At 59.8% G+C, this 56,128-nt stretch carries 53 protein-coding genes and 1 pseudogene (1 of these 54 cut by a window edge); 24 read left to right on the forward strand and 30 right to left on the reverse strand.

Annotated elements, in window-relative coordinates; translation table 11 throughout:
• Positions 1-2: 2 nt before the first annotated feature.
• Positions 3-191: pseudogene (locus D8U82_RS00390) on the forward strand (YebG family protein); the annotation flags it as partial.
• 184 nt (positions 192-375) lie between these two features.
• On the opposite strand, the gene D8U82_RS00395 reads toward D8U82_RS00390, so the two are convergent.
• Complete coding sequence (locus D8U82_RS00395; RefSeq protein WP_016771635.1) at positions 376-1,395, reverse strand: Glu/Leu/Phe/Val dehydrogenase dimerization domain-containing protein; 1,020 nt, start codon at positions 1,393-1,395, stop codon at positions 376-378.
• A 184-nt stretch (positions 1,396-1,579) separates the two neighbouring features.
• On the opposite strand from D8U82_RS00395, the gene D8U82_RS00400 reads away from it, so the two are divergent.
• Entirely contained in the window at positions 1,580-2,383 is an 804-nt protein-coding gene (locus D8U82_RS00400; RefSeq protein WP_024011653.1) for a transglutaminase family protein, read from the forward strand.
• 140 nt (positions 2,384-2,523) lie between these two features.
• Here D8U82_RS00400 and maiA read toward each other — a convergent pair whose 3' ends face one another.
• From maiA to hmgA, 3 genes are read right to left on the reverse strand one after another with little or no spacing between them, the layout of a single operon-like run.
• A complete protein-coding gene (gene maiA / locus D8U82_RS00405) occupies positions 2,524-3,159 on the reverse strand; it encodes a maleylacetoacetate isomerase (protein WP_130888941.1) in 636 nt (211 codons plus the stop codon).
• A gap of 12 nt (positions 3,160-3,171) precedes the next feature.
• Positions 3,172-4,476: a fumarylacetoacetase gene (gene fahA, locus D8U82_RS00410; RefSeq protein ID WP_130901475.1), complete on the reverse strand. Its 1,305-nt coding sequence runs from the start codon at positions 4,474-4,476 to the stop codon at positions 3,172-3,174.
• A gap of 3 nt (positions 4,477-4,479) precedes the next feature.
• Positions 4,480-5,784, reverse strand: coding sequence for a homogentisate 1,2-dioxygenase (gene hmgA, locus D8U82_RS00415; RefSeq protein ID WP_122750886.1), 1,305 nt, complete (start codon positions 5,782-5,784; stop codon positions 4,480-4,482).
• Between the two features lie 163 nt (positions 5,785-5,947).
• Between hmgA and D8U82_RS00420 the strand changes: the two genes are divergently transcribed.
• On the forward strand, positions 5,948-6,727 hold the full coding sequence (locus tag D8U82_RS00420) for an IclR family transcriptional regulator (RefSeq protein WP_024011648.1): 780 nt from the start codon (positions 5,948-5,950) through the stop codon (positions 6,725-6,727).
• 27 nt (positions 6,728-6,754) lie between these two features.
• Here D8U82_RS00420 and D8U82_RS00425 read toward each other — a convergent pair whose 3' ends face one another.
• The 4 genes from D8U82_RS00425 to D8U82_RS00440 all read right to left on the reverse strand — a co-directional run bounded on the left by D8U82_RS00425 (position 6,755) and on the right by D8U82_RS00440 (position 16,249).
• Positions 6,755-10,219 carry a DUF6543 domain-containing protein gene (locus D8U82_RS00425; protein WP_130901476.1) on the reverse strand — a complete coding sequence of 1,155 codons (3,465 nt, stop codon included), beginning with the start codon at positions 10,217-10,219 and terminating at the stop codon, positions 6,755-6,757.
• Positions 10,220-10,370: 151 nt separating this feature from the next.
• A complete protein-coding gene (locus D8U82_RS00430) occupies positions 10,371-12,926 on the reverse strand; it encodes a LuxR C-terminal-related transcriptional regulator (RefSeq protein ID WP_130901477.1) in 2,556 nt (851 codons plus the stop codon).
• Between the two features lie 138 nt (positions 12,927-13,064).
• Complete coding sequence (locus tag D8U82_RS00435; protein ID WP_039759308.1) at positions 13,065-14,432, reverse strand: DUF1329 domain-containing protein; 1,368 nt, start codon at positions 14,430-14,432, stop codon at positions 13,065-13,067.
• Between the two features lie 23 nt (positions 14,433-14,455).
• Positions 14,456-16,249, reverse strand: a complete 1,794-nt coding sequence (locus D8U82_RS00440; protein ID WP_130901478.1) for a DUF1302 domain-containing protein — start codon at positions 16,247-16,249, stop codon at positions 14,456-14,458.
• A gap of 797 nt (positions 16,250-17,046) precedes the next feature.
• On the opposite strand from D8U82_RS00440, the gene D8U82_RS00445 reads away from it, so the two are divergent.
• Together D8U82_RS00445 and D8U82_RS00450 are read left to right on the forward strand one after the other, a co-directional pair.
• A complete protein-coding gene (locus D8U82_RS00445; RefSeq protein WP_241668026.1) occupies positions 17,047-19,083 on the forward strand; it encodes an S-type pyocin domain-containing protein in 2,037 nt (678 codons plus the stop codon).
• Entirely contained in the window at positions 19,080-19,337 is a 258-nt protein-coding gene (locus D8U82_RS00450; RefSeq protein WP_122508245.1) for an immunity protein, read from the forward strand. The genes D8U82_RS00445 and D8U82_RS00450 overlap by 4 nt, the downstream gene beginning before the upstream one ends.
• A 41-nt stretch (positions 19,338-19,378) precedes the next feature.
• Here D8U82_RS00450 and D8U82_RS00455 read toward each other — a convergent pair whose 3' ends face one another.
• From D8U82_RS00455 to D8U82_RS00470, 4 genes are all read right to left on the reverse strand, one after another.
• Positions 19,379-20,290, reverse strand: a complete 912-nt coding sequence (locus D8U82_RS00455) for an SDR family oxidoreductase (protein ID WP_024011644.1) — start codon at positions 20,288-20,290, stop codon at positions 19,379-19,381.
• A gap of 152 nt (positions 20,291-20,442) precedes the next feature.
• A complete protein-coding gene (locus D8U82_RS00460) occupies positions 20,443-21,345 on the reverse strand; it encodes an alpha/beta hydrolase (RefSeq protein ID WP_130887179.1) in 903 nt (300 codons plus the stop codon).
• Positions 21,345-22,127 (reverse strand): class II aldolase/adducin family protein, encoded by a 783-nt coding sequence (locus D8U82_RS00465; RefSeq protein ID WP_130887178.1) that lies wholly within the window; start codon positions 22,125-22,127, stop codon positions 21,345-21,347. Before D8U82_RS00465 ends, D8U82_RS00460 begins: the two co-directional genes overlap by 1 nt.
• A 175-nt stretch (positions 22,128-22,302) precedes the next feature.
• Positions 22,303-22,758, reverse strand: coding sequence for a flavodoxin (locus D8U82_RS00470; protein WP_110646375.1), 456 nt, complete (start codon positions 22,756-22,758; stop codon positions 22,303-22,305).
• Between the two features lie 154 nt (positions 22,759-22,912).
• Here D8U82_RS00470 and D8U82_RS00475 point away from each other — a divergent pair, with 154 nt between their 5' ends.
• On the forward strand, positions 22,913-23,389 hold the full coding sequence (locus D8U82_RS00475; RefSeq protein WP_125927124.1) for a PAS domain-containing protein: 477 nt from the start codon (positions 22,913-22,915) through the stop codon (positions 23,387-23,389).
• A 54-nt stretch (positions 23,390-23,443) separates the two neighbouring features.
• The gene (locus D8U82_RS00480; protein WP_024011639.1) at positions 23,444-24,049 is read left to right on the forward strand and encodes a hypothetical protein; all 606 of its coding nucleotides are present in this window, start codon (positions 23,444-23,446) and stop codon (positions 24,047-24,049) included.
• Positions 24,050-24,052: 3 nt separating this feature from the next.
• Here D8U82_RS00480 and D8U82_RS00485 read toward each other — a convergent pair whose 3' ends face one another.
• A complete protein-coding gene (locus tag D8U82_RS00485) occupies positions 24,053-25,012 on the reverse strand; it encodes a MerR family transcriptional regulator (RefSeq protein ID WP_038861127.1) in 960 nt (319 codons plus the stop codon).
• 211 nt (positions 25,013-25,223) lie between these two features.
• Here D8U82_RS00485 and D8U82_RS00490 point away from each other — a divergent pair, with 211 nt between their 5' ends.
• The 5 genes from D8U82_RS00490 to D8U82_RS00510 all read left to right on the forward strand — a co-directional run bounded on the left by D8U82_RS00490 (position 25,224) and on the right by D8U82_RS00510 (position 27,729).
• Positions 25,224-25,793 (forward strand): antibiotic biosynthesis monooxygenase, encoded by a 570-nt coding sequence (locus D8U82_RS00490; protein WP_073473745.1) that lies wholly within the window; start codon positions 25,224-25,226, stop codon positions 25,791-25,793.
• 58 nt (positions 25,794-25,851) lie between these two features.
• A complete protein-coding gene (folM, locus tag D8U82_RS00495; RefSeq protein WP_110600284.1) occupies positions 25,852-26,562 on the forward strand; it encodes a dihydromonapterin reductase in 711 nt (236 codons plus the stop codon).
• A gap of 72 nt (positions 26,563-26,634) precedes the next feature.
• Positions 26,635-27,006 (forward strand): dihydroneopterin triphosphate 2'-epimerase, encoded by a 372-nt coding sequence (folX, locus tag D8U82_RS00500; protein ID WP_016771653.1) that lies wholly within the window; start codon positions 26,635-26,637, stop codon positions 27,004-27,006.
• 95 nt (positions 27,007-27,101) lie between these two features.
• Complete coding sequence (locus tag D8U82_RS00505; protein ID WP_056782977.1) at positions 27,102-27,398, forward strand: DUF1244 domain-containing protein; 297 nt, start codon at positions 27,102-27,104, stop codon at positions 27,396-27,398.
• Positions 27,391-27,729: a HopJ type III effector protein gene (locus D8U82_RS00510; protein ID WP_122881963.1), complete on the forward strand. Its 339-nt coding sequence runs from the start codon at positions 27,391-27,393 to the stop codon at positions 27,727-27,729. Before D8U82_RS00505 ends, D8U82_RS00510 begins: the two co-directional genes overlap by 8 nt.
• A gap of 195 nt (positions 27,730-27,924) precedes the next feature.
• Here D8U82_RS00510 and trxB read toward each other — a convergent pair whose 3' ends face one another.
• Complete coding sequence (gene trxB / locus D8U82_RS00515; RefSeq protein WP_016771656.1) at positions 27,925-28,887, reverse strand: thioredoxin-disulfide reductase; 963 nt, start codon at positions 28,885-28,887, stop codon at positions 27,925-27,927.
• A gap of 312 nt (positions 28,888-29,199) precedes the next feature.
• On the opposite strand from trxB, the gene cysZ reads away from it, so the two are divergent.
• On the forward strand, positions 29,200-29,952 hold the full coding sequence (cysZ, locus tag D8U82_RS00525; protein ID WP_130887177.1) for a sulfate transporter CysZ: 753 nt from the start codon (positions 29,200-29,202) through the stop codon (positions 29,950-29,952).
• Positions 29,953-29,992: 40 nt separating this feature from the next.
• Entirely contained in the window at positions 29,993-31,192 is a 1,200-nt protein-coding gene (locus D8U82_RS00530) for a glycosyltransferase family 1 protein (RefSeq protein ID WP_130887176.1), read from the forward strand.
• 127 nt (positions 31,193-31,319) lie between these two features.
• Here the strand turns inward: D8U82_RS00530 and D8U82_RS00535 are convergent, their stop codons facing one another.
• The 3 genes from D8U82_RS00535 to D8U82_RS00545 all read right to left on the reverse strand — a co-directional run bounded on the left by D8U82_RS00535 (position 31,320) and on the right by D8U82_RS00545 (position 33,670).
• Positions 31,320-32,423, reverse strand: coding sequence for an NADH:flavin oxidoreductase (locus tag D8U82_RS00535; RefSeq protein WP_122508236.1), 1,104 nt, complete (start codon positions 32,421-32,423; stop codon positions 31,320-31,322).
• 155 nt (positions 32,424-32,578) lie between these two features.
• Positions 32,579-33,061: a glutathione peroxidase gene (locus tag D8U82_RS00540; RefSeq protein ID WP_016771660.1), complete on the reverse strand. Its 483-nt coding sequence runs from the start codon at positions 33,059-33,061 to the stop codon at positions 32,579-32,581.
• Between the two features lie 123 nt (positions 33,062-33,184).
• Positions 33,185-33,670: a peptidylprolyl isomerase gene (locus D8U82_RS00545; RefSeq protein ID WP_016771661.1), complete on the reverse strand. Its 486-nt coding sequence runs from the start codon at positions 33,668-33,670 to the stop codon at positions 33,185-33,187.
• Here D8U82_RS00545 and D8U82_RS00550 point away from each other — a divergent pair.
• From D8U82_RS00550 to D8U82_RS00560, 3 genes are read left to right on the forward strand one after another with little or no spacing between them, the layout of a single operon-like run.
• A complete protein-coding gene (locus D8U82_RS00550; RefSeq protein WP_073473919.1) occupies positions 33,639-33,965 on the forward strand; it encodes a DUF3565 domain-containing protein in 327 nt (108 codons plus the stop codon). The two genes, D8U82_RS00545 and D8U82_RS00550, sit on opposite strands and share 32 nt — an antisense overlap.
• A 51-nt stretch (positions 33,966-34,016) precedes the next feature.
• On the forward strand, positions 34,017-36,116 hold the full coding sequence (pta, locus tag D8U82_RS00555; RefSeq protein WP_024011632.1) for a phosphate acetyltransferase: 2,100 nt from the start codon (positions 34,017-34,019) through the stop codon (positions 36,114-36,116).
• Positions 36,117-37,022 carry an acyltransferase gene (locus tag D8U82_RS00560; protein ID WP_125927120.1) on the forward strand — a complete coding sequence of 302 codons (906 nt, stop codon included), beginning with the start codon at positions 36,117-36,119 and terminating at the stop codon, positions 37,020-37,022.
• A gap of 196 nt (positions 37,023-37,218) precedes the next feature.
• Here the strand turns inward: D8U82_RS00560 and cysN are convergent, their stop codons facing one another.
• The 3 genes from cysN to D8U82_RS00575 form a co-directional block, all read right to left on the reverse strand.
• Positions 37,219-39,117, reverse strand: a complete 1,899-nt coding sequence (gene cysN / locus D8U82_RS00565) for a sulfate adenylyltransferase subunit CysN (RefSeq protein ID WP_130901480.1) — start codon at positions 39,115-39,117, stop codon at positions 37,219-37,221.
• Between the two features lie 9 nt (positions 39,118-39,126).
• Positions 39,127-40,044, reverse strand: a complete 918-nt coding sequence (gene cysD, locus D8U82_RS00570) for a sulfate adenylyltransferase subunit CysD (RefSeq protein ID WP_016771664.1) — start codon at positions 40,042-40,044, stop codon at positions 39,127-39,129.
• A gap of 250 nt (positions 40,045-40,294) precedes the next feature.
• Complete coding sequence (locus D8U82_RS00575; RefSeq protein WP_130901481.1) at positions 40,295-41,053, reverse strand: Nif3-like dinuclear metal center hexameric protein; 759 nt, start codon at positions 41,051-41,053, stop codon at positions 40,295-40,297.
• A 104-nt stretch (positions 41,054-41,157) separates the two neighbouring features.
• Between D8U82_RS00575 and algW the strand changes: the two genes are divergently transcribed.
• The 3 genes from algW to D8U82_RS00590 all read left to right on the forward strand — a co-directional run bounded on the left by algW (position 41,158) and on the right by D8U82_RS00590 (position 45,241).
• Positions 41,158-42,315: a Do family serine endopeptidase AlgW gene (gene algW, locus D8U82_RS00580; protein ID WP_130901482.1), complete on the forward strand. Its 1,158-nt coding sequence runs from the start codon at positions 41,158-41,160 to the stop codon at positions 42,313-42,315.
• Between the two features lie 88 nt (positions 42,316-42,403).
• Entirely contained in the window at positions 42,404-44,509 is a 2,106-nt protein-coding gene (locus D8U82_RS00585; RefSeq protein ID WP_130901483.1) for a TonB-dependent siderophore receptor, read from the forward strand.
• A gap of 12 nt (positions 44,510-44,521) precedes the next feature.
• Positions 44,522-45,241, forward strand: a complete 720-nt coding sequence (locus D8U82_RS00590) for a DUF4198 domain-containing protein (RefSeq protein WP_130901484.1) — start codon at positions 44,522-44,524, stop codon at positions 45,239-45,241.
• A gap of 192 nt (positions 45,242-45,433) precedes the next feature.
• Here the strand turns inward: D8U82_RS00590 and hisC are convergent, their stop codons facing one another.
• From hisC to D8U82_RS00640, 10 genes are all read right to left on the reverse strand, one after another.
• Entirely contained in the window at positions 45,434-46,486 is a 1,053-nt protein-coding gene (hisC, locus tag D8U82_RS00595) for a histidinol-phosphate transaminase (protein ID WP_130901485.1), read from the reverse strand.
• A 3-nt stretch (positions 46,487-46,489) separates the two neighbouring features.
• A complete protein-coding gene (gene hisD, locus D8U82_RS00600; protein ID WP_016771667.1) occupies positions 46,490-47,827 on the reverse strand; it encodes a histidinol dehydrogenase in 1,338 nt (445 codons plus the stop codon).
• Between the two features lie 125 nt (positions 47,828-47,952).
• On the reverse strand, positions 47,953-48,588 hold the full coding sequence (gene hisG / locus D8U82_RS00605) for an ATP phosphoribosyltransferase (RefSeq protein WP_016771668.1): 636 nt from the start codon (positions 48,586-48,588) through the stop codon (positions 47,953-47,955).
• A 128-nt stretch (positions 48,589-48,716) separates the two neighbouring features.
• Positions 48,717-49,982, reverse strand: coding sequence for a UDP-N-acetylglucosamine 1-carboxyvinyltransferase (gene murA, locus D8U82_RS00610; protein ID WP_016771669.1), 1,266 nt, complete (start codon positions 49,980-49,982; stop codon positions 48,717-48,719).
• Positions 49,983-50,004: 22 nt separating this feature from the next.
• A complete protein-coding gene (locus tag D8U82_RS00615) occupies positions 50,005-50,244 on the reverse strand; it encodes a BolA family protein (RefSeq protein ID WP_016771670.1) in 240 nt (79 codons plus the stop codon).
• Positions 50,245-50,359: 115 nt separating this feature from the next.
• Positions 50,360-50,665: an STAS domain-containing protein gene (locus D8U82_RS00620; protein ID WP_016771671.1), complete on the reverse strand. Its 306-nt coding sequence runs from the start codon at positions 50,663-50,665 to the stop codon at positions 50,360-50,362.
• Positions 50,662-51,315, reverse strand: a complete 654-nt coding sequence (locus D8U82_RS00625) for an ABC transporter substrate-binding protein (protein WP_110603726.1) — start codon at positions 51,313-51,315, stop codon at positions 50,662-50,664. The genes D8U82_RS00620 and D8U82_RS00625 overlap by 4 nt, the downstream gene beginning before the upstream one ends.
• A gap of 11 nt (positions 51,316-51,326) precedes the next feature.
• A complete protein-coding gene (gene mlaD, locus D8U82_RS00630) occupies positions 51,327-51,794 on the reverse strand; it encodes an outer membrane lipid asymmetry maintenance protein MlaD (RefSeq protein ID WP_016771673.1) in 468 nt (155 codons plus the stop codon).
• Positions 51,794-52,591: a lipid asymmetry maintenance ABC transporter permease subunit MlaE gene (gene mlaE, locus D8U82_RS00635; protein WP_016771674.1), complete on the reverse strand. Its 798-nt coding sequence runs from the start codon at positions 52,589-52,591 to the stop codon at positions 51,794-51,796. Before mlaE ends, mlaD begins: the two co-directional genes overlap by 1 nt.
• Complete coding sequence (locus D8U82_RS00640; RefSeq protein ID WP_076565862.1) at positions 52,591-53,400, reverse strand: ATP-binding cassette domain-containing protein; 810 nt, start codon at positions 53,398-53,400, stop codon at positions 52,591-52,593. The genes mlaE and D8U82_RS00640 overlap by 1 nt, the downstream gene beginning before the upstream one ends.
• A gap of 272 nt (positions 53,401-53,672) precedes the next feature.
• Here D8U82_RS00640 and D8U82_RS00645 point away from each other — a divergent pair, with 272 nt between their 5' ends.
• The 4 genes in view from D8U82_RS00645 to lptA are tightly spaced (at most 8 nt apart) and all read left to right on the forward strand, a layout consistent with a single transcriptional unit that may run on beyond the window.
• Entirely contained in the window at positions 53,673-54,647 is a 975-nt protein-coding gene (locus D8U82_RS00645) for a KpsF/GutQ family sugar-phosphate isomerase (protein ID WP_024011623.1), read from the forward strand.
• Positions 54,647-55,171, forward strand: coding sequence for an HAD family hydrolase (locus D8U82_RS00650; RefSeq protein WP_016771677.1), 525 nt, complete (start codon positions 54,647-54,649; stop codon positions 55,169-55,171). The genes D8U82_RS00645 and D8U82_RS00650 overlap by 1 nt, the downstream gene beginning before the upstream one ends.
• 8 nt (positions 55,172-55,179) lie before the next feature.
• Positions 55,180-55,752, forward strand: coding sequence for an LPS export ABC transporter periplasmic protein LptC (gene lptC, locus D8U82_RS00655; protein WP_041477980.1), 573 nt, complete (start codon positions 55,180-55,182; stop codon positions 55,750-55,752).
• Positions 55,739-56,128: the 5' portion of a lipopolysaccharide transport periplasmic protein LptA gene (gene lptA, locus D8U82_RS00660; protein ID WP_016771679.1), read on the forward strand. Its footprint extends 156 nt past the window's final position; only the first 390 of its 546 coding nucleotides appear in the window; the start codon lies at positions 55,739-55,741; the stop codon falls past the right edge of the window. The genes lptC and lptA overlap by 14 nt, the downstream gene beginning before the upstream one ends.

The following is a 56,128-nucleotide window of genomic DNA, read 5'->3' on the forward strand; positions in this document are numbered from 1 at the left end:
TCATGGATAAAGCCGAAGCTGATCGTCATGACAAAATGCTCGAACTGGCCGAATATCTGGCCGATGTGCTGCAAAAAGCCGTTCCGTCCCTGACCGAACAGCAAGTGGAAGAAGCCGGGATCTACATGGCGAAGAATCGTGATGTGTTCGCCCGGGCATTCAAGAGCCAGCCCGATGCGCTGTCGGAGCTGATCAATGCGCCGGCCGAGCCTGTCGAAAAAGCTGAAGCGGCAGAACCTGACGAGGCGCCGGCGAAGCCCGCCAAAGCAGCGAAAGCGCCGAAGTAATCAGAAAGATCGTCCGATCGCGGCCCGAGCCTTCGGCAGCTACTGCATTTCGAGTGCAGGAGCTGCCGAAGGCTGCGATCTTTTGCTTTCAGCGATACAAAACCTTTTCCGCCAACTCATCCGCCACCCGCGCCGGCGAACGTTTTTCCGCCTGAGCATGGGCGAAGACTTCGGTCAGCCGCGAACTGATTTTCGACAGATGCGCCGTAATCGTCGGCAACTCCTCGCCACGATGTTTAAGCGAAACGTAAATAAGCCCGCCGGCATTGATCACATAGTCCGGCGCATAAAGAATCCCGCGCCGTTCCAGTTGATCCGCCACATCCAGATGGGAAAGTTGATTGTTCGCCGAACCGGCCACAGCAGAACAGCGCAGTTGCGACACAGAGTGACTGTTGAGCACACCGCCCAACCCACAAGGCGCAAGAATGTCGCAAGGCGTGCTGAGCAATGCGTCGTTGGCGATCGGGTGAGCATTGAGCTGCTCCATCGCCAGTTGCACCTTGCCGTGGTCGATGTCACTGACCAGCAACTCGGCGCCGGCAGCGTGCAGTTGCTCGGCCAGTGCATAACCGACGTTGCCAAGCCCCTGAATGGCAATGCGCAAACCTTCGAGGTTGTCGCTGCCCAGACGCGCCATCGCCGTGGCGCGAATGCCGGTGAACACGCCCATGGCCGCGTGCGGTGCCGGATCGCCTGCCGAGGTGGTGCTGGTGACATGCCGGGTCTGCTGGGCAATGCAGTCCATGTCCGCCACTGAAGTGCCGCTGTCGATGGCGGTGATGTAGCGACCGTCGAGCTGCTCGATGCAACGGCCGAAAGCCTCGAACAATGCGGCGCGATTCTCGACATGGGCCGGGCGCACGATCACCGCCACCCCGCCGCCCTGCGCAAGACCGGCCAGCGCCGCTTTGTAGCTCATGTTTTGCGCCAGGCGAATGGCGTCCTCGACCGCAGATTCGTCGTTGGGATAGGCAAGGTAACGGCAGCCGCCCAGGGCTGGCCCCAGGCGACTGTCATGAATGGCAATGACCGCCTTCAACCCGGTGACCGGGTCCACGCTCAAGTGCAGCGATTCCAGGCGAGTGCTTTGCATGAGAGCGAACATCGACAGGCTCCCGAATCACTTCTTGTAGAACGCCAGTATAGGCTTGCCCCCGAAAATTGCTGGCGCGCACCGGCATGAGCCGCCGAGCGGACAATGTTGCGCCGCTATAACTCGCGCTCAACGCGCCCGGCACTGGACGAACAACACGGACGGGGCTAAAACGAGGCATTGGAGGGAGATTCAGATGAGTGCGCGCCAACGCTTTTTCGAATGCCTGCATCGTTCACCGCCGGCCCTGCTGGAAGCTGCGCTGTGGATAAGTGCCGAGCACGACAAAACCCTCGAGCCCGAGGCATGGTTGCGCACCTTCAAGGATCTGCAACTACGCGTCAGCTATGGGCTGCCGATGCTGCCGGTCAGCGAACTGGCGCAACCGCTGTTGCGGCGCATGGTCGATCTCGGTTTCGCACAGGATGATTTCCTGCCGCTGCGCCCGCAGGCGGCGCTGCTGCATCGTGTGTTGCACACCCAGCGCGGTCAGCCGTTGGCATTGGCGTTGATCGCACTGGAACTGGCGCATGGCCTCGAGATTCCTTTGGTCGGGGTCAACTTCCCCGGGCATTTCCTGTTGCGGGTACCCGGCGCCGACCACTTGCTCGACCCTTGCGGCGGGCGACGCTTGTATCCCAACGACTGTCGCGAACTGTTGCAACGCCAATACGGGCCGAACATGCAGCTCAGCGCCGAGCATCTGCTGACGGCCACGCCAGTGCAGATGCTGCAGCGTCTGTCACGCAATCTGCGCCAATTGCATCTGACCCACGACGATCACATCGCCGCGCTGATCGACGCAGAACGAGTGCTCGAACTGGGTGATGCGAAGGCCTCTGATTACATGGCCCGGGCCAGTCTGTATCAACGGCTGGATTGCCCGAACGCTGAACGCTTCGATCTGGAGCATGCGTTATTGCTCAGCGAAGACCCGATCCAGCGCCTGCGCCTGACCGAACGCCTCGGCCATCTGCCGCCCAACTCCGTCGTGCATTGACCGCTTTTTGCAGGTTTGCCCCCATCCTTGAGGCCCACACAAACCTGTGTGGGAGCGAGCCTGCTCGCGAAAGCGGTGTGTCAGCTGAATGAAAGGCCACTGACACGCCGTCTTCGCGAGCAGGCTCGCTCCCACAGGAATTACGGGGTGTCTGGTTGATTGGCAGGATGCGCCTTGATAAACGCCGGATGTTCAGCCGCCAACGCAGCCACACGGCAAATCTTCGGATACGCCTCCAGGCTGACGTTGAACCGCTCTGCCGCATACAACTGCGGAATCAAATACACATCCGCCACACACGGCCATTCGCCAAAACAGAAACCGCTGTCGCCGATCAACTGCTCCACCGTTGCCAGCCCTTGGCTGATCCAATGGCTGATCCACTCCACCACCTGCGTTTCATCCTGCCCGGACTGGCGCAGGCGATTGAGCACGCTGACGTTGTGCAGCGGGTGCACATCGCAGCCGATCACCGCCGCGACACCGCGCACCTGCGCGCGCGTCAGCAGATCATCCGGCAGCAACGGCACCTGTGGATAACGCTCTTCCAGATACTCGATGATCGCCGGCGATTGAATCAGCAGCGCACCGTCATCGGTGCGCAAGGTTGGCACCCGGCCCTGGGGATTGAGCGCCAGATACGCCGGCTGCCGATGTTCACCACCCGACGGTGCGATCAGGTTGACCGGCAGCGCCTGGTAATCGAGGCCCTTCAACGCCAGTGCGATTCGCACCCGGTACGATGAAGTGGAACGGTAATAGCCATAGAGATCCATAAGCCGCTCCTGTCAGCGTGCAGCGATCACGGTGCCGCGACATTCGCCGAAGCCGATCGAGGCAAAACCGTCGCGGGCGCAGCGAGCGCGCAGGATGATTTCGTCACCGTCCTCAAGGAACTTGCGCACTTCGCCGGAAGCCAGTTCGATCGGTTTCTTACCGCCCTCGGTAATCTCCAGCAGGCTGCCAAACTGGCCGTTTTCCGGGCCGGACAAAGTGCCCGAACCAAACAGGTCGCCAGCCTGCAACTGGCAACCGTTGACGCTGTGGTGCGCGACCATTTGCGCGACGGTCCAGTACATGTAGCGGGTGTTGCTCAGGGTCAGGCGATGGGCGGGCAGGTTCTGCTCGCGCATGGCTTCGGTGCGCAGCAGCACTTCCAGTTCGATGTCGAAAGCGCCGCCATCCTGATCACGCTTGTCGAGCAGATACGGCAGCGGCTGCGGATCACCTTCAGGGCGCGCCGGCTGTGCCGTGCGGAACGGCTCGAGCGCTTCGGCCGTCACCACCCACGGCGAGACGCTGGTGATGAAACTCTTCGACAGGAATGGGCCGAGTGGCTGGTATTCCCAAGCCTGGATATCCCGCGCCGACCAGTCGTTGAGCAGGCAGAAACCGGCGATGTGCTCGGCAGCGTCACCGATGGCAATCGGCTCGCCCATCTCATTGCCCTGGCCGATCCAGATGCCCAGCTCCAGTTCGTAATCCAGACGTGCGCATGGGCCGAATACCGGTTCGGTCTGCCCGGCCGGCAGCGTCTGGCCCTTCGGCCGGCGCACGTCGGTACCGGACGCTCGCACCGTGGAAGCGCGACCGTGGTAACCGATCGGCACGTGCTTGTAGTTCGGCAACAGCGGGTTATCCGGACGGAACAGTTTGCCGACGTTCTGCGCATGCTCGATGCCGACGTAGAAGTCGGTGTAATCGCTGATTCGCGCCGGCAGGTGCATCTGGCAATCGGCAGCCAGTGGCAAGACTTTCGCGCCTTGCGCTTCGATGCTGCCGCGCAGGGTACTGCCTTCACTGAACAGTTCGATCAGCCGTTCGCGCAGGGCAACCCGCGCCTCACGGCCAAATTCGAAGAACGCGTTCAACTGCCCGCCGTGCATGGCTTCCACCGCACTGCGTGCGACACCGTCGAACAGCCCGGCCTCAAGCGCCACCTGCAAATCGAAAATGTGCTCGCCGATCGCCACGCCCGCGCGCGGACTGCAATCGTTGAGACTGAACACGCCCAGCGGCAGATTCTGCAACGGAAAATCGCTGTGACCGTTGGCCGAAGCGACCCAACTGCGGGTGATGGAATTCTGTGTCATGGGTTATCTCCGGGTCGGGTCGAACGTGGCGGGCAGCGAGGCCCAGCAAGCGTCATAACTGGATTGCAATTGAGGGCAGTCGAGGGCGAAACGGCTTGGGCGCAGCACCTGGCTGGTCTCGAACATGAAGGCCATGGTGTTATCGATTTTTGCAGGTGCAAGCTCGGCGTTGATCGCCCTGGTGCAGGTCTCGCCGTCGGGGCCATGGGCGCTCATGCAGCTGTGCAACGACGCGCCGCCGGGCACGAAGCCTTCAGCCTTGGCGTCGTATTCGCCCTGGATCAGGCCCATGAATTCGTTCATCAGGTTGCGATGGAACCACGGTGGCCGGAAGGTGTTTTCGGCGACCATCCAGCGCGGCGGGAAGATCACGAAATCGAGGTTGGCCAGACCGTGCACGCTGGTCGGCGAGGTCAATACGGTGAAGATCGAAGGATCCGGATGATCGAAACTCACCGTGCCAATGGTGTTGAAACGGCGCAGGTCGTATTTGTACGGCACGTTGTTGCCGTGCCAGGCGACCACATTGAGGGGTGAGTGATTGAGTTCGGTGGCCCACAACTGGCCAAGGAATTTCTGCACCAGAGTGGTCGGTTGCTGGAGGTTTTCGTAGGCGGCGACCGGGGTAAGGAAATCCCGTGGATTGGCCAGACCGTTGCTACCGATCGGCCCCAGATCCGGCAGGCGCAGCGGCGCGCCATGGTTCTCGGCGAGGTAGCCGCGTGCCTGTGGATCGAGCAGCTCGACGCGAAACTTCAGGCCACGCGGTAGCACGACGATTTCCAGCGGCGCCACCTCGAGTACGCCCAGTTCGGTGGCGATACGCAGGCGACCGAGTTGCGGCACCAGCAGCATTTCACCGTCAGCGTTGAAGAACACCCGCTCCATCGAACGGTTGGCGGTGTAGTTATAAATGCTGATGCCGGACGGTTTCTCGGCGCCGGCGTTGGCCGCCATGCTGACCAGGCCATCGATGAAATCCGTCGGTTCGGTAGGCAGCTCCAGTGGATTCCAGCGCAGGCGATTGGGCGTCACTTCACCCAACGGTCCGCCGGCCAGTTGCCGTTCCAGTTTGACGAACGCCGGGTGGTTGGCCGATGGCTGAATCCGGTACATCCAGGTGCGGCGCGCTTCGCTGCGCGGCATGGTGAACGCGGTGCCGGAGAACAATTCGGTATACAGGCCATACGGGGCTTTTTGCGGGGAATTCTGGCCAACGGGCAGCGCGCCGGGCAACGCTTCGGTGCTGAATTCGTTGCCGAAGCCGGACTGGTAAACCAGGTCCTGCGCGGTTGAATCGAGGTTCATGGAGCCTCCTGAACAGGGAGTCGGCAATGGCCCATCGCTCTGGCTCAGAGGTCTCGGCACGCCGGGGTTGTTATTATCGTAATCTGATTACGCATAACGTAATTTGCTCGCTATCCAGCGTCAAGCTATAAAGACGCCCATTCGAACCGGAACCGCCAGCCCCATGGAAAAAACCAGCGACAGCAACGGCAAACAGAAAGTCCGCTCCGCCGAGGTCGGCACCGACATCCTCAAGGCTTTGGCCGAGTTGTCACCGTCGACTTCGCTGTCGCGTCTGGCCGAACACGTGCAGATGCCGGCGAGCAAGGTGCATCGCTATCTGCAGGCGTTGATTGCTTCGGGATTTGCCGAACAGAACGCCGCCACCAACCATTACGGCCTCGGTCGCGAAGCGTTGCGGGTGGGCCTGGCCGCACTCAACAGCATGGACGTGCTGAAAGTCGCCGCCCTGCCGCTGTCCGAGTTGCGCGACGAACTCAACGAAACCTGCTTTCTCGCGGTGTGGGGCAATCAGGGTGCAACCGTGGTGCATATCGAACCGGCGGTGCGCGCGGTGACAGTGGTGACGCAATTGGGTTCGGTGCTGCCGCTGCTCAGTTCGTCCACCGGGCTGGTGTTCAGCGCTTACCTGCCACACCGGGAAACCGATGAATTGCGCGAACAGGAAATCGCTGTCGCGGAGCATCCGCTCAAGGATGAAACAGCCTATGCAGCGCTGTGTGAACAGATCCGCGAACGCGGTCTGCATCACGTGCATGGTTTGTTGATGCCGGGTGTGGATGCGCTTTCTGCGCCAGTGTTCAACGCGGTCGGCCAGATCGCTGCGGTGCTGACCATCGTCGGCCCGACCTCGCTGTTCCACGCCGACGAAAACGGCCCGGCGGCGCAGCGGTTGTTGGCTGCGACGCGGGCCGTGAGTTGGCGCATGGGTTACGAAAGTTAAGTAATGCTTATGTGCGCTCGAAACGACTCAACGCACCGTGGTCTTGCTCAATGCGCTGTCACCCTCTTGCATCAGTGACTTGAAGAAACCGATCAGCTCATCGGCGGGGTCTTCATGGCCGGTGTAATACGTGACGAGTTCCGCGACCGTGCGGGCGTCTTCAAACAGACTTAGAAATGAGCGTTGCGCACGGGTAAGTTCTTTAACCGGCGCCCCCGCCGCTGCAGCCTGACCCAATGTCAGCAGTCCGCTCAATACATCCTGCACATGCCCCAGCGCGGCGGAATAATCACCCCGTCGGTGCGACTGCGACGCGTCGTAGATGCTTTTCATCACCTGCACAGCCACCACCACAGTGCCTACGGGTGGCACCACCAGGCTGACGATGTTTGCGGCCTTCAACAGGTTTTCATAAACCAGGGCGGCAATTATTTCATTGAGACTGGTGGTCCGTTCGTCGATGTCACTCAATACACGGCGCACTCGCTCGTCGTGGAAAGTGAACAGATCGGGCAGTAACGAACGCTGCTGCGTGCGAATGACCGGTCGGGTATCAACCGTTGCGACCAGATTATCGAAGTAATCATTGATCACTTTCTGGTCAACCAGCAGTATCCGCTCGCTGTAGTAGGTCCTGAACGGGCCTTTGCGAAAACGAATCGAAGGAATGAAATCAGCGATCGGCCGGAAGCTGACTTGATCCGGCGCGTCAGGCGTATAGAGCAAGTCGAAGAAACCTGACGATAACTTCAGTCGAAAAATATAAACGCCGCCAACTGTACGGTCACCGGCAGCCGTCAGACCCAGCGTGCCGATGTTGAATTTATACAGCCCGATGTCGCCTTCGGAGACGCTATTGACGATTGATGGATAGCCGCCACCTTCTTTCAGATTGTCGATAATCCGTTGGACAGCAGAGAAAGATTCAGTGGTTAATCTGCCGTTGGTATAGTCGGCAAATGCATTGCGGTACATCTCACAGCGGATTTTCCGGGCGTGTACAGCGCGTTTGAATGAGTAATCAGGATGCGCCTTGTTCTGATATTGCTCTTTCAGCATCGCGGTATATCTGTCGCCGGGTCGGAATGTTTTCGACAGCGAGGAAAGGTCGCGGATATCCAGTTTTTCAACGATGGGATGGCCGTTGACCAAATAGTATTTCGGGCTGAATTTCGTTTCGTAGGCCGGATGCGCCGCTTCAAAAGCGAGTCCTTCAAGCAAAACGTCGGTAACGCTCTTACGAAAGTCTTCGGTTTGCACAATGATCTGGTCGGGATTGACCGAAACGTAACTGCCACGCGAACGCAAAATGTCTTCGATCTGAGCTTTCACCGAGTCGTAAGTGAATTGCTCGAATGTCGGAAAACCATTGTCTCGCGCCTCAACCATGGACAGTGCCTTGAATTCGGTGCTCAGACGCGAATAGCGCTTGCGGCCCTCGAAGCCAAGCGCGCGATAACCGGCCGGTGCAATGGCTTTGTGCAGGGCAACTTCGGCTCGGTAGGCGACATTCGCGTAGTCCGCCAACGGTGCTTTGGCGTTCAGATAAAAATCGACCGGCCGGCTATCAATCGTGTAGCGATAGCTCAGTTGAGTGCCAGCGCTGCCAAGCAACTCACCCGCCTCTTGCAGGTAGTCGGGATGGATCATCAATGCGGCGTATTCACGATCCGCCGACAATGCCGACTCCAGCCAGCGGTTCGCGGCGTAGATATCGGGAAATTTCTGCAGTTCGAATTGTCCTCCAGCTGTTTTGACCAGCATCAGCGACGGCACGTATTCTTTGGCCGAAATCATCAGAACGTCTTTCAGCGCTGGCGCTTGCAGTCTGATTTTCAACCCCTGAATAGTCACCGCAGGATCATTGGCCATGGCCCGCGCGATGATATTGGCATCAGTGGAATCCAGTTTCCCGGAGTGACGAGCAACAAAAGCCGCGAACTCCATCTGACTGCAGAGATAGTTGCGATAAGCCTCCTGGTAAGCCACCGAGGGCGAGTATGCAAGACTGCCGGTAAATTCCAGTCGCAGGTTACGATTTTCCAGCCACTGTTCAAGCGCTACTGCCGTCAGCCGACTTCCGGCAGGAGCGCCGATGATAGTCAGAGCCGCTTTATAACCAGTGTCGTGCAGCCCGAAAACAATAAACTCCGTCAGCGTCCGGGTTTCTTCCTGTTCGATAGTACGCCCGGCAATTTGCAGACTGTACGAGCTATGGACACTTATCGATTCCGGATCCAGTTGTTCACCAAGTACCCTGTCCGCCCATTCGGCGAATGTGCGCACTACATAATCCTTGAATGAAAAACAGGCATCGAAGGTGTTTGAATAGACAGCCTGGTATTGATCCCGCGACTCTTCAAGCTCGCTATAGCGCTGTTGCATATCGCTACCCGCGGCATGCAGCCATAGCGGCCAGTCGGTGCGTTTCAATGCAGCCCAAAGCAGATAGAAGCGGGTTTCGATGCCGTAACGCAGCACATGCAGGCCTTGATTGTCCTGCAGCATGGAAGTCAGCGGTTTTGCCAGTTGTTCCTGGCCGCCGATCAAGAGTGAAACACTTTCAAGCTGACCTTTGAGGTGAGCCTCGGCACAAAACGCATGAGGACTTTGCGCAGCTTTCAGATACCTGATCTGTTCTCCACCCAAGGACAGTCGCTGCTGAAGTTTGCTATGCAGATCGATATTTTTTTCAAAAAATTCAAAGCCGTTCTCCGGCGTATGCAGGAGATAAGAGGTTGACTCATTCACCAGCGGCATTTCTGCATCCGCACGCTCGGCGTTGTCCAGAACGAAACAAGGCTGAAGCGACAGCAGGTAATCCCGTTCAGGTTGCAGCCTGACTTCAAACGCTGCGCGACCGCCATCTGCGTCGAGCAGATGAGCGAATCGCTCGCCCAACCAGGCGTCAAAATTGTTGGCCATGACCGACAGCGAAAGCTCTGCACTGGTGACCACGGCGCAGGCTTCGATGAAAGCCTGCTTATTAGACAACGGTGCCGTGTCCGGTCGCATGGACCTGACTGGCGCCGCCCAGAACTTTGCGATCTCGGCTTGCAATGTCTTTTGCAACCCGGTGGTCACCGCAGCAATCAGATCCTCGACAATAAGGACATTGAGAGCATTGACCTTGAACTGCTCATTCCGGGTGTCCGGCAGAGAATAAACCCCATCGCCGCCCATTATGTAAGCGGGGCTGACATTATTATCAAGACAATGAACAGTCACTTCCCAAAGAGTGCCAGAAGGACGACTTCCATTATCGGGAAAAGCCGAGTCCGTATTGATGTAAACATTGTCAATATCGATTGTCTTGCCCAAACGCTTCAATTCACTGTCAAGCATGCTGCGAAGAATATCCAGCACGCTCGGCATGGCGTCGACGATCTTGAATAGATCTTCCTTTGCCTGGATTGCCTTTTCCCACTCTTCAGGCCAGGTAACTTGCTCACCCAAAGAACCACGCATCAGACTTTTATATAACTTGACCACATCTTTTCCTTACTTGACTATCCAGAGCTGCGAACACAGCCGCTGTAGATAGCTGCAAGGTAGTTTCTTTTCCAGGCAACTTGAAGGGCGAACAATTTACAAAACATGCCAACAAACACATGCAATCTTTTGTACTGCAAAACTTCATAATCTAAATCAGTATCCCCATCAACTTTGCTTTTGCCACCGCTTGAGTTCTGCGCTCCACACCCAACTTTCCGTTAATACGTCGCGCATGGGTTTTTACTGTATGCAATGAAATAAACAGTTGTTCGGCAACCTGCTGATTCGAAGCACCTTGAGCAATCAATGTCAGCACTTCGCGCTCGCGTCGACTGAGGCCCGGGGCATGATCAGCGTTATCGCTCAGCCAGACAGGAATCTGCTTGCCACACGCCGTGCCGGCGCTGCCTCGGCGTAATTCCCACTCGCGCATGGCTTGCTGCAACCGGCAGCGCTCCGCAAGCATTGCGGCTCGCTGGAAAGCTTGCTGCGCCGCCACCGTGTCACCGTGCAATTCGGCCAACTGGGCGAAGGCCAGCAGCAACTCCGTTTCCGCCGCCAACATGCCTTTGGCCTGAGCGCGTTTCAGCAATCGTTCAATGGTGGGCAGAGCGGTTTCGTCAGGGATCGATTGCGCATTCGCGCAGGCCAGCAGGTATTCGATGCGAATAATCAGTTCGAACGTCGCGGGTGGCGCCTGCAACGCAGAAGGTCCCCGGTAATGCCGTAACAGTCGGCTCAACGCTTCTTGCACAAGATGCGGTCGGCCCTGCTGCAACCAGAACTGGCTGCTGACCTGCAACACAACACCGCGATAGACTGTATCGGGAATCTGCCGCTGCTGCATGACCCTTTCGGCCTCGCGCAGGCGCTCGAAAGCGCAGGCATAATCGCCGCGATTGCCGGCCAGTTGCGCCTGCCCGAGGTAGCCGTACAAGACTCGTTTGTCTGCACTGCGCAGGCAATCTTCAAGACCCTGGCTGAACAACTGCGCAGCCTGCTCTTCAAGGCCCATGCACAGCGCCAGTCGTCCGCGTCGCAAGGCGATACGGCCGAGCAGCGGCGTGGGCACCATGCTGCGCTGACGCAGCAAGTGCTCGATCTCCACCAGCAGGCTTTCCGCACGCAAAGGCGCGCCTCGCTGCTCGAGCCATTGCGCATGATCAAGCTCAAGCAAGCCTTCGAACAGCAACGAGCCGTGAGCCCGCGCCAGGCACAGCGCCTCGCGGTTGAGGGCATGGGCCTGATCGAGCTCACCGCACAGCAACGCCTGCTGGGTCAGTCCCGACAGGCACATCACACGGGCCTGCCAGGCATCGTCAGCCAGTGCGGACAACGCCTCCTGAAAGCAGGCGCGTGCCGGCTCCATTTGCCCTTGCAGGTGAAACAGCCATCCCTGTTGCGCCTGCCAGCGGGCCAGCAGTTGCTGCTCCAGCTGCGCTGTCGGTTGTGGCATGAAGCGGCCGAGATGAGCCAGGCATTGCCCGGCCTGTTCGAACCGGCCGGCAAACAATAAGGCGCCCGTGACCAGCACGATCAGCTGGGGTGTCATCAGGGTCAGCTGCTGGCTTTGCTGCTCGTGCAAACGCAACAGCAGGACGACCGTCTGGTCTTCGAACAAGTCTTCGAAGCTGAAATGCTGCAACAGGCTGACGGCAGTTTCGTATTCCTCGGCCAACAACGCTTGTTCGAACGCCGCTCGCCAATCCTGCGTCGCGCTGAACCACTGACAGGCGCGCCGGTGCCAGGAACGCGCACACGGCCAATGCGATTCCTGGATGATTCGCGACAGCGGGCGGAACACCTGGAGCCAGTCAGCGGACGCTTGCCAAGGCTCGATGAAGCAGCCCAGCACTTGCAGATCACGCAGCAACTGAGCGCCTTCGCCAGGGCCGAACAAATGCTCGCATAACGGCGCGTTGAACCGTGGCAGATGAGCCAGCACACGCCATGCCTCGTCCTGCTCCGGCGTCAGGTTGCTGAAGAGTTCGTGCTGCAGATAATCGAGCAGAGTGTCGACACGCTGCTGCGGCTGCAGGTTTTGCGACCAGTCGCACTTTTGCAGGAGCGCCATGCGCGCCCCCGCGCACCAGCCGCCGGTATGCTGGATGATACGGGCAGCGACACGCTCGGCCTGGTCTGGCGGCAAATGGTGCAACACCGATACCACTTCATCGTGAGTCAGCGCCAGGCTGGCGCTTTCGAATTCGTAGAGTTCGTCATCGAGCAACAGCCGCGGCCAGTTGCACTGCGGCCGGCGCCGAGTGCTGACCCACCAGGTGAGCGCCGGACTGCTGACCGCCAGCAAGCGATCCAGCAGCGCGTCCACAGCCGGATCCGGCAGACGACTGTAATCATCGATGAACAGCGAAGTCGGCCTCGACCAATGGGCCAGCTCCGCCATCAGTTGCGTATCGTCAAGGCCTTCGACCAGCCCGAGCGCCCGCGTCAGACGCAGGCAGAATTCTTCAGTGCTGAGCGCCGCTCCCGCCAGCGGCAGCCAGATTGCCTCGCACTCTGCACGCGCCTGAAGAAGACATTCGGTGAGCAGTGCGGTTTTGCCACTGCCCGCGGGCGCGCACAACAGCTTCACCCGCGCGCTGGATGCCAGCAAAGGTGCGCTCAAACGGCTGCGAAGTTGATGATGCGAAGAAAGCCTGGGCAAAAATCCGGGTCGATCCAGGCACGGGGTCATGGCGGTCATCGGGTGAGCCTTCTTATCGTTGTGCGCTCACCCTAGCCCTCTCCCGCGCCCTTGTTGACAAGTATTCAGCACGCTGATTGATGGCCATAAAAAAGGCGACCGTGCGGTCGCCTTTTGTCCAGCGGTACAGCAGACCCGTTACCGTACGCCCTCGGCGCGCAGAGCCGACGGGGTGTAATCGGCGGCCTTGGCTTCGAAGCCGAATTCGAAGCTGTGCTTCTCTTCGTTCTTCATGCCCAACGCAATGTAGCGGCCGGCAATGATGTCGTAGAGCGCTTCCAGCGTGTAAGCCTGGGCCTGATGATCGTAGTAGTACTGCGCGTGACCTTCGGCGACGCGCCACAGTTGCCCGCGACCGTCGTAGTGATCGGCCAGTGCCACTTGCCAGCTGTCCTCGTCGATGTACATGTGGCGCTTGGCGTAGATGTGCCGCTCGTTCGGTTTCACCGTGCCGATCACTTCCCAGACGCGGTGCAGTTCGTAACGGGTCAGGTCCTGATTGATGTGCCCGGCCTTGACGATGTCGTCGTACTTGAGCTTCGGCGAGTCGAGCTTGTAGCTGTTGTAGGGAATGTACATTTCCTTCTTGCCGACAAGTTTCCAGTCATAGCGATCCGGCGCGCCGGAGAACATGTCGAAGTTGTCCGAAGTCCTCAGGCCATCGGCCGCTGTACCCGGGCCGTCATAGGCCACTTGCGGTGCGCGCCGGACCCGGCGTTGACCGGCGTTATAGATCCACGCCAGACGCGGTTCCTTCACCTGATCGAGGGTTTCGTGCACCAGCAGCACGTTACCGGCCAGCCGCGCCGGGGCGGTCACCGATTGCTTGAAGAAGGTCAGCACGTTGGCGGCTTTTTCCGGGTCGATGTCTTTCATCAGTTGCGGCACGGCGATCTCTTCTTCGAAGCGGATCGGCGTGTAGCTGCCGTTGGTCTGCGGCGTGACCTGGGTGATGATCCGCCGCAGATTGCCACCGTGATAACGGGTGATGTGGTTCCACAGCACCTCGACGCCGTTCTTCGGAATCGGGAAGGCGTAGTAGCGATTGCCGGTGAAATTGGCCAGGCCGTTGCCATCGTTGATCGCGTTGACGTTCAGCGCGCTGCGCTTGGCCGACTCGTAGATTTCCGCTGGCGCCCCCACGGTGCGGTGGGTCGGGTAGACCGGGATCTTGTAGGTTTCCGGGTAACGTTTGAACATCGCCACCTGGCCATCGGAGAGCTTGCTTTTGTACTGCTCGACGTTCGCGGCGGTGATGGTGAACAACGGTTTTTCGTTGGCAAACGGGTCGGCGAGGAAGCCCTTGCTGTCCACCGCACCGGCGTTTTTCGGGATGCCGCCGGTCCAGGCCGGAATCGATCCGTCCGCATTGCCGGCCTTCTCGGCGCCGAGCGGGGTCAGGCTGGTGCCAAGTTTGTTCGCCTCATCCGGCGACACCGCCGCCATCACGTTGGCGGCCAGCAGACTCAAGGCCAGCACGCCACATTGCAGAATCGTTTTGCGCATTGCAGTCATCCTTCTCGGGCAGATCAGAAGTTCACGCCGAAGCTCAGGGCCACGAAGTCACGGTCTTCGAGGACGTTGTAGTCGCCACCGAAAAAGTCGGTGTAACTCAGGCTTGCGGTGTAGGTGTTGCGGTAGTCGGCATCGACGCCGAAGCTGATGGCTTTCGCACCTTCGTTGAACAGACCGTTGGGGCCGTAACCGGCGACGTCATGGGACCATGACAGGTTGGGCTTGAGGTTGATCCCGCCGATGACGTTGGCGTAATCGAGAATCGCCCGGGCGCGATAGCCCCACGAAGTCGAGGTGACGAAGCCGTCGGTATCGCCGCCGAATCCGTACTGACCGTAGACCGAATCACGGCCGTAACGCAGCTCACTGCGGGACTCCAGACCACCGACATGCACCACCGCCGCTTCGCCGACCACAGTCAAACGTTCGGCGCCGAGCACCTGATCGAAGAAGTGCGTGAGGGTGCTCTGGATTTGCGTGACTTCCTTGCGCCGGTAGCCTTTGTTGTCCGCACCCGGCGAAGTAGCGAGTGGCGATGCGGTGCCGCCGGCAATCGGGTTGACCAGCGCCAGGGTCAGGTCGTTGGTGTTGACCTGCACCGGCGCGTTCGGCCGGTAGCTGACCTCGCCGGTCCACGCGGTGCCGGTGGGCAGAGTGGTGGAGAAACTCGCGCCGTACAGGCGAATGTCTTCCGGGTATTCGAGGTAGTACTGACCGCGCCCGAGCATCACGCTTTGCGCCAGCCCCGCACCGCTGCCAGGCGCAAGGCCGTTGGCAATGCCGACCATGCCTGGCAATGCCGCCAGTGTCGACAGCCCCGCCGTGGTGGTGCCGACCGTCGGCGTACGGCTGTGGTAATTCATGAAGTAGAGGCCGTACTCGGTGTCTTCGCCGAGCCAGCGCAGCGCCGTGCCCCATTGCCCGGAATCGCGCGCATCGCGATCACCGCCACGGGGGATCACCACGCCCTCGCGGGTGACCTGAATGCCTTGGCCGAACGCGGTGGTCAGCGGCACCAGTGGCGCCACAGCCGGACTGCCGACGGTGTAGCCGTTGTTGCAACCGTCCGCCGCCACGTCGACGCCAAAGAAGGTGCCGCAGTTGTCGAGAACGGTCTGGTCCCACTCCAGTTGGTAGAAGCCTTCGACCGAGAGTTTGTCGGTCAGGCTCTGCGAACCAAACAGCATGTTCACCGGAATCAGGCCTTCCTTGATCTCGGCACCGGGACGCCGGAATGCCGAGACGTCGACCGGGTTGATGCTGTTGATCGAGTTGCCGATGAAGGTACTTTCGCCCCAGCTCACCACCTGCTTGCCGGCCCGCACAGTGCCGGGCAAATCAGCGATGGCGTAGTTGTGATAGACGAAAGCATCGAGGACCTGCGCGCCGGAAGACTTGGCGCCTTCCTTGCGGTCGCTGTCGCTGATCTGTTTGAACTCGCGGTCTTCGTCCTTGAGTTCGAAGTCGTACCAGTATTTGCCCCGCACGAACACGCCGGTATCGCCGTACTTCAGTTCGAGGTCGTGGATACCCTTGAAGATTTTCGAGAAGGTTTCGCCCTTCTTGAAATTCAGCCGCCCGTCATCACCGGTGGACGATTGTCCGCTGCCGCCATTGACCGTGCCGACCAGCGAACTGTCGGCATCGCGCAGGCCCCAGCTCGCGCCGACCGAGAGTGACGAGTCGAAGGTGCCTTCGATTTCGCCGATGTTGAAGGCGACCGCGTGCGCCTGGGCGCCGCAACCCAGAGCCACCGCAGCGGCCAGCGCCTGCGGTGTGAAGATGGCGCGCATTGTTGTTTTTGTCATGCGTCTTCCCCGGTGAGTGACAGAAGGCCCCACCCTACTGCCGGTCGCTGCGGTCGATAAGCGCACCAAGGAGGTATTTGCGTTGTCGCTCGAAAGGATGAATGGCCTTGCGCGGCGGGGCCTTGAGAGGTTCATGGGTTGGCTGGATGGCGCATCATCAGCGCCATTCATGGGCACCTCACTGTTGCGCGCCCCGTAACAGTGCATGTCTGGAATCGGTATTTTTCCTACACACTCAAGCCCGTATTCTGATCGCGCTTTCCCCGCCCAGGTCGGAAAGCGCGAAGCCCGCTCCGCTGAATCGCGAGCGACTGGCTACAGATTCTGGATAAATCGATGTTTTCGGTTTACCGCCCCGCTGTTCACTGACGTTGATTTGTAGCTCCTTGATCCAACGTCTTACCTTGGCCGCTGCGTTTGCAGCGGCCTTTTTTATGGGCGTTTAAAAAGGCTGGATAGCGGTTCGGCAAAGCTTCCGATCAGCGCGTCAGACATTTCTTCGAAGCTCGGACGAATTCCCTCTGCATCGATGAAAACCAGCGAAAACCCTTTCGACACAAGGCCCTGTTACTGACGGGCTTCTCGGATTTGATAACCGTCACTCTGATGTAACTTGAAACACCTCAACCATTCGCTGGTGACACGGATGTCATCGCCATCCGTGCGCACTTTTCGAGCGAGTGCAAACGCACATTCAAAAGGACATGAATATGCCAAAGCCTCCACCGTTGGAACTGGATCCAGTACATATCAGGGAGCTCGGCCCTGATGGCTTCGAACCATTCAAAGAACGCGACATGAATTACTCCTACAGCGGCATGTTCGGCCCTGCCGGCGCCAATCCGCAGACGCGTGAATTGATGCATGAAACGCAAGTCGCCGTGGAACAGGAATTCAACGCAAGAACCGCCTCGATTCCCCAAACCATTGAGGTCGAACTGGCGGCGACCAGGCTGGAAGGACCGACCAATCCTCTGCCACCTGCCGCAGCACTGGCCCGCGAAGTGGGCGTCAGGAACACCTTGATTCAACGCAAGAGCGCCGAGTTTCAACGGCAGACTGCCATCGCCAACCGCTTTTATGGCAGCGATCCACTGGGAAAAACCTTCAAGGATTACCTGAATCAGGCATCGGCCAATCGGCGCGCGCAGGGCGCAGCGGTCCGCAGCAGAGCGTTGTGGAGCGAGTCCTTTCGGGCCGCCCACGAAGCGCGGCTGCTGGGCCAGACATTGGCGCTGCTCAACCAGCAACAGGCTGGCGTACTCAATTGGCTGGCCACCGTACAAGCCCAGGAACAGGCCCAGGCGGCAGCGGCAGAGGCGCAACGCCAAGCTGCAGAACGTGCCCGCATTGCCGCTGAGCAACAGCGCCAGCGTGACATTGCCGAAGCGATGCGCCGGGAGCAGGTAGCGCAAACAGATGCCGAGCAAAAGCGCCAAATGGCAGTCGCCGAGGCCAAGCGACAACGAATCCGTGCGCGCATTCAACAGGCGGCAAGGACAGAAGCAAGGCGTCTGGAGTCAGAACAAGCAAGGCTTGCGGCGCGAGCTGCGCAACGACAACAGGCAGCGGAGCGCGCTCAGTTGGAGGCACTGGCAGAGGCTCAGCGCCAGAGAGAGAACCTCCAGGCTGAACGCGAAAAGCAATCGCGCGATCAGCGGGTGGAAACACCCGAAACTCAGCGTGAATTTCCCGCATCCGGCGCGCAGGCAACGACTGGTCCGGCTTTTTCATTTGCGTCAGTCGCTGCTGTACTGAGTCCGGAAAAATCCTCGTCAATTCTCGCAGCGCTGCGTACCGCCCTGCATACACTCGAAGCGGGCGGCCCCGCGCTGTTGAGCAGTCCGGCATTGGTCGGGTTTGCGGCGCTGCTCATGCCATCACGCTTGGGCAACGGCGAGCGGTTTGTGGTGAGCGTTCCACTTGCTGAATTATCGTCGGAGCCCGCGGGAGCATTGCGTGAAATTGCCGATCAACGGGGCATATTTGAGATGCATATCGGCTTGGGCGCCCGGCAAATCGATGCCGGTGTACAAATCTTTGTTGCGACCAACGATGACTTTCATATTCGCTCAAGCATCCCTGTCCTGAATGCGGCGTATGACTCGCTCAATGATGTTTATGAAGTCGCGTTACCGGATTCTCCCACTGACTTCCTGACATGGACGCCCGCCATTTCACCGCAAGACAGCTCGACTGAATTGCCCATCTTTGGGAAAAGACCATCCGCGTACTCGGGGGCTCCGATTCTTCCGCTTGAAGGGCGACTGGACCTGAACCCGATCCTCGTCGAAGGCTGGGAGAGATTCATTATCGTATTCCCTGATGACTCCGGGATTGCACCGCTGTATGTGGTGTTCAGCAATCCCTATGAAGGAGCTTCAGTCAGAGGCAAATACAGCGGCCGCTACTTCAATCCAGAGGCGGCGGGAGGAGCGATTCTCGATCTGGATTGGCGTACGGCGGTTATTACAAAGTCAGGTATAGACTTGGTAAAACTGCACATCGGTCGGCTCGATCAATCAGACGCCAACGACATCATGATTCAGCGGCTGGAAAAGATCTTAAGCGGCCACTGGGAGCTTACTGATACGGACTTACGTTATTACACCCATGAGATTCGTGAACTGGAAAGATTTCGAGCAATGGGACTTAGCGATGACTTCAAGCCCGAAAACGGATCTCCCGCCTGGAATAATGCCCATACCGCCACGCTGGAGGACTTCAAGCTCGGAAGCGAGGATCATGTCCTTTATTCACCTGACGCGCTGCGGGCGGGAAACAAGCAAATGCAACGCATATATGAACAATTGCTTAAAGGAACAGGCCAATGATTCCTATCGAAGAAATTCTCAAGCACGAACCAATTGCTGATGTACTGACGGCTTTCGGCATCGGCATGGCATACCCATCCTTGGATAGAATGATTGGGCGATATAAATTCGAGCTTATCGCGAGCGGCGAGCTATTAACGACATATGCACAACTTTTCAAAGAAGGCGTGCTGGCAAATGGTGATGGTCCAATTCCAATCAAGGGACCAAATTGGAAGGCGCCGAAGTTTATTACTGAACGTAGATACTCATGAATTCACGAGGCCACCAAGCCTGAGCCTGGTGGCCTCTTCACTCAAATCGAATACTTCTGCAAATTCGCCATCATTTCCTTCAATGCTTCAATATTGTCCTTCGGATGCGCCGCGCCTTCGAAATCACAAATCTGCTGCCAGTGCGCCGCCACATCCTCTGGCGAGAACCCTTCGCGCGGATCGAAGCCGGCACCGAGGCTGCGTTCCCAGCGCACCTTGCCCATCCAGCCGCCGCCGACTTCGAACAGGCCGGACGTTTCCTGGCATTGCTCGCTGGCCAGATACACCACCAGCGGGCTGACCAGTTCCGGCTTCAGTTGCTCGAATACTTGCGGCGGGATCAGGCCCTCGGTCATGCGCGTGCCGCCGGTCGGGGCGATGGCGTTGACCAGAATGTTGTTCTTGCGCCCTTCGATCGCCAGCGTTCGGGTCAACCCGTACAGCCCGAGTTTGGCCATGCCGTAGTTGGACTGACCGAAATTGCCGTAAATGCCAGAAGTCGACGCAGTGAAAATCACGCGGCCGTAGTTTTGCTCGCGCAAATGCGGCCAGGCGGCACGGGTAACTTTGTAGGCGCCTTCGACGTGGACGCGATAGACCAGATCCCAGTCGGCGTCGTCCATCTTGTGAAATGACTTGTCGCGCAGGATCCCGGCGTTGTTCACCACGACGTCGACGCGGCCGAAGGCATCGAGGGCGTTCTGTACCAGTTTGTCGCCGTCAGTCACCGAGTCGTGGTTGGCTTCGGCAATACCGCCGGCCTCGCGGATTTCCGCCACTACGCGGTCGGCAGCCGAAGCATTGGCGCCCTCGCCCTGCGTCGAGCCACCGAGATCGTTGACCAGCACTTTGGCGCCGTGCCTGGCGAACAGCAGCGCATGGGCACGCCCGAGGCCGCCACCGGCGCCGGTGACAATCACGACTTTATCTTCGAAACGCACAGGTTCATTCATCGCGGCAACTCCAGCAGGCCAAGGGATATTGCCCCGAGTGTCAGGCACGGCGCTTTGGGTCACAACGAACACGGCTGCGGCTGAATGGTGCGCGATAAGGCTGAGGGATGATCGAGTGTCAGGACGCCGAGAGCCCGTGCTCTCGGCGAGAATCAGGAGTAAGCCACTTTGCGCGGAGGCAATACCAGACGATCGCGAAACGCCAGATAGTGCTTGAGCACCAGCGCCGGCACCTCGGTTTGCGGATAGTGGCCGATGCCGGGTAAGAGCACGGTGTCTGCATCAGGGATCAGTTCGCGATATCGCTCGACCATGTGCACGCCGGAGATCGGGTCAAATGCGCCATCGATCACCCGCAAGGGAATGTCACCCTGCTGCATGGCCGTCACCCAGCGCTCACGTTGCACCCGGCGCTCGGGGATGTAAGTGATCAATTTATGCAGGATGCGCGGGCCATGGTTGCTTTCGACCAGGCTCCAGTAATCATCCAGTTCGCTTTCAGTGGGCTGGGTCTGCGCGCCGAAGATCTGCCGGAAACCTTTGACCAGCGCCTCACGACTGAAGGCGCGGCCGAGCAGCCAGCCAATCGGGCTGAGCAGCAGTTTCTGCATCAGCAGCGGACGATGGGTTTCCGGAAACAGACCGCCATTAAGGAATACGCAACTGGCAACTTCGATGCGTTTTTCGTAATGCCGCGCGAGCAGTTCCTGAGCGACGCTGTCGCCGTAGTCGTGAGCGAGGATGTGCACCGCTTGTTCAACCTGCAGATGCGCGAGCAGTGCCTGTTGCAGATCGGCCTGTTCCAGCAGGCTATAGGTGTGATTGCGCGGTTTTGCCGAATCGCCGAAACCGAGCATGTCGCAGGCGATCACCTGATAACGCTGCGCCAGTGGCTGCCACAGGTAATGCCAATCCCAACTGGCAGTGGGGAAACCGTGAATCAACAGCAACGGTTCACCCTGCCCGACTGTCCAGTAGCGGATCGACTGGCCATGAAAAACGAATGTCCGGCTGCGCTTGCGCCAGACACTCAGAGGAATCTCGGCGAGCGGCATTAGAATTTATACCCCGGATCCTGCAGGTCGAGTTTGCGCAGCAGCGCCGGCCACGCCAGCGCGCCGCCCATGCCTTGAGCGCTTTTGGTGACGCCGGCAATCATTGCCTTGGCGCCGGCGAGAATCTGCGGTTCGATAGCGATCAGTTCGGCCCCTCCCGTCTGCGCCATGACCTGAATGTCGCAGGCTCGCTGGAAGGTGAACATCATCAGAAAAGTGTCGGCGATCGTGCCGCCGCAGGTGAGCAGACCGTGGTTGTGCAGCATGAGGAAACTGTTGTCGCCGAGGTCGGCTTGCAGGCGCGCCTTTTCTTCATGACTCAGGGCCACGCCCTCGTAGGCGTGATAGGCCAGGCTCGACAACACAAACAGTGACTGTTGACTGATCGGCAGCACCCCCTGCCTTTGCGCCGACACCGCAACGCCTGACGCAGTGTGCGTATGCAGCACGCAAACCACATCGTGGCGCACTTCGTGGACGGCGCTGTGAATGGTGTAACCGGCGGGGTTGATCTCGTACGGGCTGTCCATGAGTTTGTTGCCGGCCTGATCGACTTTCACCAGGCTCGAAGCGGTGATCTCATGAAACATCAGGCCAAACGGATTGATCAGGAAATCTTCGGTGCCGGGCACCTTGGCCGAGATATGCGTGAAGATCAGATCGTCCCAGCCGTGCAGCGCGACCAGACGGTAACAGGCGGCAAGATCGACGCGGGTCTGCCACTCGGCAGCGCTGACCTGATCTTTGACGTTCGGCGACGATTGGACGGGGGCTACGCTCACTGTATGCACCTCTGCGTTCTTCTTGTTCTGCTCGTGTCAGCAGTCTAGTCAGGCGCAGGGCATCGCGTAGTTGCATTGGCAGCCAGCTTGATGACTGAACGAGTCAGCCGGGCAAACAGCCTGGATCCGTTGCAATGCAACAACGCTTAGAAGGTGCAGCGATTATTGCCCGCGATCAGCCCTTGAGCGCTTCAATCAACTGCGCCAGCCACGGCTCGGCATCGGTTTCCGGCGTGACGCTTTCGCTGGCGTCGATGCGCAGCATTTCCTGAACCTCGTTTACCCCCAGTTCGGCAAACAGTTCGCGCATCTGCTCGCCACCGCCGCAGAAGGTGTCGCCGTAGCTGGCATCACCGAGGGCGATCACCGCGCCGGGCAGGCCGCGCAACGAAGCAGGCAACTGATCGCGCAGGGTCGAATACAACGGTTGCAGGTTGTCCGGCAGCTCGCCCATGCCAGTGGTCGAAGTCACAGCGAGAAGGGCCTCGGGACCGAACGCCTGAATATCGGCCAACGCGGCGCGCGAGTTGTAGAAGGTTTCAAAGCCGGCGGCTTTCAGCAGGTTCTGGGCGTGGCGGGCGACTTCTTCGGCGGTGCCGTAGACCGAACCGGAGAGGATGGCGACTTTCATCAATCTGATCCTGAAACTGAAAAAAAGAGCCGCGATAGTAACAGCCCCACGCCGCGAAGTTGCGATTGGCTCTCAATGCAAGCTGCTGGCCTATAGACAGTCCGCGGCTTTCTTCTAGAATGCCTGCCACTGACATAACGGAAGGGATTCTCGGATGATCAACGCCAGCCTGCTGCAAATGGTGATTAATGCGTCGAATGACGGAATCGTGGTCGCTGAAAAGGAAGGCGAGCAGGACAACATCCTTATTTACGTCAACCCTGCCTTCGAGCGCATGACCGGTTATAGCAGTGAGGAGATCCTCTACCAGGACTGTCGTTTTTTGCAGGCTGGAGACCGTGATCAACCAAGTCTGCAGCTGATTCGCGAGACATTGCGTGAAGGCGGTTCCTGCCGGGAGATCCTGCGCAACTATCGCAAGGATGGCACGCCGTTCTGGAACGAATTGTCATTGTCGACGATAAAAAATGCCGATGACGGGCAGACTTATTTCATCGGCGTGCAAAAAGATGTAACGCTTCAGGTCAAGGCGCAGCAGCGGGTTGTGCAGCTGGAAGCACAAGTGGCGGCGCTGCAAAGCGAGCTAGCGGCGTTGAAAGCGACGAACGGCGCAAACAAAACCGCGAACTGATGGTCATTAACTACAATCACCAATGACTTTGTAACTATTCACTTCGAGTTAGCCATGCAGCGCGACGCCCTCCTCACCCAGGACGAGCTGGATTTCATCCAGACCATGCAGCACAACCCGCAACTTAACGTGCGGGATGCAACGTCGAGTCTGCTGGTTAATGGTGGCTCGCAGATCCGTGACCTGCTGACACGTCTGGCTGCTCACGAGCAGGTGACGATCCAGGCCAACTTCGAAAATCAACAGATGACTTTCCCGCTGCATCTGGTGGAAGACGAGTTCCACGCGCTGCATCTGCGTCTCGGTGTGCCGAGCATCTACGAAGACGGCCCGATGGTGCGCCCATGGCGCCTGGTACTGGAAGAGCCGGTGGCGCTGGAAAACGCCAAAGGCCAGCCCGGCACGCTGTGGGTACACGAGGTATCGCACAAAGGTGTGTTGCTGGAAGTGCGCAACAAGACCAAACCACCGAAACATTTCGCCCTGTGGTTCAGCCCTTCCGGTTATGAGCGCATTTCGTTGCGCGGCCATTTCGAGCGTGAGACCGAGCAAGGTTTCTTCGCCTACGAACTGAGCCAGACCGATGCCGACGAAACCGAGCGCTTGCGCCAGTTCATCCTGCAACAGCATCGCCTGACCCACCCCGCCCTTCACGCCTGAGTTTCAGGTATCCAGTTTGCCTGCCATGAATTGCTTCATGCGTTGACGCATTGTCGCGCCCTCATTTCCCAGGCATGCCACCGATGAACCGGCCAGGCTGTCTTCGGCCAGTTCCGAGGCATCGCCGGCCAACATTAATTGGCAATCCAGACTCAGTGCCAGACGATTCAGGCGCCGGGGCAGCTCCGGACCGGGGGCATGGTTTGAAAACAGCACAAGCGCGTCAGGCTTGACCTTTTCGCAGACCAGCGTCAATTCATCGAAAGGCTGGCCCGTGGTCAGCACCCGCACGCCAGAATCGTTGCCACTGAGAAACAGCGCCGCGACCAGCAACTCAAGCTCTCTGCATTGCCCCGCAAGCGCACTGACGACCACCCGGCGCGGTTGAGCCCCCCGCAGCATGACGATGCGCTGCAGCACGCGCGCCCTGAGGAATCCGTCGAGAAACAACCATTCGCTGGTTTGCCCGAAAGCGTCCTGGCGCTGCAGCAATTGCCGCCACAACGGCATGATGATGGCTTCGAACACCACTGGCAGCGTGTACGACGAGAAAATCTGTCCGTAGACGCGATCCAGCTGCTGATCGTCGAACTCACTGACCGCCTGCTGAACCTGCTCCTGCCATTGCTTGTAATCGGCCTGCACATGATCATCGGGGATAAAGTTTGCCAGCACCTTCAGAGGCTCTGTTTTCGCCAGGATCTTGCCGACTTTGCTCACGGCCACGCCGCGATCGATCCAGTCGACGATGCTGCGAACACGCTCGATATCGTTCATGGAATACAAACGATGCCCGCTTTCGGTGCGGGTCGGCTGGATCAATCCGTAGCGACGCTCCCAGGCCCGCAGGGTCACCGGATTGACGCCGGTGAGGCGCGCCACTTCGCGGATGGGGAACAGCTCTTCGCGTTCGAGCGTGCCGGGTGCTGTTGAGGCCGGGCGAGTATCCGTGATTACAGGCATCTGGCGGTCAACTTCCATGTCGGTTTATTGGATCCCATTTTAAACATGATGGACTGGAAACCTTCAAGTAGTGATCTGCGACGAATATGGCTGGTTTAATCGACAAAATCAGGAATAATCCTTGCTTGTTGTAAAGCGCAGGCCTCTACCCCGGCCTGCGTCAGGCGAAGCTCCTACCCGGAACGACGCGCTCGAAATACGGAGATACAAAATGTCTACTTCCCCCGTTACGTTGATGGTAGCGCGTCGCGTCGCTGATGGCCGCTATCACGATCTCATTGCATGGTTGCGCGAAGGCGAACAACTGGCCACCGACTTCCCCGGCTACCTGGGTTCCGGCGTCCTTGCGCCACCGCCCGGTGACAACGAATTCCAGATCATCTTTCGCTTTGTCGATGAGCAGACCCTGCATGCTTGGGAATACTCGGCGTCGCGTACCGCCTGGCTGAACCGCGGCAGCGATTTGTTCGAACATCCCAAGGAGCACCGGGTCAGCGGCATTGAAGGCTGGTTTGGTGCTGCCGGGCAACGCCCACCGCGCTGGAAACAGGCCGTGGCGATCTGGCTCGCGTTTTTCCCGGTGTCGCTGATTTTCAACTTTATCCTCGGCCCGCTGCTGGCTGAGTTGAGCCTGTTGCCGCGGATATTGATCGGCACGGCGTGCCTGACGCCGCTGATGGTGTATTTCTTCATCCCGTTGTCGACGCGCCTGCTGGCGAACTGGTTGAACAGCACGCCGACCCGGCCACTGGCGGCCACACCGTCGGCGCAAAATCGCTGATCTGCTGCGGGCGGCGAGCCTGTTATAGTTTTCGCTTCAACCGCGATGCGAGCCGCCCATGCCAGATTCCGCAGCCCCGATCCTCATCACCGGCGCCGGCCAGCGTGTCGGCTTGCACTGCGCGCAGCGCTTGATCGAGGACGGCCACCCGCTGATTTTCACTTACCGCACCGAGCGACCGGGCGTGCAGGCACTTCGCGATCTTGGCGCGACAGCGCTGTTCGCGGACTTTTCCAGCGAGGCCGGGATTCTTGCCTTCATCGACGCGCTGAAAGCCCACACCGACAGCTTGCGCGCCGTCGTGCACAACGCCTCCGAATGGCTGGCGGAAACCCAGGGCAGCGAAGCACAAGCCTTCAATCGCATGTTCAACATTCACATGCTCGCGCCTTACCTGATCAACCTGCACTGCGCCGAGTTGCTGCAGCGCTCGACGCCTGCCGACATCATCCACATCAGCGACGATGTCACCCGCAAAGGCAGCAGCAAGCACATCGGTTATTGCGCCAGCAAGGCCGGGCTCGACAGTCTGACCCTGTCGTTTGCCGCGCGCTTTGCGCCGGCCATCAAGGTCAACGGCATCGCCCCGGCGCTGTTATTGTTCAACCCAGACGATGACGCGGCGTACCGCGCCAAGGCGTTGGCCAAGTCCGCGTTGGGTATCGAGCCCGGCAGCGAGGTGATCTATCAGAGCCTGCGCTATCTGCTCGACAATCCCTATGTCACCGGCACGACCCTCACCGTCAACGGTGGACGGCACGTCAAATAGGCCGTCCCGCTTCGGCCGCGAGTCGAGTAAGATCCACCAGAACGCCTGCAATAGACTGGACGGAGCAAATCAATGCCACAACTTCAACCGGGGATGGCGCGCATCCGGGTCAAGGATCTGCGCCTGCGCACCTTTATCGGCATCAACGAGGACGAAATCCTCAACAAGCAGGATGTGCTGATCAACCTGACCATTCTGTACGCGGCGCAGGAGGCGGTGCGTGACAACGACATCGACCACGCGCTGAATTACCGCACCATCACCAAAGCGATCATCGCCCACGTCGAAGGTAACCGCTTCGCCCTGCTCGAACGCCTGACCCAGGAATTGCTCGACCTGGTGATGACCAATGCATCGGTGCTGTACGCCGAAGTCGAAGTCGACAAACCGCACGCCCTGCGCTTCGCCGAGTCGGTATCGATTACGCTCGCGGCGAGTCGCTAGCTTCAAGCCTCAAGCCGCAAGCTGTAAACTTTGCTCACAGACACCCATCTTGCAGCTTGAAGCTTGCCGCTCAAAGCTGTCTCGAAGAGACCCCCATGACTGATCAACAACGCCTGGAACTCGAAGCCGCCGCCTTTCGCCGACTGGTCGCCCACCTCGACAGCCGCAAGGACGTGCAGAACATCGACCTGATGAACCTTGCCGGGTTCTGCCGCAACTGCCTGTCGAAGTGGTACAAGGCCGAAGCCGATCAACGCCAGATCGAGGTCAGCCTCGATGACGCCCGCGAAGTGGTGTATGGCATGCCCTACGCCGAGTGGAAAGCCCAATACCAGCAAGAAGCCAGCGCCGAACAACAAGCGGCGTTTGCCAAAGGAAAACCCAATGACTGATCTGAACACCCTGCGCGCCAGGCTCAAGAGTGGCGAGCATGTTTTCGCCGACACCCTGGCGTTCATCGCCGCCGGTTACGACTACCAGCCGCAAGCATTCAACAACGGCGGCGTGGAAAACGCTGCCGGGCAGAACGAAGGTTCGTGCAAGACACTGGGCCTGGCATTGCTTGAGGGTCTGAGTGATGAAGAAGCGCTGCTGGCGTTCGGCGAGCATTACCGTTCGGTGCTGGCGACGCCTGAGGGCAGCGATCACAGCAATATCCGCGCGTTGATCAAGCACGGCCTGGCCGGGGTTGAATTCACCGCACAACCCCTGACCCGTCGCTAACAACGGGATTCGGATCGTTCCCACGCTCCGCGTGGGAATGCCTCATTGGACGCTCTGCGTCCGCTTTGGGACGCAGAGCGTCTCGGGCTGCATTCCCACGCAGAGCGTGGGAACGATCGAATTGCGTTGGAGCAGGAAGAGCGTGCACAAAAAAACCGGCCAATCTCTGGCCGGTTTTTTTTGTGCCCTGCGGTCTTAGAACGTGGCGTTCTGCAGGCCGTCCAGGTAGCGCTCGGTGTCCAGTGCCGCCATGCAGCCGGCGCCGGCCGAGGTGATGGCCTGACGGTAAACGTGGTCAGCCACGTCACCGGCAGCGAAGATGCCTTCGACGCTGGTGGCCGTCGCATTGCCTTCGCGGCCGCCCTGCACAACCAGGTAACCGTCTTTCAGGGTCAACTGGCCTTCGAACAGCGAAGTGTTCGGGGTGTGGCCGATGGCGATGAACACGCCGTCGACTTTGATTTCGTCGAAGCTGCCATCGTTATTGCGCAGACGCGCACCGGTGACGCCCATGTTGTCGCCGAGGACTTCGTCCAGGTTGGCGTTCAACTTGAGGATGATCTTGCCTTCAGCCACACGGGCGTTGAGCTTGTCGATCAGGATCTTCTCGGCGCGGAAGGTTTCGCGACGGTGAATCAGAGTCACGGTGCTGGCGATGTTGGCCAGGTACAGCGCTTCTTCGACAGCGGTGTTGCCACCGCCAACCACAGCGACCGGCTTGTTGCGGTAGAAGAAACCGTCGCAGGTCGCGCAGGCCGACACGCCTTTGCCCATGAACGCTTCTTCCGACGGTAGGCCCAGGTAGCGGGCGCTGGCACCGGTGGCGATGATCAATGCATCGCAGGTATAGACGGCGCTGTCGCCGGTCAGGGTGTACGGCTTGGCAGCGAAGTCCACGGCGTTGATGTGATCGAATACGATCTCGGTCTCGAAACGCTCGGCGTGCTCGCGCATGCGCTCCATCAGCACCGGGCCGGTCAGACCATGAACATCACCCGGCCAGTTGTCGACTTCGGTGGTGGTAGTCAGTTGACCGCCGGCCTGCATACCGGTGATCAGCAGTGGCTTGAGGTTGGCGCGGGCCGCGTAGACCGCAGCGCTGTAGCCGGCGGGGCCGGAACCGAGAATGATCACTCGCGAATGACGGACTTCAGACATGAATCTGCTCCTGTTGGCCGGCCATGAAAAATCTGGCGCGGACGCCGGACGGCCGGCGGAATAAAAAAGGACCGTGGACACCTTGGGGAAGGCTTGAACTCGACAGTCCTGTAAAAAGTTGGGTGCAGCGTATCGAGGGGGGCAAGATTAAGGAAATACGGTTTAACAATCCAGCTCATAGGTGGTCTCTATGCCGAGACGCTGACGAGATAGACCTCTTTGTTACAGTGAATGTCGATTGCTCTGCCGCGCTTTCGCCGCTAGGGCAAAGCCGGTAACGTCGGCGCGTTTTCCCTTGCTTCGGAGCACCTTATGCCCGCCCCTGTTCTGTCCGGCCCGCAATACCTGCGCGAAGGCCTCAAACTGGTCCTGAGCCCTGGCCTGCGCCTGTTCGTGTTGTTGCCGCTGGCGATCAATCTGGTGCTGTTCGTCGGATTGATCTATCTGGCCGGCCACCAGTTCAGCCTGTGGGTCGACACGCTGATGCCGTCGTTGCCTGAATGGCTGAGTTTCCTCAGCTATATCCTCTGGCCATTGTTCGTGGTCCTAGTGGCCTTGATGGTGTTTTTCACCTTCACCATGCTCGCCAACATCATTGCCGCACCGTTCAACGGCTTCCTTGCGGAAAAAGTCGAAGTGGTGGTGCGCGGCACTGATGATTTCCCGGCGTTCAGCTGGGGCGAACTGATCGCGATGATCCCGCGCACCCTCACCCGGGAAATGCGCAAGCTCGGCTACTTCCTGCCGCGCGCCATCGGCCTGTTCATCCTGTCGTTCATCCCGGTGGTAAATATCGTCGCCGCGCCGTTATGGCTGCTATTCGGCGTGTGGATGATGGCCATCCAGTACATCGACTACCCGGCGGACAACCACAAACTGGGCTGGAACGAGATGCTGGCCTGGCTGCGGCAGAAGCGCTGGCAGAGCATGAGTTTTGGCGGGATCGTCTATCTGGTGCTGCTGATTCCGGTGGTCAACATCCTGATGATGCCGGCGGCGGTAGCCGGGGCGACGTTGTTCTGGGTGCGCGAGCGTGGTGCCGAAAATCTGGTGATCCAACACTGATCGCGTCACAAATCCATCATCCGACCGTAACAAGCTCGACATGGCCTCAGCCGACACTGAGGTCATGACGACAGCTCTACATATCACCCTCATCAGCGAAACCTTCCCACCGGAAATCAACGGCGTGGCCAATACCCTTGGCCGCTTGTGCGAGGGTTTGCGCACACGTGGGCATCAGGTAGAGCTCGTGCGCCCGCGCCAGGCCACCGATCCGCAACGCAGCGAAGACGATGCACTGTTGCTGTGTCGCGGATGGCCACTACCGGGCTATCCGGGACTGCAATGGGGCCAGTCGTCGATGCATAAACTGCTGCGCCGCTGGAAACGCCAGCGGCCGGATGTGCTGTACATCGCCACGGAAGGCCCGCTCGGGTTGTCGGCACTGCGCGCCGCACGGCGCCTGGGGATTGCGGTGGTGAGCGGTTTTCACACCAACTTCCAGCAATACACCAGCCAGTACGGCCTCGGTCTGCTGACGCGGATGCTCACTCATTACCTGCGCTGGTTTCACAATCGTTCGGCAATGACTCTGGTGCCGAGCGTCAGTCAGCGCCTGGAACTGGAGCGGCGGCATTTCGAGCGGCTGGCGTTGTTGTCGCGGGGTGTGGACAGCCAGTTGTTTCATCCGAGCAAACGTCAGACCGCGTTGCGTGAGCAATGGGGACTCTCTGAGACGGATATCGCGGTCATCCACGTAGGAAGGCTCGCCCCGGAGAAAAATCTGGGCCTGCTCAAACACTGCTTTGAAGGTCTGCGCGAAACTTATCCACAGCGCCATCTGAAGCTGATCGTGGTCGGAGATGGCCCGCAGCGTTCGGCGCTGGAAAAAGAACTGCCGGAGGCGATCTTCTGCGGCGCGCAGCGGGGAGAAGCCCTGGCGGCGCACTACGCCTCAGGAGATCTGTTCGTATTTCCCAGCCTGACCGAAACCTTCGGCAATGTGGTGCTGGAAGCCCTGGCTTCGGGACTCGGCGTCGTTGCCTATGATCAGGCAGCCGCGGCGCAGCATATTCGCCACGGCTACAACGGCGTGTCAGCCATGCCCGGCGATGAGCAGGCGTTTTGCGAAGCGGCGGCGTGGTTACTGGAGGAGGATGAGCGGTTGCGCTGTGTGCGGCTGAATGCGCGGCAGCATGGCAGTCGCCAGGGCTGGGCGGCGATTATCGAGCAGTTCGAGGGTTATTTGCGTGGGGCTTGTGTGGGGGAGCTGGTGGTGCCTGGGGCGCAGACACAACCTTAGATTTTCGGCGACTTAGAAACAGCTTTCGCGAGCAGGCTCGCTCCCACATGGGTACTGCATTCTTTCAGATGGAATGCGGTCGAAGGTGGGAGTGAGCCTGTTCGCGAATGGTTCGAACTGGCGCAGCTTAGACCAGGGTCATCAACGCCTCACGACTGAACGGCAGAATGTCCTGCTCACGCCCTTCACGGACTTTCTGCGCCCAGTCCGGATCGACCAGCAGCGCACGGCCCACCGCTACCAGGTCGAACTCTTCTTTGTTCAGACGCTCCAGCAGGTTTTCCAGGCTGGCCGGTTGCGCGACCTTGTCGGTGTTGACCATGAACTGCAAGAACTCGCCGTCCAGGCCGACGCTGCCCACGGTGATGGTCGGTTTGCCGGTCAGCTTGCGGGTCCAGCCAGCGAGGTTCAGATCCGAGCCGTCGAACTCCGGCTCCCAGAAGCGTCGGGTCGAGCAATGGAAAATGTCCACGCCAGCGTCTGACAGCGGCTTGAGAAACTCGCCCAGCGCTTCGGGGGTTTGTACCAGACGCGCGGTGTAATCCTGCTGCTTCCATTGCGAGAAGCGGAAGATGATCGGGAAACCCTCACCGACGGCTGCGCGCACTGCTTGAATCAATTCGATGGCAAAACGCGAACGGTTGGCCAGGCTGCCACCGTATTCGTCGCTGCGCTGGTTGCTGCCTTCCCAGAAGAACTGGTCGATCAGATAGCCGTGGGCGCCATGGATTTCCACACCGTCCATGCCGATGCTTTGCGCATCTTTGGCGGCCTGGGCGAACGCGGCGATCACGTCCTGAATGTCCTGTTTGGTCATGCCGTGCACCACGACCTGACCATCCTTGAGTTTTTCCGATGGACCGTAGCCCGGCACGCTGGCGTCCGGCTCGGTGCCGAGGCGGCGTACGCTGCCGACGTGCCACAGTTGCGGGACGATCTTGCCGCCCTCGGCGTGCACGGCGTCGACAACTTTTTTCCAGCCGGCCAGCGGCGCATCACCGAAAAATTGCGGCACGTTAGGATAGCCATTGGACGCGATGTGGCCGACGGTGGTGCCTTCGGTGATGATCAAACCAACCCCGGCGGCCGCACGACGACGGTAGTACTCAATGACTTTGGAATTCGGCACACCGCCCGGCGAAAACGAACGGGTCATTGGCGCCATGACCACGCGGGTCGGCAGTTCGAGGGCACCGAGATGGAACGGTTTGAACAGGGCTTGAACAGGCATCGAGAGGCTCCACGAAAACGTTGGCGACAGGCATGAATCGATATGACGGCGATAATATCCGCCACGTCCTTTGCGTGACAGCACTATTGATCTGAATGATTAAGGGTCAAAAGGCAGGCAAAAAAAATCGCAGCTCAATGCTGCGATTTTCTGATTCAGGCTAAGGCTTTTTCGATCGCGGCAATCACTGTCGGATCATCCGGCGCGGTGCGCGGCGAGAACCGCGCCAGCACCCGGCCATCCTTGCCGAGCAGAAACTTTTCGAAGTTCCAGGTGATGTCACCGGGAAACTCGGCGCCCTCGCCCGCCAGCAGGCGATACAACTGATGCCGCTCGTGGCCATTGACTTCGAGCTTGCTCGACAACGGAAAGGTCACGCCATAGTTGAGGCTGCAAAACTCCTGGATTTCTTTCTCCGAGCCTGGCTCCTGACCGGCAAACTGGTTGCACGGCAGGCCCAGCACAGCAAAGCCTTTATCTTTGTATTGCTGGTAGAGGTTTTCCAGTGCCGCGTACTGAGGGGTCAAGCCGCATTTGGAGGCCACGTTGACCACCAGCACGACTTGGCCCTTGAACGGCGCCAGCGGTAGCTCCTGACCATCCAGGGCTGTCAACTTAAGGTCGTGAAAAGCACTCATGCCGAACTCCAGGATTCTCGTGTTCTACTCGAAACAGCCACTTGGCGAGGCCACCAAGGACAGCCGCGGACTAAAAAGGCGCCCACAGGCGCCTCTCCAGTACTCGAAGCTTAGCGCAGAAAATCAGTGGTGATGGCCACCTTCGCCATGGACGTGACCATGAGCGATTTCTTCCTGGCTGGCGTCACGGATATCAACGATCTTCACTTCGAAGTTCAGGCGCTGACCGGCCAGAGGGTGGTTGCCATCAACGGTGACGTCGTCGCCGTCCAGATCACGGATGGTGACGATCTGCATCTGGCCGTCCGGCGCCGAAGCGTGGAACTGCATGCCGACTTCCAGCTCGTCAACGCCTTCGAACATGCTGCGGCTCAGGGTGCTGACCAGCTCGGCGGCGTATTCGCCGTAAGCGTCTTCCGGCTCAACGGCTACTTTCAGCTCGTCGCCGACAGCTTTGCCTTCAAGGGCTTTTTCCAGGCCCGGGATGATGTTGCCTGCGCCTTGCAGGTAAACCAGCGGAGCGCCGCCGGCGGAGCTGTCGATGACCTCACCAGCGTCGTTGGTCAGGGTATAGTCGATGGAGACAGCCTTATTGGCGGCGATCAGCATGGGGCGAGACCTTTTGCATAAGAATATAGAAAGGCCAAGTTTAGCGAAGCAATCGCGTGAAAGCGACCACAACCCGGACAAACGGGTTTCGACCATCACCGGCTTCCATCAGGACGAAGATGGCCATTGGGTGGTCGAGCTTTCCTGTGGCCACACCCAGCACCTGCGCCACCAGCCGCCGTGGCAAACCCGCGCCTGGGTCCTGGATCCGGCGCAACGTATTGAAAAAACAGGTCAACCCTTTGCCTGCGGTTGGTGTGCACAAGGCTCGGTTAGCGCTAACCTTGGCGACTGAATTTCGGTAGTCGGCCAGACATAGGCTGACACCCTTGCATAGAGAATTCCCATGCAAACTTTTTTTATCGCCCCCACCGATTTTGGCGTGGGTCTGACCTCCATCAGCCTCGGGCTGGTGCGCACGCTTGAACGCGCCGGTCTCAAAGTCGGCTTCTTCAAACCGATCGCCCAGCCACATCCGGGCGACACTGGCCCTGAGCGTTCCACCGAACTGGTGGCGCGCACCCATGGCCTGAAACCGCCGCAGCCGTTGGGGCTGGCGCACGTCGAACGCATGCTCGGCGACGGTCAGCTCGACGAATTGCTCGAAGAAATCATCGCCCTGTATCAGCAAGCGGCGGTCGGCAAAGACGTGCTGGTGGTAGAAGGCATGGTGCCGACCCGCAGCGCCAGTTACGCCGCGCGGGTCAATCTGCACCTGGCCAAGAGCCTGGATGCCGAGGTGATTCTGGTCTCGGCGCCGGAAAACGAAGTGCTCGCCGAGCTTTCTGGCCGTGTCGAGCTTCAGGCTCAATTGTTCGGCGGCCCGAAGGATCCGAAGGTCCTCGGGGTGATCCTCAACAAGGTCAAGACCGACGAGAGCATGGACGCCTTCGCCACGCGTCTGAAGGAACATTCGCCGTTGCTGCGCAGCGGTGATTTCCGCTTGCTTGGCTGCATCCCGTTTCAGCCGGAACTCAATGCGCCGCGCACCCGCGACGTCGCCGACCTGATGGGCGCGCAAGTGCTCAACGCGGGCGACTACGAAACCCGGCGCATGAGCAAAATCATCATTTGCGCACGAACCATGCGCAACACCGTCGAGCTGCTCAAGCCCGGCGTGCTGGTGGTGACGCCGGGCGATCGCGACGACATCATCCTCGCCGTCAGCCTTGCGGCGATCAACGGTGTGCCGCTGGCCGGCCTGCTGCTGACCAGCGACACCCTGCCCGACCCGCGCATCATGGACCTGTGCCGGGGCGCGTTGCAGGCCGGTTTGCCGGTGTTGTCGGTGAGCACCGGCTCGTACGACACCGCCAATCTGCTCAATGGCCTGAACAAGGAAATCCCGATCGATGACCGCGAGCGCGCGGAGATCATCACCGATTTCGTCGCCAGCCACCTCGACGCCAACTGGCTGCACCAGCGCTGCGGTACGCCTCGGGAGATGCGCCTGTCGCCGGCAGTGTTCCGCTATCAATTGATCCAGCGCGCGCAAGCGGCGAACAAGCGCATCGTGCTGCCCGAAGGCAGCGAGCCGTTCACCGTGCAAGCGGCGGCGATCTGTCAGGAACGCGGGATCGCCCGCTGCGTGCTATTGGCCAAACCCGAAGACGTCGAAGCGGTCGCCCGCGCCCAAGGCATCGTGCTGCCGCCGGGTCTGGAAATCCTTGACCCGGACCACATCCGCGAGCGTTACGTCGAGCCGATGGTCGCTCTGCGCAAGAGCAAAAGCCTCAACGCTCCGATGGCTGAGCAGCAACTGGAAGACACGGTGGTGATCGGCACCATGATGCTTGCGCTGGACGAGGTCGACGGCCTGGTCTCCGGGGTAATCAACACCACCGCCAACACCATCCGCCCGGCCTTGCAACTGATCAAGACCGCACCGGGCTGCACGCTGGTGTCGTCGGTGTTCTTCATGCTTTTTCCGGAAGAAGTGCTGGTCTACGGCGACTGCGTGATGAACCCGCACCCGAGCGCCGCGGAACTGGCCGAGATCGCCCTGCAAAGCGCTGACTCGGCGGCCGCATTCGGCATTACCCCACGGGTGGCGATGATCAGCTACTCCAGCGGCGAATCGGCGCGCGGTGAAGAAGTCGAGAAAGTCCGCGAGGCAACTCTGCTCGCCCATGAGCAACAAAACTCGCTGTTGATCGACGGCCCGTTGCAGTACGACGCTGCCGCCAACGCCGACGTGGCGCGGCAACTGGCGCCGAACAGTCAGGTCGCCGGGCGCGCCACGGTGTTTGTGTTCCCCGATCTGAACACCGGCAACACCACGCACAAAGCCGTGCAGCGCAGCGCCGATTGCGTCAGCCTCGGGCCGATGCTGCAAGGCCTGCGCAAACCGGTGAACGACCTGCCGCGCGGCGCGCAAGTCGATGACATCGTCTACACCATCGCGCTCACCGCAATTCAAGCCGCCAACCGACCTATGGATGTGTAAATGCTGGATTTTCTACCCGCACCCGTGCGCGGCGTAATCGCCTCGCTGCTGTTGGCGCTCAATACGATTCTGCTGTGCTCGTTCCTGTTCTGCGTGGCGCTGGTCAAGGCTTTGCCGTTTGCCTTTACCCAGCGCATCGCCGGTTGGCTGATGAGCCACACCCACGAGGCGTGGATCAGCAACAACAAGGGCTGGATGAATCTGGTACGGCGCACCCGCTGGCACCTCAGCGGCCTGCAAGGTCTCGACTATCAGCACTCGTACCTGATCACCAGCAACCACCAGAGCTGGGTGGATATTCTGGTGCTGCAATACGTGCTCAACCGCAAGATCCAACCGCTGAAATTCTTCCTCAAGCAGGAGCTGATCTGGGTGCCGGTGATTGGCCTGGCCTGGTGGGCGCTGGGCTTTCCGTTCATGAAGCGCTACTCCAAGGCGTACCTGGAAAAACACCCGGAGAAGAAAGGCAAGGACTTAGAAACCACGCGCAAGACCTGCGCGAAATTCCGGCATAACCCGGTGGGAATTTTCAACTTCGTCGAAGGCACACGCTTCACCGCAGGCAAGCATGCGCAGCAGCAGTCACCGTTCAAGTACCTGCTCAAGCCCAAGGCCGGCGGGATCGCCTTTGTGCTCGATGCGATGGGCGAACAGCTGGAATCAATCGTCAATGTGACGATTCATTATCCGGCCGGGCGTCCGGGGTTCTGGGATTTGCTCTGCGGCAATGTGCGCGATGTGGTGGTGCATTTTGAAGAAATCAAAATCCCGCCGGCCTTCATCGGCAAGAACTACGATCAGGACGGCGAGTATCGATTGCAGTTCCAGGGCTGGATCAATCAGCTGTGGCTGGACAAGGATGCGTTGCTGGAGCAGATGCACCGCGAATTTCCAGGTCACCAATAACCCCCTGTGGGAGCGAGCCTGCTCGCGAAAGCGGTGGATCAGCATACAAAGATGTTGAATGAGATAAAGCTTTCGCGAGCAGGCTCGCTCCCACAGTTTTAATTGCAGCGCTCTGAAATAAAAAACCCGCCGATGATCACTCACCGGCGGGCTTTTTCTTGCCGCTTGCAGCTAGAAGCCTGTCGCTGCTTCTACCTTAGATTGCGCCACGCTGACGCAACAGCTCCAGCACTTGCTTGACGCTTTCTTCCAGGCTCAGCGACTGCGTGTCGATCACCAGGTCGGCATTGAGCGGCACATCGTACGGGAAGGATTCGCCCGGGATGTTGTCGCCGCCAGCGGCGTACAGACCTTGCGGATCACGTTCGGCGCACACGGTCGGCGACGCCTGCACATAGACCGTCAGCAAGCGATCCTTGCCGATCAGTTCCTTGGCCTGCTCGCGACCTTCGGCACTCGGCGCAACGAACGCGGCCAGCGTCAGCAGCCCCGCTTCGTTGAACTGACGCGCCACGTGCGCGGCACGACGCCAGTTCTCGGTACGCCCGGCGCGATCTTGTGGCAGACCTTTGTTCAAATCATGACGCAGATTCTGGCCATCGAGTACAAACACCGCGCGCCCCATGTCGAACAGCTTGCGCTCGACCGCATACGCCAAGGTGCTTTTGCCCGCACCGGACAGGCCGCTGAACAGCACGGTGGCTGGTTGCTGGCCGAAGCGCTGGGCGCGTTCTTCAGTCGCCACGTGCGCCAGTTTGCCGTGATGCGTGGCGGTGCCGTGCGTCACTGGCTGCGCGACGATCATGCCAGCGCCAACGGTGCCGTTGGTCAAGCGATCGATGACGATGAACGCGCCGGTGGTGCGGTTGCTTTCGTAACCGTCGAGGGCGATCGGCGCGTCGAGCGCGATCTTCACCTTGCCGATTTCGTTGAGCTGCAACGCGCTCGCCGGGCCTTCTTCCAACGTGTTGACGTCGACCTTGTTGACGATGCTGGCGATCGAGCCCGGCACGTAACTGGTGGCGCGTTTGATGTCATATTTCTTGCCCGGCAGCATCGGCTCTTCAGCCATCCAAACCAGCATCGCTTCGAAGCTGTCGGTCACCGGCGGCACGTTGTCGGCATGCACCAACAGGTCGCCACGGGAGATGTCGATTTCGTCTTCCATGGTCAGCGTTACCGCCTGACCGGGACCTGCGTGTTCCAGCTCACCTTCGAAAGTGACGATGGACTTCACCCGGCTGCTCTTGCCCGACGGCAGCACCACGACTTCGTCGCCCTTGTGCACGATGCCGCTGGCCAGGGTGCCGGCGAAACCGCGGAAGTTCAGGTTCGGACGGTTGACGTACTGCACCGGGAAACGCAGATCGGTGAAGTTGCGATCGCCCGCCACTTCCACAGTCTCGAGGATTTCCATCAGCGACTGGCCGGTGTACCACGGCGAGCGCTCGGACTTGTTCACCACGTTGTCGCCCTTGAGGGCAGACATCGGCACGAAGTGCATGCTGGTCGGCTTCATCTTCAAGCCTTCGGCGAACTTCAGGTAGTCAGCCTTGATCGATTCGAACACGCCTTCGTCGAAGTCCTTCAAGTCCATCTTGTTGATGGCGACGACGATGTGTTTGATACCCAGCAGGGAAGCGATGAAGCTGTGGCGACGGGTCTGGGTCTGCACGCCGTAACGGGCGTCGACCAGAATGATCGCCAGGTCACAGGTGGACGCACCGGTGGCCATGTTGCGGGTGTACTGCTCATGGCCGGGGGTGTCGGCGATGATGAATTTGCGCTTGGCGGTGGAGAAATAGCGGTAGGCGACATCAATGGTGATGCCCTGCTCACGCTCGGCCTGCAGACCGTCGACCAGCAACGCCAGATCGATGTCGTCACCGGTGGTGCCGACTTTCTTCGAATCGCGGGTGATCGCTTCGAGGTGATCTTCGTAGATCATTTTCGAGTCGTGCAGCAGGCGCCCGATCAGGGTGCTCTTGCCGTCATCGACGTTACCGCAGGTCAAAAAGCGCAGCAGCTCTTTACGTTCGTGCTGGCCTAGGTAGGCGAGGATGTCCTCGCTGATCAAATCAGAAACATGCGACATGACAGCCCCTTAGAAATAGCCTTGACGTTTTTTGTCTTCCATCGAGCCTGCGCCATCGTGGTCGATGACCCGGCCCTGGCGCTCGGAAGTTCGCGTCAGGAGCATTTCCTGAATGATGTCCGTCAGGCTTTCGGCCTCGGACTCCACCGCGCCCGTCAACGGGTAGCAGCCAAGGGTGCGGAACCGCACTTTCTTTTTCACGATGCGCGCTTTGTCTTCATCGGACAGGTGCTCGAGGATGCGCTCGTCGTCGATCATGATCAGCGTGCCGTTCTTCTCGATCACTTCGCGTTCGGCGGCAAAGTACAGCGGCACAATCGGGATGCCTTCGAGATAGATGTACTGCCAGATGTCCAGCTCGGTCCAGTTCGACAACGGGAACACACGGATGGATTCGCCCTTGTTGACCTTGCCGTTGTAGACGTTCCACAGCTCTGGACGCTGGTTTTTCGGGTCCCAGCGGTGCTTGCTGTCGCGGAACGAGTACACGCGCTCTTTGGCGCGGGATTTCTCTTCATCGCGACGGGCGCCGCCGAACGCTGCATCGAAACCATGCTTGTCGAGTGCCTGTTTCAGGCCTTCGGTTTTCATGATGTCGGTGTGCTTGGCGCTGCCGTGGGTGAACGGGTTGATGTTCTGCGCCACGCCATCGGGGTTGATGTGGGTGATCAGGTCCAGGCCCAAGTCTTCGACCATCTTGTCGCGGAACTTGTACATTTCCTGGAATTTCCAGCGGGTGTCGACGTGCATCACCGGAAACGGCAGTTTGCCCGGGAAGAACGCCTTGCGTGCCAGGTGCAGCATCACGGCGGAGTCTTTACCGATGGAGTACAGCATCACCGGGTTATCGAACTCGGCGGCCACCTCGCGGATGATGTGGATGCTTTCCGCCTCCAGCTGTTTCAGATGCGTCAGTTTGTCGACCATGGCTACTCACGAAAGCTTTCTTATGAACGGCCAGCGGGCCGTGTTCGAGCGAGGAATCCTAGCACAGCGACCTCTTCTAATCAGGACGCCAACTAGATCGAAAGGGTATATGAATATGCCTGCCAGTTCGGCCCGTCAGGGCCGAATGTGGGAGCGAGCCTGCTCGCGAAAGCGGATTGTCAGGCACCTTTGTATTGAAGGTCTGAGGCCTTCGCAAGCAGGCTCGCTCCCACAGGAGTTTGCGGTGAGCTCAGATCGGGTTCGGGATGTCGATGAAGATGTGCTCAAGGGCAAAGCGCTTCGCCAGATACTCACCCAGCGCCTGTACGCCATAGCGCTCGGTGGCGTGGTGGCCGGCGGCGATGAAGCTGATGTCGTTTTCCCGCGCACTGTGGAAAGTCTGCTCGGAGGCCTCGCCACTGATGAACAGGTCGACACCCGCCGCCACGCCCTGGTCGATATAGCCCTGGCCACCGCCGGTGCACCAGCCGACGCGGCGGATCATGCCGCTGCCTTCGATCAGCAGCGGCTCGCGGCCCATGACTTCCTGCACCTTGCGCGCGAAATCCCGCGCAGTCATTGGCTCATTCAGTGAGCCGACCAGCCCGACGACTTTCGGATTGCTCGGGTCGAGCGGCCCTTCGACAGTGATGTCGAGCTGACGCGCCAGTTGCACGTTGTTGCCGACGTCCGGGTGCAGATCCAGCGGCAGGTGATAGGCGAGCAGACTGATGTCGTGCTTGAGCAAGGTTTTCAAGCGGCGCTGTTTCATGCCGGTGACGCAAGGGTTTTCGCCTTTCCAGAAATAACCGTGGTGGACCAGGATCAGGTCGGCCTCGGCTTCCACGGCCGCGTCCAGTAAAGCCTGGCTGGCGGTGACGCCGCTGACGATACGCATCACCTGCGGGCGGCCTTCGACCTGCAATCCGTTGGGGCAATAATCGGCAATTTTCGCACTGCCCAGGTAACGGTCGGCTTCTTCGACGAGGGTGCTGAGGGCAACGGCCATGAAAGACTCCTAAATATCCCGTTCAGAGGCGCGCGCGGCCTCGTATAATGCGCGACATTATGGGCGGTCTGACCTCGCCTGCAACCTTTCCAGGAACGTGCTTAATGCTCAAGGCGCTGCGTTTTTTTGGCTGGCCGCTGTTGGCCGGTGTGCTTATCGCTCTGTTGATTATTCAGCGTTACCCCGAGTGGGTCGGGCTGCCGAGCCTCGACGTCAATCTGCAACAGGCCCCTCAGACCACGATCGTGCAGCAGGGGCCGGTGTCCTATGCGGATGCGGTGGGCATCGCCGCGCCGTCGGTGGTCAACCTGTACACCACCAAGGTCATCAACAAACCGGCGCATCCCTTGTTCGAGGATCCGCAGTTCCGCCGCTTCTTCGGTGATAACTCGCCGAAACAGAAGCGCATGGAATCGAGCCTGGGTTCCGGGGTGATCATGAGCCCGGAAGGCTACATCCTTACCAACAACCACGTCACCAGCGGCGCCGACCAGATTGTCGTGGCGCTGAAGGATGGTCGCGAAACACTCGCGCGGGTGATCGGCAGCGATCCGGAAACCGACCTTGCTGTCCTTAAAATCGATCTGAAAAACCTGCCGGCAATCACCGTCGGCCGCTCCGACAGCATTCGCATCGGTGACGTCGCGCTGGCCATCGGCAACCCGTTCGGCGTCGGCCAGACCGTGACCATGGGCATCATCAGCGCCACCGGCCGTAATCAGTTGGGCCTGAACAACTACGAAGACTTCATCCAGACCGATGCGGCGATCAACCCGGGCAACTCCGGCGGTGCGCTAGTCGATGCCAACGGCAACCTCACCGGTATCAACACGGCGATCTTTTCCAAATCCGGCGGCTCGCAAGGCATCGGTTTTGCCATCCCGGTGAAACTGGCGATGGAAGTGATGAAGTCGATCATCGAGCACGGCCAGGTGATTCGTGGCTGGCTGGGCATCGAAGTGCAACCGCTGACTCAGGAACTGGCGGAGTCGTTTGGCTTGTCCGGGCGTCCGGGGATTGTCGTCGCGGGGATCTTCCGTCACGGCCCGGCGCAGAAAGCCGGCCTGCAATTGGGCGATGTGATTCTGAGCATCGATGGCGAGCCGGCCGGCGATGGTCGCCGCTCGATGAACCAGGTGGCGCGGATCAAGCCGACCGACAAGGTGACGATTCAGGTCATGCGCAACGGCAAGGAGCTGAAGCTGACCGCTGAAATCGGCCTGCGTCCACCGCCGGCACCGGTGAAAGAAAAAGAAGAGTAAAAATGTTTTCGCGCCAGCGGCGCGAATAACAGACATTCTCAACAGGCATGTTATATTGTTTCAATTCTAGCAATTGGAACAACATAACATGTCGTCTCGCAAAAAGGCCTCGCTGTTGGGCCTGACTCTGGGTTTGCTCTGCGACCCCGCCTTCGCTGATGAGCCGCAGCCCGTTGAGCTGGAAGCCATCAGCGTCACTTCCGACTACGAATCACCCACCGGCCCGGTCAGCGGTTATCGCGCGACTCGCTCGGCCAGTGCGACCAAAACCGACACAGCGATTCGCGATATCCCGCAAGCCATCAGCGTAGTCCCGGCCAGTGTGCTCTCGGATCTGGGCAGCACCAGCGTTGAACGCGCGCTGGATTTTGCCGGCGGCGTGTCGAAGCAGAACAACTTCGGCGGCCTGACCCTGTACGAATACAGCGTGCGCGGCTTCACCACTTCGGAGTTCTACAAGGACGGCTCCAGCGCCAATCGCGGTTACCCGAGCACGCCGGATGCAGCGAACATCGAGCGCATCGAAGTGCTCAAAGGCCCGGCCGCCAGCCTTTACGGCCGGGGAGATCCGGGCGGCACGGTGAACATCGTCACCAAGAAGCCGCAGCCCGAAGCGTTCACCACTGTGCAAACCAGCGCCGGCAGTTGGGACCGCTATCGCACCGCGCTGGACGTCAACACGCCCCTCGATGATCAGGGCAATGTGCTCACGCGCATCAACTTCGCCGTAGAAGACAACAAAAGCTTTCGCGACCACGTCGACAGCCAGCGGGTCTTCGTCGCGCCTTCGATCAGTTGGCAGTTGAACCCGGACACCTCACTGCTGGTGGAAAGCGAAATCGTCCGTCACAACTCGACGTTCGATCGTGGCGTCGTGGCGCCGAACAACAAATGGAGCGGCGTATCGCGCTCGACGTTCTTGGGCGAACCCAACGACGGCAACATCGATAACCACAACAACTTGCTCCAGGCCACTCTTGAACACCATCTGAACGACAGCTGGAAGCTGCGCCTGGCCAGTCACTACAAGGAAGGCAAGCTCTGGGGCGACGCTTCCGAAGCACGACCGCTGAACGCCGACGGCCACACGGTCAACCGCCGCTTGCGCGAACGCGACACGAGTTGGCACGACAGCATCACCCAACTGGAACTGCGCGGTCTGTTCGACCTCGGCCCGTGGCAGCATGAATTGCTGATCGGCACCGAGTACGAGAATTACCGCAAGGACGAACGCGTCACCACCATTGCTGGCGGCCCCTACGCCATCGACATCTATAAGCCGGTTTACGGTCAGCCTAAACCCAACGGCGCACGCTCGGGCACCGACTTCTTCGAACACGTCGAAAGTCATGCGCTGAATCTGCAGGACCAGATCATCTTCACCGACAAGCTGCGCGGCATGGTCGGCGCGCGCTTCGAGCATTTCGATCAGCGCATCGACGATCACAGCCGCAACGCCAAAAGCCAGCAGCGCCACGACGCACTGACTCAACGCGCCGGCCTGCTCTATCAGCTCACGCCTAATACCGGCCTGTTCGCCAACGCCTCGACCTCGTTCAAACCGAACAACGGCCTGGATGCTTCCGGCAAATCCTTCGATCCGGAAGAAGGCGTCGGTTACGAAGTGGGGATCAAGAACGAGCTGTTTGATGAGCGGGTGAGCAGCACCCTCGCCTTCTTCCACATCGACAAGGAAAACGTTCTCGCCCTCGATCCGGGCACCGACACCAGCCGCGCCATGGGCAAGGCACGCAGTCAGGGTTTCGATTGGCAAGTGAGCGGCCAGGTGACCGACGCGATACGGGTCATCGGCGCCTTCGCCTACATCGACGCCGAGGTGACCAAGGGTGACGCGACCATTCCCACCGGCAGCCGCATCCTCGGCGTGGCCAAACGCAGCGGCAGTCTGCTGGGTGTGTATGAATTTCAGGATGGCCGTCTGCGCGGTTCAGACGTCGGCGCAGCGTTCACCTACGTCGGCGATCGCTCGGGCGAATCCGGCAGCGACTTCGAATTGCCGGCCTACCAGACCGTCGACTTGCTCGCGCATTACAAGGCCAGCGACAACGTCACGCTCGGCCTGAACCTGAACAACATCTTCGACGAAAAATACTACGAGCGCTCCTACAGCAACTACTGGGTCAATCCCGGCGAGCCACGCAATTTCACCGTCAGCCTGACACTCAACCTGTAAAAGGACGTCACCATGCACTACGGCAAATCCCTTCTGCTCCTCGCTGCGCTATTCACCGGTCAGGTGTCGGCGCACGGCCTGTGGACAGAGGAGCGACGCGGCAACATCGAAGTGATCTACGGCCACGGCGCCGAAGACAACGCCTTCAAGGCGCAGAAAATCAGCGGTGCCTGGGCTTATGACGCAAGCGGCAAAATGATCCCGGTCAGCGTCGAGCGCCTGGCCGATCATGCCCGTTTGAAACCATTGAAGCCGCCGGCGGTGCTGGCCGTGGCGCTGAACAACGGCATGTGGTCGCAGACGGCGGACAAGAAGTGGATCAACGAAGGACGCAGCAAAGTGCCCGGCGCCACCGAGGCCACGCAGACGTTCAAGTACAGTCTGGCGATCTATCAGCCGGGGGCGAAGTTGCCGAAGCTTGACCAAATCAAACTGCTCATCCTGCCGGAGGTCGATCCGCTGACCGTCGGGCCGGGTAAATCGTTACCGGTGCGGGTGCTGCTCGATGGCAAACCGGCGGCGGGGGTGAAGTTGTATGGCGACTATCGCAGCGCGCCAAACACCCTGAGCACCGAGACCGACAAGGATGGGCGTGCGCAGGTGCTGGTGCGTAATGAAGGGTTGAATGTGATTGCGGCGCAGGTTGAAGCGCCGGTGAAGGGCAGCGCTGATGTGGATAGTCGTGGGTTGTTCAGTTCGCTGACATTCCTTGGCGAGCCGCATCACGAATAAAAGCACACCCTCACCCCAGCCCTCTCCCAGAGGGAGAGGGAGCCGACCGAGTTGTCTTGCGGGATACATCGACCTGAAAGACCGAGTCGATTATGGATCGGTAAACCAAATTCAGGTCGGTGAAATTCTGCAATATTCCCCATTCAGTCCCCTCTCCCTCCGGGAGAGGGCTAGGGCGAGGGGCTTTTGCTTTTAGAGGTCGCCAAGGCCGCTGATCAACGCCTGATTCTGCTCAGGCGTCCCCACCGATATCCGCAAGAACTGCGCAATCCGCTCCTGCTTGAAGTGCCGCACGATCACGCCCTGCTCGCGCAGCTTGGCCGCCAGACCCGCCGCATCATGCTGCGGGTGGCGAGCGAAGATGAAGTTGGCCGCCGACGGCAGCACTTCAAAGCCTTTAGCCTGTAACTGCGCCACCACCCATTCGCGGCTCTCGATCACCTGACGACAGGTCTTGTCGAAATACTCGCGATCGGCAAAAGCCGCCGCCGCGCCGACAATCGCCAGACGATCCAGTGGATAAGAGTTGAAGCTGTTCTTGATCCGCTCCAGCGCTTCGATCAGGTCCGGATGCCCTACCGCCAGACCGACACGCAGGCCGGCCAGCGAGCGTGACTTGGACAGCGTCTGCGTCACCAGCAGATTCGGATAGCGGTCCACCAGACTGATCGCCGTCTCGCCGCCGAAGTCGATGTACGCCTCATCCACGACTACGACCGAATCAGGACTGGCCTTGAGGATTTGCTCGACCGCGTCCAGCGCCAGCAGGCAGCCGGTCGGGGCGTTCGGGTTGGGAAAAATGATCCCGCCATTCGGTTTGGCGTAGTCGGCCGGATTGATCTGGAACTGCGCATCCAGCGGCACCGCATCGAATTCAATCCCGTACAGACCGCAGTAGACCGGATAGAAGCTGTAGCTGATGTCCGGGAACAGCAGCGGCTGATCGTGTTGCAGCAAGCCGTGGAAGATGTGCGCAAGCACTTCGTCCGAACCGTTGCCGAGGAACACCTGACTGGTTTGCACGCCGTAGTATTCGGCCACGGCGTTTTTCAGCAGATCACTGTTCGGGTCCGGGTACAGGCGCAGGTTGTCGTTGAGCTCGGCTTGCATCGCCGCCAGTGCTTTTGGCGACGGGCCATACGGATTTTCGTTGGTATTGAGCTTGACCAGTTTGGTCAGCTTCGGCTGTTCGCCCGGCACGTAGGGCACCAGATCCTTGACGAACGGGCTCCAGAATTTACTCATCGCTCAGTTCCCCTGCCCTTTCAGAAAGTCTTGGTCTTTGATGCGGTATTCGGCGCTGCGTGCGTGGGCGCTCAGCGATTCGCCACGGGCCAGTACCGATGCTGTTTTGCCCAGCTCGGAAGCGCCGGCCTCGGAGCAGAAGATGATCGACGAGCGCTTCTGGAAGTCGTAGACGCCCAGCGGCGAGGAGAACCGCGCGGTGCCGGAAGTCGGCAACACGTGGTTCGGACCGGCACAGTAATCGCCCAACGCTTCGGAAGTGTGGCGGCCCATGAAGATCGCACCGGCGTGACGAATCTGCGGCAGCCAGGCTTGTGGATCAGCGACCGACAATTCCAGGTGTTCCGGGGCAATGCGGTTGGCGACTTCGATGGCTTGGGCCATGTCGCTCACCTGAATCAGCGCACCACGGCCATTGATCGAAGTTTCGATGATGGTCGCGCGGTCCATGGTCGGCAGCAATTTATCGATGCTCGCGGCCACCTTGTCGAGGAACTCGGCGTCGGGGCTGACCAGAATCGCTTGCGCGTCTTCGTCGTGCTCGGCCTGGGAGAACAGGTCCATGGCGATCCAGTCCGGATCAGTCTGGCCGTCGCAGACCACGAGGATTTCCGAAGGGCCGGCGATCATGTCGATGCCGACCTGGCCGAACACATGGCGCTTGGCCGTGGCTACATAGATATTGCCCGGGCCGACAACCTTGTCGACACGCGGCACGCTTTCGGTGCCATAAGCCAGTGCGGCAACCGCTTGCGCGCCGCCGATGGTGAACACGCGGTCGACACCGGCGATGCAGGCAGCGGCCAGCACCAGCTCGTTGATTTCACCGCGCGGGGTCGGCACGACCATGACCACTTCGGTCACGCCGGCCACCTTGGCCGGAATCGCGTTCATCAATACCGACGACGGATACGAGGCCTTGCCGCCCGGCACGTACAGGCCGGCACGATCCAGCGGCGTGACTTTCTGGCCGAGCACCGTGCCGTCAGCCTCGGTGTAGCTCCAGGAATCCTGCTTCTGTTTTTCGTGATAGCTGCGCACGCGGGCGGCGGCTTTTTCCAAGGCCTCGCGTTGCGGCACAGTGATGCGGGTCAAAGCCAGTTCAAGGCGCTCGCGCGGCAGGATCAGGTCGGCCATCGAGGCGACTTCAAGACCGTCGAACTTCTGGGTGAATTCGACCAGCGCCGCGTCACCGCGCTCGCGCACAGCCTTGATGATGTCGAGCACGCGCTGATTGACCGAGTCGTCAGACACACTTTCCCAGCTCAGCAGATGATCCAGATGATGCGCGAAATCCGGGTCAGCAGCGTTGAGTCGGCGAATTGCAGTGGTTGCGGTCATAGCGAGAGCCTCATAGGAATGGCAAATAACTCAGGCGCCCGAAACTAGCATTCGATCCGCTTGGGCACCTGAGAATTCTGGCTATGAGGCGGATAGACGGCGCGGCCTCGGGCCGCGCAGGTAGATCAGCCGCGGTGTCGCGATTCCACTGCGTTGCGCAGGGTGTCGATCAACGCCTGGATTCGGGCGTGCTGCATTTTCATTGAAGCCTTGTTGACCACCAGACGCGAGCTGATCGTGGCGATCAGTTCCTGGGGTTCCAGGCCGTTGGCGCGCAGGGTGTTACCGGTGTCGACCACGTCGATGATCTTGTCGGCCAGCCCGATCAGCGGCGCCAGCTCCATCGAGCCGTACAGCTTGATGATGTCGACCTGACGGCCCTGCTCGGCATAATAACGCTTGGCAACGTTGACGAACTTGGTCGCCACGCGCAGACGGCCCTTGGGCTCGGCCGCGCCGATCTTGCCGGCGGTCATCAGCTTGCACTGGGCGATCTGCAGGTCCAGCGGCTCGTACAGGCCCTGGCCGCTGTATTCCATCAGCACGTCCTTACCGGCGACGCCGAGGTCGGCCGCGCCATGCTCGACATAGGTCGGCACGTCGGTGGCACGCACGATCAGCAGACGCACGTCGTCCTGGGTCGTGGGAATGATCAGCTTGCGGCTCTTGTCCGGATTCTCGGTCGGCACGATGCCCGCTTCAGCGAGAAGCGGCAGGGTGTCGTCAAGGATGCGGCCCTTGGACAGTGCGATGGTCAACATGGGAAACGTCAGTCCTTATCAAGGTACTCATGCCCGGTCGCAATCGGCGCCGGACATACATCGAGGGTGCGTACACCCTCGACTCGAAACGAATTCAGTGGACACGTCCCTGTGTCCCGATGCAGCGATCAGCCCGGAACGCGGCGGATCTTGGCACCCAGCATTTGCAGTTTTTCTTCGATGCACTCGTAACCACGGTCGATGTGGTAGATGCGGTCGATCAGCGTGTCGCCTTCGGCAACCAGCGCCGAGATCACCAGGCTGGCCGACGCGCGCAGGTCGGTAGCCATGACTGGCGCGCCCTTGAGCTTCTCGATACCGGTGACGATCGCGGTGTTGCCTTCAACCTGGATGTGCGCGCCCATGCGGTGCAGCTCGTACACGTGCATGAAACGGTTTTCGAAGATCGTCTCGATCACCGCACCAGTACCTTCGGCAATGGCGTTGAGCGAGATGAACTGCGCCTGCATGTCGGTCGGGAACGCCGGGTACGGCGCAGTGCGCACGTTGACCGCTTTCGGGCGCTTGCCGTGCATGTTCAGCTCGATCCAGTCTTCACCGCAGGTGATTTCCGCACCGGCCTCACGCAGCTTTTCCAGCACCGCTTCGAGGATGGTCGGATCGGTGTCCTTGACCTTCACGCGGCCACCGGTCACGGCAGCGGCGACCAGGTAGGTGCCGGTTTCGATACGGTCAGGCATGACCTTGTAGAAAGCCGAACCCAGACGCTCGACGCCATCGATGGTGATGGTGTCGGTGCCGGCGCCGGAAACCTTGGCGCCCATGGCATTGAGGAAGTTCGCCAGGTCGACCACTTCAGGCTCGCGCGCGGCGTTCTGCAACACGCTGCGGCCCTTGGCCAGTGCAGCGGCCATCATGATGTTTTCGGTACCGGTCACGCTGACGGTGTCGAAGAAGAAGTGCGCGCCGCGCAGGCCACCTTCAGGCGCCTTGGCCTTGATGTAGCCGCCTTCGACGTCGATGACCGCGCCCATGGCTTCCAGACCGCGGATGTGCAGATCGACCGGACGCGAACCGATGGCGCAACCGCCAGGCAGCGCGACTTCAGCTTCACCGAAACGCGCGACCATCGGGCCCAGTACCAGGATCGACGCACGCATGGTTTTCACCAGTTCGTACGGCGCGATCAGGGTCTTGATGGTGCGCGGGTCGATTTCGACGCTGAGCTTCTCGTCGATCACCGGCTCAATGCCCATGCGCCCGAACAGCTCGATCATGGTGGTGATGTCGTGCAGGTGCGGCAGGTTGCCGACGGTGACCGGGCCATCGCACAGCAAGGTCGCGGCCAGAATCGGCAGGGCGGAGTTCTTCGCGCCGGAAATGCGGATCTCGCCATCAAGACGAGCGCCACCGGTAATAATCAATTTATCCATTAGTATCTCGACGCCCTAGGGCTCAGGTGCGCTCGGCCCAGGCCGCGCGGCTGAAAAATTTCATAGTGACCGCATGGATGCTGCCATCGGTGATCCATGGGTTCAAATGGGCATAGACCTGCTGCTGACGCTTCACCGGGCTCAACGCCGCCAGTTCATCGCTAATCACGTTCAGCTGGAAGTTGCAGCCTTCGCCCTCAACTTCTACCAGCGTTCCTGGCAGCTTTCCTTCAAGGAAGCTCTTCACTTCTACGGCCTGCATGCTCAACCTCAATCGGCGCCCTGTGCGCACGGGTCGGACATCATACAAAAAAGCCCCGCGCCTGCGAACCCCGCAACGCAGGACTCTGACGGGGGGCTTCTTTATAGATGATGGTTCAGGGTTGCGCCAACAGCTCGGTCAATTCACTGACCTGAGCGATTTCACGCATGTCGTCAGGCATCGCACGAATGCTGACGGCCTTGCCGGCCGCCTGCGCATCACGCATGAAGCACAGCAGCAACGACAGGCCGACGCTGCTGGACTTCTGCACCGCCGAACAATCGATGACCAGCGCCGATGCCTTGCTCGACTTGATCAGCGCCTGCCCTTCCTTGCGCAGGTCGGGCCCGGTGCGGTAATCCAGCACGCCGCTGAGCACCAGCTCGTCGACATCACTCATACGAACTGCCGCCTCACTCATTGCGCTGGCTTCGCGGCGGCTTTGTCGGTTTCCTGCTTGGCCTTGGCGACTTCACCGGCCCAGCCATCGATGGTCTTGTCCAGATCGTTGCCATTGCGTTGCATGGCGTCGGCGAACTGGTCACGGAACAGCTTGCCGATATTGATGCCGTTGATGATCACGTTGCGCAGTTTCCACTCGCCGCTGATCTTCTCAAGCGTGTATTGCACCGGATAGATCGCGCCGTTGCTGCCCTTGACGGTCATGTTGACGCTGGTGCGCTCGCCCGATTCGTCTTTGGCCGGGTCAACGGTAATACCCTGGTTGTTGTATTCCAGCAGAGCGTTGCCGTAGAACTGGAACAGACCGCGCTTGAAGTTTTCCTGAAAGCGCTGCATCTGCTCAGGCGTGGCCTTGCGCGAATACTTCACGGTCATGATGCTTTTGGAGATGCCCTCGGCATCCACCACCGGACCGACAATGTTGTTCAGCGCCGCATAGAAATCCTGCGGATCCTGCTTGTACTTCTCTTTGTTCGCCTGCAAATCGGCAAGCATCCGGTTCGTGGTGTCCTGAATCAGGTCATGAGCCGATTGCCCCGGTGCAGCGTTAGCCATCAACGGCAGGGCCGCGAGCAACACCAACAGGCCACGTCGCAAGATAGAGATCATTCAAAAGCTCCTCATTTGGCGTCTTTGCTAACGGTATTGAGCAGGAATTTACCGATCAGGTCTTCCAGTACCAGTGACGACTGCGTGTCATGGATGGTTCCACCGTCTTTCAACTGGGTGTCTTCACCGCCGACGCTGATACCGATGTATTTCTCGCCCAGCAGACCCGCGGTCAGGATAGACGCTGTGGAATCGACCGGCAGGTTGTCGACCTTTTTATCCACTTGCAGCGTGACCCGACCGGTGAAGCTGTCGCGATCCAGATCGATAGCGGTGACCTTGCCGATGGTCACACCGGCCATGGTCACTTTGGCTCTGACCGTCAGACCGGCGATATTGTCGAAATATGCATACAACTTGTAAGTGTCGGTGGACGAAGTCGGAGACAGGCCGCTGACGCGCAAGGCGAGCAGCAGCAAAGCCAGAATCCCTGCCAGCAGGAACAGGCCGACACCGATTTCCAGGGTGCGGTTTTGCATCAGAAATCTCCAAACATCAAAGCGGTCAGAATAAAGTCCAGGCCGAGCACTGCCAGCGAGGCAAACACCACGGTCTTGGTGGTGGCACGACTGATCCCCTCGGAAGTGGGCTCACAGTCATAGCCTTGGAATACGGCGATCCAGGTCACGACGAAGGCGAAAACGACACTTTTGATCACGCCATTGAGCACGTCACTGGTGAAGTTCACGCTGTTCTGCATGTTCGCCCAGTACGAGCCTTCATAAACGCCCAGCCAGTCGACTGCCACCCACGAACCGCCCCAGATGCCGACGACGCTGAAGATCATCGCCAGCACCGGCAGGGAAATGAAGCCGGCCCACAGGCGCGGGGCAATGATGTACTTGAGCGGATCGACACCGATCATTTCCAGGCTGGACAACTGCTCGGTGGATTTCATGTTGCCGATCTCGGCGGTCAATGCCGAACCGGCGCGCCCGGCAAACAGCAAGGCGGTGACCACCGGCCCCAGTTCACGCAGCAGCGTCAGGGCGACCATCTGCCCCACCGCCTGCTCTGAACCATAGCTGGAAAGAATGCTGAAGCCCTGCAACGCCAGGACCATGCCGATGAAAATGCCGGAGACCACGATGATCACCAGCGACATGACGCCGACCGAATGCAGCTGCTTGACCAGCAGGCCGAAACCACCGCTGATACCGCCACGGCCCAGCAGGGCGTGAAACAGGAACAGGGTCGCTCGACCAAACACCGCGACCGCGTCGATCGCCGATTCGCCGAACCGACGCACGCGTTCCATCAATGAAATTCTGCGCATCAACGCTTCCCCAGAAGATCTGCGCGGTAATCCGTCGCTGGAAAGTGATACGGCACCGGGCCATCGGGATCACCGGTCATGAACTGGCGGATACGCGGATCATCGGAATTCATCAGCTCATCCGGTGTGCCTTGGCCCAGCACCTGACCATCGCCCACTACATAGATGTAGTCGGCAATGCTCGCGGTTTCCGCCAGATCGTGCGAAACCACGATGCTGGTGATGCCCAGAGCATCGTTGAGCAGGCGGATCAGGCGCACCAACACGCCCATGGCGATCGGGTCCTGGCCCACGAAGGGCTCGTCGTACATGAGAATCTGCGGATCGAGGGCAATCGCCCGGGCCAGCGCCACGCGGCGCTTCATGCCGCCGGACAGTTCGTCCGGCATCAGCTCGATGGCGCCACGCAGGCCCACGGCCTGCAATTTCAGCAGGACGATGTCGCGGATCATGTCTTCCGGCAGTTGCGTGTGCACCCGCAGCGGAAAGGCCACGTTCTCGAACACATCAAGGTCAGTGAACAGCGCACCGCTCTGAAACAGCACGCCCATGTGCTTGCGCGCATCGAACAGATCGCTGCGCGACAGCGTCGGCAGGTTCTGCCCGTTGACCCAGACTTCGCCGCCGGACGGCCGCAACTGCGCGCCCATCAGGCGCAGCAGCGTGGTCTTGCCGCAGCCGGAAGGCCCCATGATGCCGGTGACCTTGCCGCGCGGGATGCGGATATCGACGTTATTGAAAATGCTCCGCGCACCGCGCTTGAAGGAGACTCCCTTCAGCTCGACCGCGTAGGCGTTATCGGCACTCATCTAAACTCCTTGCGATGCAGCCTCTCACTGGGATGCCAGACTTTCCTCGGAAACACCTGCATCCCGGGCAGGCCGAACTGGCGGCGAACTATATCACTGCAAAGGCTGAGCGCCCAAGCGAGAACCCGGCCAAGATCGCCGACTGAAGAGGGCCCGAGCGAGTTTCAGAGGGTTTTGGTAACCAGTAATGACAAAGCACGTCGAACTTGCGTGAGGCTTTGCCACATAACCGCTATAATCGCCGCCTTTTCATCGGCCCATACGATTCTGACATGAGCAAAACCCGCGACCTGATTCAATCGGCACAACGCACCATCCGCCTCGAAGTGGAAGCCGTCCAAGGCTTGATGGCCCATATCGACGCCGATTTCGTACGCGCTTGCGAGATGATTCTGGCCAGCAAGGGCCGCGTGGTCGTGGTCGGCATGGGCAAATCCGGGCACATCGGCAACAAGATCGCCGCCACCCTGGCCAGCACCGGCACCCCGGCGTTTTTCGTGCATCCGGCCGAAGCCAGCCACGGCGACATGGGTATGATCACCCGCGACGATGTGATTCTGGCCCTGTCGAACTCTGGCTCGACCAATGAAATCGTGACGCTGCTGCCATTGATCAAACGCCTGGGTATCCAGCTGATCAGCGTCACCGGCAATCCGCAGTCGCCATTGGCGAAGGCTGCCGAGGTCAATCTCAATGTGCATGTCGAGCACGAAGCCTGTCCGTTGAATCTGGCGCCGACCTCTTCTACTACTGCAGCGCTGGTCATGGGCGATGCCCTCGCCGTGGCCTTGCTGGAAGCGCGTGGTTTCACCGCTGAAGATTTTGCCTTCTCGCATCCCGGCGGCGCCCTTGGCCGTCGCCTGCTGCTGAAAGTCGAAAACGTCATGCACGCTGGACAGGAGCTGCCGCAGGTACAACGAGGTACCCTGCTCAAGGACGCGCTGATGGAAATGACCCGCAAGGGGCTGGGCATGACCGCTATTATTGAAGCCGATGGCAAGCTCGCCGGGATCTTCACCGACGGTGATTTGCGCCGCACCCTGGATCGCGCGATCGACATCCGCAGCGCCACCATCGATCAGGTGATGACCGCCCACGGCAAGACCGCCCGGCCCGACATGCTCGCCGCCGAAGCCCTGAAAATCATGGAAGACCATCGAATCAACGCCCTGGTAGTCGTCGACGAGGAGGATCGCCCGATCGGCGCCTTCAACCTCTCCGATCTGCTGCGCGCAGGAGTCATGTAATGAGCAACGATCTGCTGCAACGCGGCAAAGCGATCAAACTGGCTGTGTTCGACGTCGACGGTGTGCTCACCGACGGGCGCCTGTACTTCCTTGAAGACGGCAGCGAGTTCAAGACCTTCAACACGCTCGACGGCCAGGGCATCAAGATGCTGATGAATGCCGGCGTGCAGACGGCGATCATCAGTGGTCGCAAGACCCCGGTGGTCGAGCGCCGCGCGAAAAACCTCGGCATCCCGCATCTGTTTCAGGGGCGCGAGGACAAACTGGTGGTACTCGACGGTCTGCTCGCGCAACTGGGCCTAAGCTATGAAGAAGTCGCCTATCTCGGTGACGATCTGCCAGACTTGCCGGTGATCCGCCGTGTTGGGCTGGGCATGGCGGTGGCCAACGCTGCCGATTTCGTCCGCGAACACGCCCACGGCGTTACCCGCGCCCGTGGCGGCGAAGGTGCCGCCCGTGAATTCTGCGAATTGATCCTGCGCGCCCAGGGCCGCCTCGAAGCGGCCAACGCCGCGTACCTGTGAGCCTGACCATGTTTAGCAAAAAGTTTCGCAATTTCCTGCTGTTCGGCTGCATCGCGGCGATTTTCGCTGCGGTCGGCTACTGGAACATCAGCCCGGAGCGCTTCCTCGACAAGCCGCCGGTCTCGGCCGCCGAGAATCCGATCGACTGGTACGCGACCAACACGCATACCATTCAATACCTGCCCGACGGCAAGGTGCAGTACGAGATGACCTCCGACAAGGCCGAGCACGTCAAGGCCACTGATATCACACTGGTGACCAAGCCTGATTTGAACATGTACCGCGGCACCGACTTCCCGTGGCACGTGACCAGCGAGCGCGGCGAAGTGAATTCGGGCGGCACCGAAGTTGAATTGATCGATTCGGTCCGCGTTCAGCGCACCGACGAGAAACAGCGCGGCACCCTGATCACCAGCACCCGCATGACCGTGTTCCCGCAGCAGGAATATGCGCAGACTGCGCAACCCGTTAGAATCGAGGGCGCTGGCGGCGTATCGACTGGCGTCGGAATGAAAGCGTACCTGAAGGACAGCAGGATACACCTGCAATCGAACGTAAGAGGACAGTATGAGGCTCGTTAAAACCCTCCCTATTTTGCTCAGTCTGGGCGCAGCACTGGGAAGCGCGAGCGCCTGGTCCCTGCCGAACGATCAGCAGCAGCCTATCCGCATTCAGGCCGACGACGCCCAACTGGACGACAAGAATGGCATCGCCACCTATAAAGGTGACGTGATCATTACCCAAGGCTCGATGATCGTTAAAGGCAACACCGTGACCATGACGCGTGCGCCAAATGGCGACATCGACGTGGTGACCTCGGTGGGCAACCTGGCTTACTTCGAGCAGTTGCAGACACAGGGCGACGCCAACCCGGTCAAGGGCTACGGCGTGACGATTCAATACCACGCCCAACAGAACCGTGTGGTGCTGATCGACAAGGCCAAGGTTATCGACAAG

The organism is Pseudomonas sp. Sample_23, assembly GCF_004307595.1.
In the GTDB taxonomy this organism is placed as follows: Bacteria; Pseudomonadota; Gammaproteobacteria; order Pseudomonadales; family Pseudomonadaceae; genus Aquipseudomonas; species Aquipseudomonas atacamensis.

What these genes read in the sequence shown, in the direction of transcription:
- D8U82_RS00395 (WP_016771635.1), bottom strand. Translation starts at nt 1,395, where the DNA reads ATGTTCGCTCTCATGCAAAGCACTCGCCTGGAATCGCTGCACTTGAGC.
- D8U82_RS00400 (WP_024011653.1), top strand. Translation starts at nt 1,580, where the DNA reads ATGAGTGCGCGCCAACGCTTTTTCGAATGCCTGCATCGTTCACCGCCG.
- maiA (WP_130888941.1), bottom strand. Translation starts at nt 3,159, where the DNA reads ATGGATCTCTATGGCTATTACCGTTCCACTTCATCGTACCGGGTGCGA.
- fahA (WP_130901475.1), bottom strand. Translation starts at nt 4,476, where the DNA reads ATGACACAGAATTCCATCACCCGCAGTTGGGTCGCTTCGGCCAACGGT.
- hmgA (WP_122750886.1), bottom strand. Translation starts at nt 5,784, where the DNA reads ATGAACCTCGATTCAACCGCGCAGGACCTGGTTTACCAGTCCGGCTTC.
- D8U82_RS00420 (WP_024011648.1), top strand. Translation starts at nt 5,948, where the DNA reads ATGGAAAAAACCAGCGACAGCAACGGCAAACAGAAAGTCCGCTCCGCC.
- D8U82_RS00430 (WP_130901477.1), bottom strand. Translation starts at nt 12,926, where the DNA reads ATGACCGCCATGACCCCGTGCCTGGATCGACCCGGATTTTTGCCCAGG.
- D8U82_RS00435 (WP_039759308.1), bottom strand. Translation starts at nt 14,432, where the DNA reads ATGCGCAAAACGATTCTGCAATGTGGCGTGCTGGCCTTGAGTCTGCTG.
- D8U82_RS00440 (WP_130901478.1), bottom strand. Translation starts at nt 16,249, where the DNA reads ATGACAAAAACAACAATGCGCGCCATCTTCACACCGCAGGCGCTGGCC.
- D8U82_RS00445 (WP_241668026.1), top strand. Translation starts at nt 17,047, where the DNA reads ATGAATTACTCCTACAGCGGCATGTTCGGCCCTGCCGGCGCCAATCCG.
- D8U82_RS00450 (WP_122508245.1), top strand. Translation starts at nt 19,080, where the DNA reads ATGATTCCTATCGAAGAAATTCTCAAGCACGAACCAATTGCTGATGTA.
- D8U82_RS00455 (WP_024011644.1), bottom strand. Translation starts at nt 20,290, where the DNA reads ATGAATGAACCTGTGCGTTTCGAAGATAAAGTCGTGATTGTCACCGGC.
- D8U82_RS00460 (WP_130887179.1), bottom strand. Translation starts at nt 21,345, where the DNA reads ATGCCGCTCGCCGAGATTCCTCTGAGTGTCTGGCGCAAGCGCAGCCGG.
- D8U82_RS00470 (WP_110646375.1), bottom strand. Translation starts at nt 22,758, where the DNA reads ATGAAAGTCGCCATCCTCTCCGGTTCGGTCTACGGCACCGCCGAAGAA.
- D8U82_RS00475 (WP_125927124.1), top strand. Translation starts at nt 22,913, where the DNA reads ATGATCAACGCCAGCCTGCTGCAAATGGTGATTAATGCGTCGAATGAC.
- D8U82_RS00480 (WP_024011639.1), top strand. Translation starts at nt 23,444, where the DNA reads ATGCAGCGCGACGCCCTCCTCACCCAGGACGAGCTGGATTTCATCCAG.
- D8U82_RS00485 (WP_038861127.1), bottom strand. Translation starts at nt 25,012, where the DNA reads ATGCCTGTAATCACGGATACTCGCCCGGCCTCAACAGCACCCGGCACG.
- D8U82_RS00490 (WP_073473745.1), top strand. Translation starts at nt 25,224, where the DNA reads ATGTCTACTTCCCCCGTTACGTTGATGGTAGCGCGTCGCGTCGCTGAT.
- folM (WP_110600284.1), top strand. Translation starts at nt 25,852, where the DNA reads ATGCCAGATTCCGCAGCCCCGATCCTCATCACCGGCGCCGGCCAGCGT.
- folX (WP_016771653.1), top strand. Translation starts at nt 26,635, where the DNA reads ATGCCACAACTTCAACCGGGGATGGCGCGCATCCGGGTCAAGGATCTG.
- D8U82_RS00505 (WP_056782977.1), top strand. Translation starts at nt 27,102, where the DNA reads ATGACTGATCAACAACGCCTGGAACTCGAAGCCGCCGCCTTTCGCCGA.
- D8U82_RS00510 (WP_122881963.1), top strand. Translation starts at nt 27,391, where the DNA reads ATGACTGATCTGAACACCCTGCGCGCCAGGCTCAAGAGTGGCGAGCAT.
- trxB (WP_016771656.1), bottom strand. Translation starts at nt 28,887, where the DNA reads ATGTCTGAAGTCCGTCATTCGCGAGTGATCATTCTCGGTTCCGGCCCC.
- cysZ (WP_130887177.1), top strand. Translation starts at nt 29,200, where the DNA reads ATGCCCGCCCCTGTTCTGTCCGGCCCGCAATACCTGCGCGAAGGCCTC.
- D8U82_RS00530 (WP_130887176.1), top strand. Translation starts at nt 29,993, where the DNA reads ATGGCCTCAGCCGACACTGAGGTCATGACGACAGCTCTACATATCACC.
- D8U82_RS00535 (WP_122508236.1), bottom strand. Translation starts at nt 32,423, where the DNA reads ATGCCTGTTCAAGCCCTGTTCAAACCGTTCCATCTCGGTGCCCTCGAA.
- D8U82_RS00540 (WP_016771660.1), bottom strand. Translation starts at nt 33,061, where the DNA reads ATGAGTGCTTTTCACGACCTTAAGTTGACAGCCCTGGATGGTCAGGAG.
- D8U82_RS00550 (WP_073473919.1), top strand. Translation starts at nt 33,639, where the DNA reads ATGGAGACAGCCTTATTGGCGGCGATCAGCATGGGGCGAGACCTTTTG.
- D8U82_RS00545 (WP_016771661.1), bottom strand. Translation starts at nt 33,670, where the DNA reads ATGCTGATCGCCGCCAATAAGGCTGTCTCCATCGACTATACCCTGACC.
- pta (WP_024011632.1), top strand. Translation starts at nt 34,017, where the DNA reads ATGCAAACTTTTTTTATCGCCCCCACCGATTTTGGCGTGGGTCTGACC.
- D8U82_RS00560 (WP_125927120.1), top strand. Translation starts at nt 36,117, where the DNA reads ATGCTGGATTTTCTACCCGCACCCGTGCGCGGCGTAATCGCCTCGCTG.
- cysN (WP_130901480.1), bottom strand. Translation starts at nt 39,117, where the DNA reads ATGTCGCATGTTTCTGATTTGATCAGCGAGGACATCCTCGCCTACCTA.
- cysD (WP_016771664.1), bottom strand. Translation starts at nt 40,044, where the DNA reads ATGGTCGACAAACTGACGCATCTGAAACAGCTGGAGGCGGAAAGCATC.
- D8U82_RS00575 (WP_130901481.1), bottom strand. Translation starts at nt 41,053, where the DNA reads ATGGCCGTTGCCCTCAGCACCCTCGTCGAAGAAGCCGACCGTTACCTG.
- algW (WP_130901482.1), top strand. Translation starts at nt 41,158, where the DNA reads ATGCTCAAGGCGCTGCGTTTTTTTGGCTGGCCGCTGTTGGCCGGTGTG.
- D8U82_RS00585 (WP_130901483.1), top strand. Translation starts at nt 42,404, where the DNA reads ATGTCGTCTCGCAAAAAGGCCTCGCTGTTGGGCCTGACTCTGGGTTTG.
- D8U82_RS00590 (WP_130901484.1), top strand. Translation starts at nt 44,522, where the DNA reads ATGCACTACGGCAAATCCCTTCTGCTCCTCGCTGCGCTATTCACCGGT.
- hisC (WP_130901485.1), bottom strand. Translation starts at nt 46,486, where the DNA reads ATGAGTAAATTCTGGAGCCCGTTCGTCAAGGATCTGGTGCCCTACGTG.
- hisD (WP_016771667.1), bottom strand. Translation starts at nt 47,827, where the DNA reads ATGACCGCAACCACTGCAATTCGCCGACTCAACGCTGCTGACCCGGAT.
- hisG (WP_016771668.1), bottom strand. Translation starts at nt 48,588, where the DNA reads ATGTTGACCATCGCACTGTCCAAGGGCCGCATCCTTGACGACACCCTG.
- murA (WP_016771669.1), bottom strand. Translation starts at nt 49,982, where the DNA reads ATGGATAAATTGATTATTACCGGTGGCGCTCGTCTTGATGGCGAGATC.
- D8U82_RS00615 (WP_016771670.1), bottom strand. Translation starts at nt 50,244, where the DNA reads ATGCAGGCCGTAGAAGTGAAGAGCTTCCTTGAAGGAAAGCTGCCAGGA.
- D8U82_RS00620 (WP_016771671.1), bottom strand. Translation starts at nt 50,665, where the DNA reads ATGAGTGAGGCGGCAGTTCGTATGAGTGATGTCGACGAGCTGGTGCTC.
- D8U82_RS00625 (WP_110603726.1), bottom strand. Translation starts at nt 51,315, where the DNA reads ATGATCTCTATCTTGCGACGTGGCCTGTTGGTGTTGCTCGCGGCCCTG.
- mlaD (WP_016771673.1), bottom strand. Translation starts at nt 51,794, where the DNA reads ATGCAAAACCGCACCCTGGAAATCGGTGTCGGCCTGTTCCTGCTGGCA.
- mlaE (WP_016771674.1), bottom strand. Translation starts at nt 52,591, where the DNA reads ATGCGCAGAATTTCATTGATGGAACGCGTGCGTCGGTTCGGCGAATCG.
- D8U82_RS00640 (WP_076565862.1), bottom strand. Translation starts at nt 53,400, where the DNA reads ATGAGTGCCGATAACGCCTACGCGGTCGAGCTGAAGGGAGTCTCCTTC.
- D8U82_RS00645 (WP_024011623.1), top strand. Translation starts at nt 53,673, where the DNA reads ATGAGCAAAACCCGCGACCTGATTCAATCGGCACAACGCACCATCCGC.
- D8U82_RS00650 (WP_016771677.1), top strand. Translation starts at nt 54,647, where the DNA reads ATGAGCAACGATCTGCTGCAACGCGGCAAAGCGATCAAACTGGCTGTG.
- lptC (WP_041477980.1), top strand. Translation starts at nt 55,180, where the DNA reads ATGTTTAGCAAAAAGTTTCGCAATTTCCTGCTGTTCGGCTGCATCGCG.